This window comes from Lysobacter claricitrinus (assembly GCF_045866565.1).
In the GTDB taxonomy this organism is placed as follows: domain Bacteria; phylum Pseudomonadota; class Gammaproteobacteria; order Xanthomonadales; family Xanthomonadaceae; genus Cognatilysobacter; species Cognatilysobacter claricitrinus.
Map to the genome: position 1 here is coordinate 533482 of NZ_BAAFZV010000002.1, position 56661 is coordinate 590142.

A 56661-nucleotide genomic window follows, 5' to 3' on the forward strand; every position below is an offset into this window, starting at 1 on the left:
TTCCTACGCGAAAACATTGGTTTCTGCTGCCGGGGCGCCAACAGGGGTTGGCATGCGCAACTCGACCTGCGCCTTCGTCGCCGCGCGTCCACCCAGGTAGCGTTCCCGTTTGTGGGGCCGCAGCCGCTCGAGGTCGACTTCGACGAATCCGTCGATGACGTCGGCGAAATCCGGGTCGGTGCCGAACGCGAGGAAGCGCGCGCCGCCGGGTTCGCACAGGTCGACGTACTGCTTGTAGAGCATCGGCACGCTCGCGCCCATCGCCGCAAGCCGCGCACGCAGGGCGCGAAGGCCGGTTTCGGCGTCGGTCGACGACTCGATCGTTTCCGGGATCTCGTACGGGCGCGCGGCCTCGATGCCGTCCACGGCGCCGTGCCAGCGCGCATAGAACGCAACGACGTCGCGTCGTGCGGCTTCCGGCAGCGTCGCGCTGATCGACACCGGTCCGAACAGGTAACGCACCCACGGCTGGCGCGCGACGTAGGCACCGATGCCCTGCCACAGGTAGTCGACGCTGCGGCTGCCCCAGTAGTCCGGCACCACGAAGCTGCGACCGAGTTCCAGGCCTGCAGCGAGCCGCGCAACGGCACGCGCGTCGAAACGGAACAGCGTCGCCGTGTAGAGACCGGCGAGACCGCGCTCGGCGAGCAGGTCTGCGACGCGTGCGACACGGTAGCCGCCGGCGATGCGCCCGGCGCCGGCGTCCCACAACACGATCTGGTCGTAGCCGCCGTCGAAACGGTCGACGTCGCGCGCACGGCCCGTGCCTTCGCCGACCGCGCGGAACGTGAGTTCGCGCAGCCGTCCGATTTCCAGCATCAGCGCGCTGTTCGCGGGCAGGCGGCCGACGCGGATCTCCTTGCCGTCGAATGTGCGGCCGAGGCATTCGAGCGATTCGACCTCGATGCGCACGCGATCGACGTCCATTGCCTCTGCGACTGGATGCGGGCCAGCGTCCGGCGCACGTTCCGCATCGAACCGCAACTTGCGCAAGCGTTGTCGAACCGACGTCGCGAACATGGCGGCGTCGAGCGTGGGCGCCATCGCGGTGCCGAACGCGAGTCGGAGCGGATGGCTGCGACGCGCGAACATCTCGCGCGCCAGCAGCAGGGTTGCCGCGGGCTTGAACACCGCGCTGGTGCCGTAGAAAAGCGCCGAGTTGCGCGCGTCGATGCGCACGGGAACGACTGGCGCGCGGTGGCGTCGCGCCAGCCGCGCGAACCCGTCGCGCCAGCGTCCCTCGCGCACGCCGCGCCAACCCAGGCGCGCGACTTCGCCGGCGGGAAACATCACCACGCATCCGCCCGCGGCGAGCGCTGCATCGATTGCACGGACCTGTGCCGACGCGCCGCGTCCGAACACGTCCAGCGGAAGGAATACCGGGCGTAGGCCGTCGATCGCAGTCAACACGTCGTTGGCGACGATGCGCACGTCCGGTCGCACACGGCCGATCGCATCGAGCAGCGCGAGCGCGTCGAGCGCGCCGGAAGGATGGTTGGCGACGACGAGCAGCGGTCCGGTCCGCGGCAGTGCATCGATGCCTGCGCCGCCGACGCGGTAGTCCGCGCCGAGGAACTGGAGCGCGGCACGCACCAGCGGCAGGCCGCGCAGGTCGCGATGCTTCTGCAGGAACGCGTCCATCGCCCCGAGTCGCGACCACCGCCGCACCCCGTGCAGGAACGGCCTGGCGACGTGCGCGCGTCGCCCGCGGAACCAGTCCGGGAGTCGCGACGTCAGTCGATCCTCGAGCATGGCGGTGCCTCCCCATTGGCTGGCGCCACGGTGACGTCGATCGGTGTCGGCGGGATGGCGGAAGGGCGTCAGGCCGATGACATCCCGCCGCTCGTCCACGGTCATGCCACCGTCACCCATCTGCAACACGTGCCGCGTGAAGCGGCGCTAGGCTGCGCGATCGGCCGCTTGGGCCAGTGGAGATTCGCCGATGAACACCCGACGTCGCCAGACGCCCGTGTCGAAGAACGCGGCGCGTGCGCGTGCCGCCGCTGCTAAGGACGCCGTATCGACCGTGACCGTCGACGCGATGTCGGCCCCCGTCGTCGAGCCGACTGCCCCGAGCGTTCCGGCTGCGCCGCGCGCAACGGCGGCGAAGCGCGAGTCGAGCGAACCCAAGCCCGTACAGCGACCGGCGGAACGCTGGTTGCGCCAGGGCTGCAAACTCACCGAGGCCGAATACGGCGCGCTGTCGGCGCTCAAGAAGCGCGCATCCGAGCTCGCGCGGCCGATGAAGCGCAGCGAGTTGCTGCGTGTCGGGCTGCAGGCGCTTGCGCGCCTCGACGACGCCGCACTGTTCGACGAACTCGACCGGTCATCGCTCGCGCGCCGCTGAGCGACGGCGCGATCGCGCCACGTGTTTCGACAGGGTTTTCCGGCTCAGCCTTCCGGCATGCGAAACGTGAGGTGGCGCGTGATCGTCACTGGCGCGTGGCCCGATTCGAACAGCCAACGCGACGCTGCGGTCACCGCCGCGCGGTCGAACACGCCGCCCGGCGTAGACGCGACTGCGCGAGCGTCCTGCACGTGGCCATTGCTGTCGATGGTGAAGCGAACATCCACCTCGCCTTCGATGCCGCGCGCGAATGCGTCGCGGGGATAGGCGGGCGTCGTGTCGCGAATGAGTTTCGGTGTGCCCGACGCCGCGGCGGGCGCGATGGGAGCGGGCGTCGTGACTGCAGTAGTCGCGTGCTCCACCGGCTGCGACGGAGGGAACGAAGGCAGCGGCGAGGCGGTCGATGAATCGTTCGACGCAGCGATCGCGCGCGGCTGCGGCGGCTGCACAGCGGCGTGCGCGTCGGTCGACGTCGCCGCGCGCGGCGTGTCGACGGTCGGTGCGCGCACGGGCGGCGATATCGGCGCAACAGTCGCCGCGGTCGCAGTGGCGACTGCCTGCGCGTCGGCGATCTTCTGCGCACGAAGTCGATCGACTGCGACAGCCAGGCGCGTCAATGCCGGCGCGTTGGCGTTCGCGCGCTGCAACAACGTCCGGATGCGCGTGGCCTCGACGTCGTCGCCGCGGTCGACGGCCTGCTCGACCGCGATCACGAGGTACGGCTCGAGTTCGGCCAGCGCCGACAGATCGGCCGGCTTGGCGAGTCCGCGGTCGCGCAGTGCGAGCAGGAATTCCGCGGCGTTCTGCCCCTCCGGCGCGTACAGGCGGTTCGCCGCGAACGCGGCGCGCGCCCGGGTTTGAAGGTCCGAGCTCGACAGCGCCGAGAGTTTGGCTGTGGCCGGCGCGGCGGTCGCGGGCGCGGCGTCCCGACTGCTGCAGGCCGCGAGCGCAGCGCCCGCGAGGAGTCCAAGGACGATCAGGCAGATACGGTCGGAGCGATGCATGGCGATTCCCGGGTGGCGCGCGCACCGTACTGCCGCTTTGTGACCGTTCGTCGCGATCATTCGGGCGCCCGGTCGTCGGTGCGACGCACCTCACAAGGCGAGCGCCGCGAGCTGCCGCGACCGGGTGAGCCTTGTCCCGCTCTTCACCGTCGACGCGCGACGTTCCGCGTGTGTGACCTCGATGGATGGAAAGCCATGACCAAGCGAGAACTGATCGAGCCAAACCCGGGTGACAAGCGTTATGTGCGCCGCGACGCGAAGGGCCGATTCGCCGAGTCCGACAACGTGTCGCGTTCGCTGTCGCAGGACCGCAAGCGCGATGCCAAGCACGATGCCGGCCCGGGGCAGGGCGATCGCGGCGATCACCACCCGCGTACCCATTGACCGCCAGCACAGGAAACCCGCGGATCTCCGCGGGTTTCCTGCATTCGCGCGATCAGTGGCGGGTGGCGTTGCGGAGCCGGTCGTCGATCGCGATCGCAGTGACGTGCACGCCCTGGATCAGCGGTGCGTCCACGTGTTCCGGATTGATGAGCACGTTGCAGCTGTCCTCGGACAACGCGCTCGGTACCTGCGCAGCCAGCGATTGATGCGACGTCGACCAGGCGTCACCCACCTGCTGCACGTCGCGTCGATAGGGCCGCTCGCGCCACGTCGACGGATACGCCTGCACGACCGTCACGCGCGCGCGAGGCAGGTTCGCCCTGGCGAGGTGGGCCGTCCGCGGCGGCTCGCCTTCGCAGTGCACGAGGAATTCGAGCAGTGCGGCCGATGGCGACATCGACGCGTACACCGCCGGCGTACCGTCCGAGGTCCAGCGTCCCGCGCTGTTCGGTCCACCACCGAAGGGCTTGTCCTTCTGGTCGTCGGTGACCACGCGATAGACCGTCACCGTGCCCGGGTGGTCGGCGCTGTGTTCCGTCGCGCCGAGGTGGTCGGCGGTGGGCGTCGCGGTCAGGTGCGCGGTCGCGGAAATGGGGTCGCTGGCGGGAAACGTGTCGCGCAAGGCCTCGTCCAGCTCCTTTTCAGTCGGGGTCTGCGGCGTTGTCTGCATGGGCGTCAAATCCGGAGTCGGCGCGTGCGTCGTCGGCGCGTTTTAACAAGGCGTACTCATGGCAGCGGTGAAGCTGCAGCCGCTTAGGAGGTTCGCCATGACCAGCCGGCCCGTTGCATCGGTTTCCAGGGAGACGCCGCCGACCGTGGTGCGTGCGCTGCTGTTCGAGCGCGACCATCCGAGTCGCGAGATCGGGCCGGCCGAACTACGCGAGCACTCACCCGTGCCGGACGAGCGCCTGCTGTGGGTCGACGTGATTTGCGCGAACGGGCTGCCGGACGCGCTCGCGCCGCTCGGTGCGGATACCGCGCGACTGGACCCGACTGCCGCGAGCGAACTCGGGCTGGTCGTCGGGGGTGACTGGAAATACCTGCACGTGCGCGCACTCAACTGGCACGACGGAAGCCGCCCCAGCGACGTGCCGGTCGCATTCGGCATCGGTCCGAACGTGGTGTTGACGGTGCATCGCGAGCCCGTCGACTTCATCTCCGCCGTGCTCGGCAACGAAGCCGACCACCTGCGCGTCGGCCGCATGGAGGCGACGAGTTTCGCGACCACGCTGATGGACCGCATGCTCACTGACTATCTCGACGCGCGCGATGCATTCGAAACACGGCTCGATCGCCTGGAACTGCTGATCCTGCGACGCCCGGACCCCGCGCATCTCGGGGAATTGCAGGCATTGCGGCACCTCGCGTCACGCCTGCGACGTCACCTGGCATCGCAGCGCGACCTGTTCGATGCGCTGGGTCGCCCGGACTTCGACCCGCGGCAATCGGAATCCGCCGAGCGCCACTGTCGCCTCGTGAGCACGCGCTACAGCCATGTCATGCAGTCGATCGAAGCCGCGCGCGAACTCGTGAACGGCAGCTTCGATCTCTACACCTCGCGCACCGCGGAAAGCACGAACCAGGCGGTGTACACGCTCACCGTGGTCACCGTGGCGATGGGCCTGGCGGCGACGGTGGCCGGCGTTCTAGGCATGAATTTCGAGGCGCCGTTGTTCCAGACCGGGACTCACGGCTTCTACGTCGCCGCGGGCGCGATCGGTGCGGTACTGGTGGCGTCGGGCGCGTGGGCCGCGTGGCGCCTGCGACGCAACGTGCCCTGAGCGACGTCGCCTTCATGAACGTGTGAGACGATCCCGTTCATGAAACGAAAGAATTCGAGCAAAGGTGGCGCCGCCAAGAGCGGCGGCACGAAGGGCCCGGCCGCGCCGACGCGCGGTGGTGCATCCAAATCCGCAAGCGGTCCCAAGCACGCATCCGGGCCCAAGCGCCCGGGCTGGATGCCCGAACCTCCCAGGCCGCTGCGCGGTGCACGCGGTGGTGCGCCATCGGTCGATCCGCACGCACAGCGCGAGGCGTCTCGCTACGAGAAGCCGATCGGCAGCCGCGAAATGATCCTGCAGATGCTGGCATCGGCCGACGGTCCGCTGCCCATGGATGTCATCGCCGAACGGCTCGGCATCGACGACGACGAACGCCGCGATGCGTTGGGCTTCCGCCTGCGCGCGATGCTGCGCGACGGCCAGCTGCTGCAGAACCGCAAGGGCGAGTACCTGCCGGCGCAGCAGGTCGACCTGATTCCCGGCGTGGTCATCGCGAACCCCGATGGTTTCGGTTTCCTCAAGCCCGATCCCGGCCACGGCGACGACCTGTTCCTTCCGCCGTTCGAGATGCGTCGCGTCATGCACGGCGATCGCGTGCTGGCGAGCGTCACCGGCGTCGACCGTCGCGGCCGTCGCGAAGGCGCGATCGCCGAGATCCTCGAACGCCGACTGACGCGCCTCATCGGTCGTTACGAAACGCGCGCCGGCGTGGGCTTCGTGATACCGGACGATCGCCGCATCCAGCAGGACATCCTGATTCCGCCGGATGCCAAGAACGATGCGCAGAACGGCCAGCTCGTGGTGTGCGAAATCACCGAGATGCCGGACGGCAAGCACGTGCCGATCGGCCGCATCCTCACCGTGCTGGGTGATCGCCTGACCGCGTCGCTCGCGGTGCAGGCGGCCATCCACGGCCACGATATTCCGCACGAGTTCCCGCAGCCGGTGCTTGAAGAGGCGGCGGCGATTCCGATCGAGGTCGACGCCGCGACGGCCGGTGGCCGCGTCGACCTGCGCAAGGTGCCGCTGGTCACCATCGACGGCGAGGACGCGAAGGATTTCGACGACGCGGTCTACGCCGAACCCAACCGCGATGGCTTCCGGTTGATCGTCGCCATCGCCGACGTGTCGCATTACGTGCGGCCGGGCACGCCGCTCGACGACGAAGCGCAGAAGCGCGCGACCAGCGTGTACTTCCCCGGTTTCGTGGTGCCGATGCTGCCGGAGACGTTATCGAACGGCATCTGCTCGCTGAAGCCCAAGGTCGACCGCCTGTGCTTCGTCTGCGACATGCAGGTCGATCGAAAAGGGCAGGTGACGTCGTCGAAGTTCTATGAAGCGGTGATGCATTCGCACGCGCGCCTGACCTACACGCAGGTCTGGAACGCGATCGGCGACGTCGACGACGCGGCGCGCGAGGATGCGCTCGGCGTGATCGGTTCGCTGCGGCCGAACATCGAGCACCTGCACCAGCTGTTCGGGATCCTCGTCAAGGCGCGTGAGCGTCGTGGTGCCATCGAGTTCGAATCCGGCGAAGTGCGTTTCGTGATCGGCCCCAAGGGCGAGGTCGTGCAGGCCGGCATGCTCCAGCGCAACGACGCGCACAAGCTGATCGAGGAATGCATGATCGCGGCGAACGTCGAGGCTGCGAAGTTCCTGATCGCCGCCGATGTACCCGCGCCGTTCCGCATCCACGAGCGGCCGCCGCAGCAGAAATACGAAGACCTGCTCGAGTTCCTCAAGGAATTCGGCCTCAGCATGCCCGCATGGTCGAAGGTGCAGCCCAAGGACTTCACGAACCTGCTGAAGAAGATCCGCGAACGGCCCGAGGCTGCGCTGTTGGAATCGGTGTTGCTGCGTAGCCAGGCGCTCGCCGTGTATGCGCCGGAGAACGTCGGCCATTTCGGCCTGGCCCTGGAGGCGTACGCGCACTTCACCTCGCCGATCCGGCGGTATCCGGACCTGCTTGTGCATCGCGCAATCAAGCACGCGCTCAGCGGGGCGAAGCCCGAGAAGTTCACGTACTCGCCGAGCGCGATGGCGCAGCTGTCGCTCGACTGCTCCGCGCGCTCGCGTCGTGCGGACGAAGCCGAGCGCGAAGTCGACGAACGCTACCGTGCAGCGTGGATGGAGCAGCACGTCGGCGGCGAATTCGACGGCACGATCAGCGGCGTGACGAGCTTCGGGCTGTTCATCGAGCTCGACGGATCGAAGGTCAACGGCCTCGTGCACGTCACGCAGTTGCCGAATGATTTCTATCACTTCGATCCGATCCGCAAGACGCTGACCGGCGAGCGACGCGGACGCGAATACCGCTTGGGCGATCGCGTGCGCATCGTCGTGCTGAAGGCGAGCGTCGAGGATCGGCGCATCGATTTCCGGTTGGTCGGCGAGGAAGCTCCGGGGGGCGCGAAGCCGTTGCCGCCGCGGGGGCAGCCGGCGAAGAGGAAGAAGACGCCGTATTGATGCGTGGCGGTGCGTGGGCCCTCCCGGCAACGGCCGTTTCGCGTCAGCCGGGCCGTTCACGCGAGAAAGCGGGTTTTGGCCCGCGTTGCGACCCGTTGGAGGCCGTCCTGAGCGGGTTTTTCCGCGGCGCGGCACAATAGGCGCATGAGCAAACAGAACCAGTGGATCGCCGGCATCAATGCGGTATCGGCGGCGCTTCAGAACGATGCGGAGCATGTGCGCGAGGTGCTGCTGGAGGCGGGGGCGAAGAACCCGCGCATCCAGGAGATCGAGACGCTCGCGCGTCGCCTCGACATCGACGTGCGGCGCGTGGCACAGCAGGCGCTCGATGGCGCCTCCGGCGGCGTGCGGCACCAGGGCGCGATCGCGCGGTACGTCGCGGCCAAGACGTGGAGCGAGAACGAGCTCGAGGAGCTGGTGCAGGCGGCGGACGGCCGGGCGCTGGTGTTGCTTCTCGACGGCGTGCAGGACCCGCACAACCTCGGCGCCTGCCTGCGCAGCGCAGCGGCGGCGGGCGCGACGGCGGTGGTGATTCCCAAGGACAAGTCGGTGCAGGTGAACGCGACCGTCCGCAAGACGTCCGCGGGCGCGGCGGACGCGGTGCCGGTGGTGCCGGTCACCAATCTCGCGCGCACGATGAAGGACCTGCAGCAGATGGGCGTGTGGTTGTACGGCCTGGCGGGCGAGGCTGATAGTTCGCTTTACGCGATCGACCTTCGCGGCAACGTCGGGCTCGTACTGGGCGGCGAGGCCGACGGCCTGCGTCGCCTGACGCGTGAAACCTGCGACGGACTGGTGTCGATTCCGATGCCCGGCGCGGGCACCACGGCGGTGGAAAGCCTCAACGTGTCGGTCGCGGCCGGCGTCACGCTATTTGAAGCCGTGCGCCAACGGAGTGCCCGCTGATGCAGGACGACGCACTCATTTCGCTGCACTGGTACGACGTCGTCGGCCTCGGCGGCACGCTCGCCATCCTCATCGCGTTCGCATTGCTGCAGTCGCGCCGACTGTCCGGCACCGGCATCACCTACCAGCTGCTCAACCTGTTCGGCGCGGCGGGGATCCTGGTGTCGCTGGTGGGCGGGTTCAACCTGTCGGTGTTCCTGCTCGAGCTCGCATGGGTGGCAGTGAGCGGCTACGGCATCGCCCGGTCGCTTCGCGAACGCCGCGCGCAACGCTGAGCCGCGTGCTGCATCCATCGCGCACGACCGTCCGTAGCAACGGGTGAGCGCGCCAGTTCGGCGCGCTTGCGAGCGTCCGGCGCGGGTGGCATAACCGTCGGGCCTTCGGCAACGGTCGGGGGATGCAGTGACCGCCATCGCCAGCCACAGCTTCGGGGCTTCCATGCTCACCACCGCGCCCGCCACGGACGACATCGACGCGCACGCCGATCTGCTGCTCGACGTCGCGCAGGGTGACCGCAGCGCGTTCGAGCGGCTCTATCGCGGCGCGTCGTCGCGCCTGTTCGCGATCTGCCTGCGCCTGTTGCCCGATCGTGCGGAAGCCGAGGACGTGCTGCAGGACGTGTTCACCACGATCTGGCACAAAGCCGAGCAGTTCGACCCCGGCCGCGCGAGCGCGATGGCATGGATGGCGATGATCGCGCGCAACCGCTGCATCGATCGCCTGCGCTCGCCCGGCCATACGGTGCGCACCACCACGATCGAGCTCGGCGACGAACTGCCCGACCACGGCGACACGCCGGTCGACGCCGCCGAAGCCTCGGACGACCGCGACCGCCTGCAGCGCTGCATGCAACGGCTCGACGAACGCCGGCGCGGCCTGATCCGCACCGCGTTCTTCGACGGCGCGACCTACGAAGAACTCGCGACGCGTTCCGGTGCGCCGCTGGGATCGGTCAAAAGCTGGATCCGGCGCGGGCTGTTGCAGCTGCGTGCGTGCCTGGAGCAATGAGCATGCGCGAGCACGATCCCGATCGCGATCCGCCCACCGCCGACACGCTTGCCGGCGAATACGTCCTCGGCGTCCTCGATGAGCGCGAGCGTCGCGACGTGCGCCTGCGCATCGCCCGCGATCCCGCGTTCGCACGGCTGGTCGACGACTGGAGCCGCCGTCTCGATGCGTTGAACGATGAACTGCCGCAGGCCGCCGTGCCCGACCACGTATGGCCGCGCATCCGCACGCGGTTGGGGTGGTCGCCGGTCATGAGTTCGCGGGATCCGGATGGTGTGGGGCGCTGGAAAGCCGCGGCCGCGGCCGGGTTCGCCGCCGCCGCGGTGCTCGCGGTCGTCGCGCTGCAGAAACCGCGCGCGATCACCGCGCCGGCACCTCAGGTCGCAACGCAGGCCGCACCGAAAGCCGCGGCGCCGATGCCCGAAATGCCGGTCACGCGCCTGGTCAAGGACGACGGGCAGATCGCCTATCTCGCGACCGTCGACATGCACGGCGGCGGCATGTGGCTGGTGCCCGTGCCCGGCGCGATGTCGGAGGACGGCATGGCGCCGGTGCTGTGGCTGCTCGCGCCGGGTCAGAAACCGAAGTCGCTCGGTTACGTCGGCGCGTGGAAATCGCACTGGGTCGACGTACCGAAGGCCGAGCTGCACGCCGGCATGACGTCGGGCTGGAGGGTCGCGATCACGATGGAGCCGGTCCAGCCCGTCGCGCCGCAGTCGCCGTCGTCCAAGCCGATGGCCGCGGGCACGCTTTCGCTGTAGCGGTCAGGCGTTGCTCGACGGCGCGCCCGCGCCGCCGAGCATCGGCCACGCGTTGACGATCTTGCAGAACAGTTCGGCGGTGCGTTCGGCGTCGTATACGGCCGAATGCGCTTCGCTTGCCTGCCAGTCGATGCCCGCGGCCTGCAGTGCCCGGCCGAGCACGGTCTGGCCGTAGGCAACGCCCGCCAGTGACACCGTGTCGAACACGCTGAAAGGGTGGAACGGATTGCGCTGATGCCGCGACCGCGCCACCGCCGCGTTGAGGAAGTTCAGGTCGAAATGCGCGTTGTGGCCGACCAGGATCGCGCGCTGGCAGCCGTGCTTCTTCATCGCCGCGCGCACCGGTGCGAACACCACGTCGAGCGCCTGGCGTTCGTTCTTGGCGTCGCGAAACGGGTGGTCGATGACGATGCCGGTGACTTCCAGCGACTTCGGATCGATCTCGGTGCCCGGCGCGGGCATCACGTGCGCGTTCGTTGTCGGGCACGGCACGATGCGTCCGTTCGCGTCGAGATCGAGCGGGATCACCGCGATCTCGAGCAGCGCATGGCGATTCCAGTCGAAGCCGCCCGTCTCGACGTCGACGACGACAGGCAGGAAGCCGCGGAAGCGCGTGGCGAGTGAAGGCACGGGAGGCGGGGGAGTCGGTGCGGCCCGGAAGCCTAGCAGACCGGCCACGAGCGGCCGTCAGCCGACGATGCGCGTGCCCAGCACGATGCCGTCGCGGCGGTAGGCGTCGAGCAGCGCGATGCCGGCGTCGACGAACGCCTCGACGTCGTCCGCACCGACCTCGGACGCGAGCGCGCGCAGATGTGCGTCGCCGCTGACGGCGGCCGCGCCGCCCAGGCGTTGCAACAGATGGAACGCGAGCGGGCTGAGCGCGTGGAAAGCGACCGTGCCGTCGCTGCGTCGATTCACCAGCAGCAAGGTGGGTTCCGGCGAATCGGGCCGCATGTCGGGCGCGATGCGATGCACCGGCCAGTCGTAAGCCAGCGGCCACGCGAGCGAGGACAGCAGCGGAACACCTGCGCGCAGGTCGCCATCCGGATCGTGCGGTGTGCCTTCGACCCTGTCCTCGCTGATCTGCAGCGCGAGTTCGACCCACTCGTAGTGCGCGAGCTCGCGCAGCCACGGTGGATCATCGCGGCCCGACGCCGCGCGTGCGTCGAGATAGCGCATCAGTTCGCGCGAGAGCTCGGTGAACACCGGCGTACGCGCGCCGTGCTCGCGCAGGAAATCGCGAACGAGCTGTCGCCATGCGCCGTCGCCGAGCGTGGCGCGCATCACCGGGAACGTTCCGGCCAGCAAGGATTCGACGTTGTTGAAGACGAGGTCCGCGTAGACCTTCAGGCGTCGCGCTTCGATGCCGGCCGGTGGCGAAGCGACATCGGGATCGCGGACGTACGCGCCCAGCGCGTCCAGCGAGTCGAACGCGTCAGGCCGCATCGCGCTGGCGGCCCGACGCACGCGCGAGCCGCGCGCGCACGCCATCGAGTTCGAGAAGAAGTTCATCGAACGGCGGCAGGTTGAAGTCGCGCTCGAGCAGCGTCGGGCGCGGGCCGAAACGCGCGTAGGCGGCGTCGAGCAGTTCCCACACGGGTGCCGCGACGGGTGCGCCGTGCGTGTCGACTTTCAGGTCGTCGGCTTCGTCGTAATGACCGGCGACGTGGATGTAGGCAATGCGCTCGCCGGGCAACGCAGCGAGGAATTCGTGCGCGTCGTAGCGGTGGTTCGTCGCGTTGACGACGATGTTGTTGACGTCGAGCAGCAGGTCGCAGTCCGCGCGTTCGAGTACGTCGTTGACGAAGTCGATCTCGCGCATCGCCGCGGCGTCGCCGGTGTCCAGCGTCGCGTAGTAGGAGATGTTTTCGACGGCGATGCGTCGGCCGAGCACGTCCTGCGTGCGGCGGATGCGGTCGACCACGTGATCGACTGCGGCGCGATGGAACGGCAGCGGCATGAGGTCGTACAGCTGGCCCTGCGTGTCGGTGCAGGCCGACAGGTGCTCGCTGTAGAGCGGGCAATGGAAGCGATCGAGGAAGCGACGCAGCTTCAGCAGGAAGGTGTCGTCGAGTTCGCCCGGCCCGCCCAGCGACAGCGACAGCCCGTGGCAGACGACAGGCCACCGCGCGGCGAGTGATTCGAATGCGTCGCCCAACGTGCCGCCGACGCCCATCCAGTTTTCCGGCGCGACTTCGAGGAAGTCGACGCTTGTTTCCGAAGCAGCCTGCAGCGGGCCGATCAGGGCCCGCCGCAGGCCAAGGCCCGCGGCATCCGGAGCGAGGATGCGCGACGCGGCCATCAACGCCCGATCAGATCGAACCGCCGCACTTGCCTTCGCCACATTTGCCTTCGGCCATCTTGCCGTCCGCCATCTTCTTGTCCGCGACCGGCTGCGCCTTCGGCATCGATGCGTCCGCCGTGGTCGTCATCTCGGCAGCCTTCTTGTCGGCGCCGCACTTCGCTTCGGCTGCCTTCTTGTCGGCGCCGCACTTGGCTTCGGCCGTCTTGGCGTCGGCCTTGGCGGTCGTGGTCGGCGGCGCGTCGGCGGCCGAGAGCATGTAGCCCTGCGCAAGCGGAGTCGACGCGAACGCGGTGCCGGCGAGCAGCAGCGAGCCGGTGAGGGCGGCGAGGGCGGGGGTCTTCAGGGAACGGGACATGGGGTGACCTCGTGTCGGGGGCGGCCGGGCCGCGAGCCGCGATGCTAGCGCGGCGGGGTGGGTTCGGCAGCCGGGGACCCCGGCCGTCCGGACGCCGGTTCATCCGGCGTCAGATCATCACTACGGCGCCGCGCGACACTCGGATGCAGCCGGCGCAAATAAAAACGGGCGACCCGCAGGCCGCCCGTATCGCGACGCGACGTCCGGTCAGAGCGTCGCCGTATTGCTTTCGTCCGCCTTTTCGCGCGGCGGCAGCGCTTCCTCGCCGCGCACGAGGAACCAGATATTTTCCGCGATGTTGGTGGCGTGGTCGCCGATGCGTTCGATGTTCTTCGCCATGAACAGCAGATGCGTGCACGGCGTGATCGCGCGCGCGTCTTCCATCATGTAGGTGAGCAGCTCACGGAACAGGCCGGTGTAGGCGGCGTCGATCTCCGTGTCCGCCGCACGCACGCGCTGCGCCGCCTCGACATCGTTGTCGCGATAGGCCGCGATCACGTCGCGCACCTGCTGCACCGCGAGCTTTCCGATCAGCTGCAGGCCGGCGACGTGCGGCAGCGGCGGTGCGGTGTTGAGGGCCATGGACCGCTTGGCGACGTTCGCCGCGTAGTCGCCGATGCGTTCGATGTCCGAAGCGATGCGGATCGCCGCGAGGATCTCGCGCAGGTCACGCGCCATCGGGCCGCGCAGCGCGAGCTTCATGACGTCGTGGCTGACTTCGTTCTCGATCGCGTCGATCGCTTCGTCGTTGGCGATGATTCGCGCGGCGGCCTTGTCGTCGCGGCGCTGCACGACGTCGAGCGCGGCTTCGAGCTGCGACGCCGCCATCTCGCCCATGCGCAGGGTTTCGTCGAGAAGGCGCTTCTGCTCGGCGTCGTAGCTCTTGAGGATGTGATCGTGCATGGCTGTCTCGTGTGCGGGTCTGTGGCGAACTGAACAAGGCGACTGGGCTCGCGCGTCCAGCGCCCACCAAGTCGCCGCTGCCGCGGGGTGCCTGCCGTCGGCGTGATCCGACGCGTGACCTGCCTTGTCGCAGATCGAAAGCGCGTCAGATCACCCAAATCGTCCGGTGATGTAGTCCTCGGTCTGCTGCTTCGAGGGATTGGAGAAAATCGTTTCGGTGGTGCCGTGCTCGACCAGCTCGCCGAGGTACATGAAAGCCGTGTAGTCGGAGATGCGCGCGGCCTGCTGCATGTTGTGGGTGACGATCGCGATGGTGAAGTCGCGCTTGAGATCGTCGATCAGCTGCTCGATGCGGCTGGTGGAGATCGGATCGAGCGCGGAGGTCGGTTCGTCCAGAAGCAGGACATCGGGCCGCAATGCCACCGCTCGCGCGATGCACAGGCGTTGCTGCTGGCCGCCGGATAGACCGAGCGCGCTCTGGCCCAGCTTGTCCTTGACCTCGTCCCACAGCGCCGCCTGGTGCAGCGCCTGTTCGACGCGCACCTTCATCTCGGCCTTCGACAGGCGCTCGTGGTGGCGGATGCCGTACGCGACGTTCTCAAAGATCGTCATCGGGAACGGCACCGGCTTCTGGAACACCATGCCGACCTTGCTGCGCAGGCGGTTCAACGGAAAGCGCGGATCGAGGATGTTCTCGCCGTCCAGCAGCACGTCGCCCTTGGCGACCAGCTTGGGATACAGCGCGTAGATGCGGTTGAAGATGCGCAGCAGTGTCGACTTGCCGCAACCCGACGGGCCGATCAGCGCGGTGACGCGCTTCTCGGGAATCTCGAGGTTGATGTTCTTCAGCGCGTGGAACTTGTCGTAATAGAAGTCGAGCCCGCGCGCAGCGAGCTTGACCGGCGCGGCCGACGCCGCCGCTTGCGCGGTCGCCAGGTGGAATCGGGGGGCGTCGTTCATGGCGAGGTCCGGAGGCAGGGCAGCGTTCATCAGTCGTGGGTCACGCGGTTGCGGACGACGATCGCGCGGGCGACGAGGCTGACCGCCAGCACGAACAGCATCAGTACGAATGCACCGGCCCATGCGAGCGAGTGCCAGGCGTCGTACGGGCTCATCGCGTACTGGAAGATCACCACCGGCACGTTCGCCATCGGCGACGTCACGTCGGTCGACCAGTACTGGTTGTTGAGTGCGGTGAACAGCAGCGGCGCGGTCTCGCCCGAGATGCGCGCAAGCGCGAGCAGGATGCCGGTGATGATTCCCGGCAGCGACGACCGGTACAGCACCTGCACGATCACCTTCCACTGCGGAATGCCGAGCGACAACGCGGCTTCGCGCATCTGCGTCGGCACCAGGCGCAGCATTTCGTCGGTGGTGCGCACGACGACCGGCAGCACGATGAAGGCGAGGGCGATGGCACCGGCGAGCGCGGAGAAGTGGCCCACGCGCGCGACGACCAGCGTGTACACGAACAGGCCGAGCACGATCGATGGCGCGGACAACAGGATGTCGTTGACGAAGCGCACCGTTTCGCCGATCCAGCTGCGATTCGAATATTCGGCGAGGTAGGTGCCTGCCAGCACGCCGATCGGCGCGCCCATCGCGATGCCGAGCAGGCTCATCAGGGCACTGCCGAACAACGCATTGAGCAGGCCGCCTTCCTCCCCCGGTGGCGGCGTCATCGCGGTGAACAGCGCAACGTTGATCGACGCGATGCCGTTATGCAGCGTCGTCCAGAGGATCCACACCAGCCAGAACAGGCCGAACACGGTCGCGACGATCGCCAGCGCCTGCGCGACGACGTTGGTGACGCGGCGGCGGGCATAAAGCGAAAGCATCAGGTGCCCTCCCGCTTGGACAGGCGACGCAGCATCAGCCTCGCGACCGACAGCACAACGAAGGTGACCAGGAACAGGACGAAGCCGAGCGCGATCAGCGCGGAGCGGTACTGCTCGGAGTCGGCTTCGGCGAATTCATTGGCGATGGTCGCGGCGATGGAATTACCCGGCATCAGCAATGACGCCGTGAGCTCGTGCGCGTTGCCGAGCACGAACGTTACCGCCATCGTTTCGCCCAGCGCGCGGCCGAGGCCGAGGAAAATGCCGCCGATCACCGCAGAGCGCGTGTACGGCAGCACGACATCCCACACGACTTCCCAGCGGGTCGAGCCGAGCGCGTACGACGACTCCTTGAGCCGCGTCGGTACGGTGAGGAACACTTCGCGCATCACCGATGCGATGAACGGGATCACCATGATCGCCAGCACGAGGCCGGCGGTGAGCATGCCCAGGCCCAGCGGCGGGCCGGCGAACAGCACGCCGACGCCAGGCAGCGTGCCCAGGTGCGCATCGATCCACGGATACACGTGTTCACTCAGGTACGGCACGAGCACGAACAGGCCCCACATGCCGTAGATGATCGACGGAATGCCGGCGAGCAGCTCGATGGCCGTGCCGACGGAGCCACGCATCCACTTCGGCGCGATGTCGGTGAGGAACATCGCGATGCCGAAGCTCACCGGCACCGCGATGATCATCGCGATCATCGCAGTGACGACAGTGCCGTAGATCGGTACCAGCGCACCGAAGTCCTGGCCCACCGGATCCCACGCGCGGGACGTGAAGAACCCGAGCCCGAATTTCTGGAACGTGGCGCGACCGCCCCACAGCATCGACAGCGCGGCGGCCGCGAGCGACACGAGGACGAACATGCCGGCGCCGGTGACGAGCCAAAGGAAGCCGCGATCGGCCGCGGCATCGCGGGAGGTGGCGTCGATAGCGGGAACGGGAATGGCGCTCATGTCACCGTGCGGAGGTGTCGTCGGCGACGCGCTGAGCATCGCGCGGCATCGGCGGGAATCGTGGAAACGGCGTCGCGGGCATGCGCGACGCCGTCGTCGGAATGCGTTGCATCACTTGAACTGTGCGGTCCAGTAGGCCTCGACCTGCGACACCACGTCCGGCGGCAGCGGCACGTAGTTCAGCGATTCCGCGGTGCTGCCGCCCTCGTGCATCGCCCAGCGGAAGAAGTCGAGCGTCGCCTTCGAGCGCGCCGGATCCTTCGGCTGCTTGTACATCAGGATGAAATTCGTAGCGGCGATCGGCCACGCCTGCGCGCCGGGCGCATTGGTGATCACCAGGTTGAAGTCCTGCGCGTTCTTCCAGTCGGCGGCTTCGGCTGCGGCCTGGAACGATGCGATGGTCGGCTGCACCCACTGGCCGGCCGCGTTCTGCATCTGCGCATGCGCCATGCCGTTTTCCGCGGCGTAGGCGAGTTCGACATAACCGATCGAGCCCTTGATCTGCTTCACGTAGGCGGCGACCCCTTCGTTGCCCTTGCCGCCGATGCCGGTGGGCCAGTTCACCGACGTGCCTTCGCCGACCTTCGTCTTCCACTCCGGGCTGACCTTGGAGAGGTAGTTGACGAAGTTGAAGGTGGTGCCCGAGCCGTCGGACCGCTTGACGACGTTGATCTTGGTCGCCGGCAGCGCAACGCCCGGGTTGAGCTGCGCGATCGCGGCGTCGTTCCACATCGTGACCTTGCCGAGGTAGATGTCGGCGAGCACGGGACCGGTGAGCTTCAGCTGGCCAGCCGCGATACCCGGCAGGTTCACCACCGGCACCACGCCGCCGACGGCGGACGGGAACTGGCCAAGGCCCGCGGCAGCAAGTTCGTCCGATGCAAGCGGCTTGTCGCTGGAGCCGAAGTCGACCGTGGCCGCCTTGATCTGCGCGATGCCGCCACCCGAACCGATCGACTGGTAATTGATCTTCGAACCGGTCTTCTGGCTGTACTCGGCCGACCACTTCGACAGCAGCGGATAGATGAACGTCGCGCCGGCGCCGGTGATCGTCGCTTCGGCTTTTTCGCCGGACTGCGCGGTTGCGGCCGTCGACGCATTCGGGGTCTTGTCGGCCGACGTCCCACCGCCCGAGCATGCGGCGAGCGCGATGGAGAGCGAGATGACGAGACCAAGGCGTGCGACGTGCATGGCGACTCCGAACAAGGGCGTGCCGCCACCGTGGCGACACCGTCATGCAATGAAATGATGTTTTTGTTACACGCCGATGACATCGGCGCTGCAACGCGAACGGGCCCCGCGAGGGGCCCGTCCGGACAGTCAACCAGCAGTTGCAGAACGTCGTCGGTCAGTACTTGGCGTTGGCCGACCAGTACGCCTCGATCTGCTTGATCAGCGCGTCGGGCAGCGGCACGTAGTCCAGCGCCTTGGCCTGCGCGTCGCCGCTCTTGTACACCCAGCGGAAGAATTCCTTGGCGTTCTTCGCACCGGCCGCGTTCTTCGGCTGGCGGTACATCAGGATGAAGTTGGTAGCCGTGATCGGCCACGACTGCGCGCCCGGTGCGTTGGTCATCACCAGGTAGAAGTCCTTGGCGTTGGTCCAGTCGGCGCTGGCGGCGGCCGCACCGAAGGTCTCGTCGCTGGGCAGCACGAAGTTGCCGGCGGCGTTCTTCATGCGCGAGTAGGCCATCTTGTTCTGCAGCGCGTACGACAGCTCGACGTAGCCGATGCCGCCGGGGATCTGCTTCACGTAGGCGGCGACGCCCTCGTTGCCCTTGCCGCCGATGCCGATCGGCCACTGCACCATCGTGCCTTCACCGACCTTCTGCTTCCACGTCGGATTCACCTTCGAGAGGAAGTTGACGAAGTTGAAGGTGGTGCCCGAACCGTCCGAACGGTGGACGACGGTGATCTTCTTGGCCGGCAGCTGCACGCCGCCGTTCATGGCGACGATCGCGGGATCGTTCCACATCGTGATCTGGCCGAGGAAGATCTTGGCGAGGGTGTCGCCGTCGAGCTTCATCGCGCCCGAGGCCACGCCCGGAATGTTGATCACCGGCACCACGCCGCCGATGACCGACGGGAACTGGATGAGGCCGGCCTTGGCGAGTTCTTCCGGCTTGAGCGGGGCGTCGGTCGAACCGAAGTCGACAGTGCCGGCCTTGGCCTGCGCGATGCCGCCACCCGAGCCGATCGACTGGTAGTTCACCTGCTTGCCGGTGGCCTTCGCGTAGTCGGACGACCACTTCGACATGACCGGGTAGATGAACGACGCGCCGGCGCCGGTGACATCGGCGGCGTGCGCGGCAAAGCAGGCCGCGGCCAGGGAAAGCGCGAGCACGCGCGCATGCATGGAACGCGAGCTGAGGGACTTCAACACGGGTGGACTCCTGGGCAAGGTACGGGCATCGCCCGCCTGCCGGCATTCCATCGCGCAACCATGACATCGCGGTTGCACGTCGATGACAGGTGCATGACAGCGCACCAATAAAAAAGGAGGCGCAGCCTGCGCTGCGCCTCCAAAAGACTCGACCCTTGGAGAGAGTGTGACGCCGCGATTACCAGTAGAACTGGACGCGCGCTTCGACGATGTTCGGATCGTCGTCCACGTCGGTGCGTGCCGTCGGGCTGTACTTGCTGCTGTTGACCTTGACGTAGTTCAGCATGAACTTGAAGTTCGAATGCCAGTACCAGTTGGCGCCGACGGTCCACGCATCCTGCTTGCCGCCGAGGATGCCGTTGACGACCGGAGCCGACGTCGGCGTCGCACCCGGCGACAGCGAACCGTCGTTCAGATCGATGTGGTCATAACGCAGGCCGAGCTGGAACATGCCCGAGGCAGGGTTGTCCGGCAGCGGGGTGGTCGGCACGCCGGCCTTGTAACCGAACTTCTCGCCGGTGATGTTCCACAGGCCCTGCAGGTAGAAACCGTCGGCGTCGTACGAACTGCCCGGCTGCGCGACGAAGCCCGTGTCGTAACGGTCGACGCTGGCCTTCATGTATTCGCCCTGCAGCTTGAACGGCCCGTTGGCGTACATGCCTTCGAGGCCGACCACCGCGATGCGGTCGGCATTGCGCATGCCGGTAGCACCGGTATCCACCAGGCGCGTGCCGGCCAGGTCGGCCAGCGGACGTGCGCGCAGGCGCAGCGTGTCGGTGTCGGTGTCGTAATCGACATACGACAGGCCCACGTGCAGGATCTGGCCACCGTCGTTGATCGGCGCCCACGTGCCGCGGAAGCCGTAGCCGTTGCCATGCGCGAGGTTGCGCGTCAGCTCACGCTCGAAGTACGCACCGGTGACAGACCAGTTGACGTCGCCGTAGCTGAACTCGCCGCCGAGACGACGCGACACGCCGAACGTATTGGTGATCGACGACTTGGCGATGAAGTCGTTGTTCTTGGTCGACGACAGCTCTTCCAGGCTGTTCGGCATCTTGAACTGGCCGAACTGGAGGAACTTGTTGGCGTCGCCGCCGAGCTTGTACTTGGCGTTGACGTCGAGCCACTTGTTGGCGCGCGCGTCGTAGCCGAGCGCCCACTCGTAGTTGCCCGGGCCCTTGCCCTTGAGCACGAGTTCCGCGCGACGCATGTCGAAGTCGTGGTCGACGCCGTCGTTGTTGTTGGCGCCGAGCGGCTGTACGTCCGCGTCGTACCAGTTGAAGTCGGCCTGTACGAGGCCTTCGAACGAGACCTCGGAATCGTGGATGACATCGATCGCGACTTCGGCGTGGGCCGCCGGCGCAGCGAGTGCGGCGAGCAGGCCGAGGGCGAGCGTGTTACGGGAGAGCTTCATGGCGGGTCCTGGGAAGGAGGAGCGCCGCGAAGGCTAGGGCGTGAAGATTGCGTAAATGTGACAGTTCCGCGGCCGCCGCCTCCGGGATGTCATCGACCGCGTTTGGCGCGCGCCGGCGCGACTTCCAATGGCGGCGCCTCGCCGGGCGTCTTGTCCGGGAAATGGCATAGATCGCGCACGATGCAGCGCGGGCAGTCGGGTACGCGTGCCTTGCAGACGTAGCGCCCGTGCAGCAGCAGCCAGTGGTGCGCGTGCTGCAGGTAGCGCTCGGGCACCACGCGGTGCAGCTCGTCCTCGACCGTGCGCACGTCCGCGCCCGGTGCCAGCCCGGTGCGGTTGGACACGCGGAAGATGTGGGTGTCGACCGCCAGCGTCATCTCGCCGAACGCGGTATTGAGCACGACGTTCGCCGTCTTGCGGCCGACGCCCGGCAACGCTTCGAGTGCCTCGCGGTCGCGCGGCACCTCGCCGCCGTGAAGGTCGATCAACTGGCTAGCCATCGCGACGACGTTCGCCGCCTTGGTGCGGTTGAAGTTGATGCCCGCGATGTAGGGCAGCAGGCCGTCGACACCGAGCCTCGCGATTGCTGCCGGTGTGTTCGCGGCCGGGAACAGCCGGCGCGTCGCCTTGTTCACGCCGACGTCGGTCATCTGCGCGGAGAGCGCAACGGCGACCAGCAATTCGTACGGGGTCGAATATTCGAGTTCGGTCGTCGGCGCCGGATTGGCGTCGCTGAGTCGCAAAAACAGCTCGTCGATCTCGGAGGGCGTCATGCGCTTCGACGGCGCGACGCGGTCGCTGCCGCCGAGCGGGCGCGGGCTCTTCGGCGTTCGCTTTGCCTCGATGCCGCCTGCAACCCTCGTCGCGACGCCGGCGGAGCGGGGCGCGCGTTTGGGAGCCGACACGCTTCGTGCGGCACTGTTCGATGTCGCGACCGACTTGTCGGCTTTTGCACGTGTCGCGCGAGCAGATGTAGCGGCCGCAAGCGACTTCGCGGGAGACGCGCTCTTTTTGATCGCCGTCCTCGGCTTCGCGGTCGCCGCGGTCGCCTTCTTCGCCGGAGCGCGCGCTGCATTCGGCTTCGCCGTCGATGCACTCCGACCCGCTGCACGCGCACGCGTCATTGCGACGGTCCTTTCGCGCGGGCCAGCGCGCGTTGCAATGCAGCCGCCGCTGCAGGTGGAAGTGTTGGCTTGGCGGTCGTTGCGGATGCAGCCGGAGGCGTCGTGCGCGCGGCTTCGCGTTCGGCTGCGCGTCGCGCGAGTCGCTGCTCGCGCGCGCGGAACCGCTCACGCGCGGCGAGCGCGAAGCGTCGGTCGTCGCGCGCGCTCAGCAATGCGGCCGTGCACGTCGGTGCGCAACCCGCGCACGCATCGATGTCGAGCAGGCCGGCAGCGATCGCGCGATCCACGTCGTCCACGCGCAGGTAGCCGACGATCGCGTGCGCGGCGGACGCCGCGTCACAACCGCAATCCGGGCAACGCGAATCGCTCACTCGCCGCTGAAGGTCGGCTTGCGGCGTTCGAGGAATGCCGACGTGCCTTCGCGCATGTCCTGCGTGGCGAACATCAGGCCGAACTGCGCGGCTTCGTATTCGAGACCTTCCTCGATGCCGCACTCGCCGCCGACGTTGATGCAGTCCAGCGCGCCGCGCAGCGCAAGCGGCGCGGAGTTCGCGAGCTGGTGCGCGACCGCCATCGTCTGCGCTTCCAGTTCGGCCGCGGGAACGACGCGATTGACGATGCCGAGTTCGCGCGCACGTTGCGCGTCGATCGGCGCGCCCAGCAGGCACAGCTCGAGCGTCGCGGCGCGACCGGCGAGGCGCAGCAGTCGCTGCGTGCCGCCGAAGCCGGGAATCAGGCCGAGGTTCACTTCCGGCTGTCCGACGCGCGCGTTGTCCGCCGCGATCCGCAGGTGGCAGCACATGGCCAGTTCGAGGCCGCCGCCCAGCGCGAACCCGTTCACCATGGCGACCACCGGCTTCGGGCTCTTCTCGACGCGCCGCATCATGCGCTGGCCGCGCAGCGAGAAGTCGCGACCCTGCGCCGGCGTGAGGCTGTTCATCTCGGCGATGTCGGCGCCGGCGACGAACGCCTTGGGGCCGGCGCCGGTCAGCACGATGGCGCGGACGGATTCGGTGGCGATCGCCTCGGCGAACGCGACGTCCAACGCGTCGAGCGTGGCGGCGTTGAGCGCGTTGAGCTTGTCCGGCCGGTTGACGGTGATGATGCGGACCGCGTCGCGGTCGGCGACGGTCACCGGCGATGCACTGCTGCTGTCGGTCATGGCGAGCCTGAATGGAAAACGGGGGAAAACGCGCCGTGAAACGAGCTGCGGAACTCGAGCGGCCGGCGGCGGTCAGAGGGTTCGGTGTCAGTGGCGGTTAAGCCCTGCCCTCAGTATCCTAGCGCGCCACTCGGGGCTGTCGACCGGTACGCGGCATAAGGGTTGTTCAACGCCGCTGCGCACGAAGCGCACCCGGCTTTCCCCATACCGGAGGTTTCACCCGATGAAGTTTCGTCTGATGGCCGTCGCTGCGGCGGCGTTTGTGGTTGCCGCTGGCGCCGCGTCCGCGCAGGACATCACGTCCGACAAGGGCAAGTTGAGCTATGCCCTTGGCTTCAAGACCGGCGCCGATGCCGCCGAACTGACCTCGCGCGGTGAGCAGCTCGACGTCAACTCGATCATCAAGGGCGTGCAGGACGCATACGCCAAGAAGCAGCCGGCGGTTCCGGTCGACCAGCTTCAGAAGGTCCTGCAGGACATGCAGGCCCGCCAGGTCGCCAAGTCCAAGGCCGAGTGGGACAAGGCTTCGGCCGATAACAAGGTCAAGAGCGACGCGTTCATCAACGCCAACAAGGCCAAGGCCGGCGTGAAGGTGTTGCCGAGCGGCGTCCAGTACCGCGTGATCGAGCCGGGCACCGGCGCCAAGCCGACGATGGCGAACACCGTGCAGCTGGAAGTGGCCGGCCCGTACGCGTTCGGCGAGCGTCCCGCGCAGGCGCGTCCAGCGCAGTCGATCCCGGCGATCAAGGTCAGCCAGATCGAAATGCCGGCGATGCGTGAAGTGATCCAGCAGATGCCGGTCGGCTCGAAGTGGGAAGTCGCACTGCCGGCCGACAAGGCCTACGGCGCCGACCCGCGCACCGGTTTCCCGCCGAACGTGGCGGTGGTGTTCGAGATCAAGCTCGTCAGCGCCAAGTAAGTCGAACCTCGTGGTTCCCCGGACGCCGGCCTCGTGCCGGCGTTCGTGTTTCCGGAGATCGACGTCTGCGAGAATCGCCCCATGAATTCACCGTTCCGCGCAGTCCTGAGTCCCTGCGTCGGCGTCTGCGAAATGGACGGCGACGGCCTTTGCGCGGGCTGCTTCCGCACGCTCGACGAGATCGCACGCTGGGGCACGATGGGCGATGACGAACGCCTGCGCGTGATGGCTACCGTGCTGCCTGCCCGCGAGGCCGATCGCGCGAATGGTTGATCCGGTCGTCGCGCGCCTGCGTCGTGCGTTACATCCGCTCGATGCGCCGCCGCGTGGCGCGTGCTGGAACCTGGTCGACCTCGACGGATTGATCGATACGGGCCCGAGCCGCGACGCCGCGGTGCTCGTCGGGCTGGTGCAGCGCGATGACGACCCGCAGGTGCTGCTGACGCGGCGCAACGACACGCTTCGCCAGCACGCCGGGCAGGTGAGTTTCCCCGGCGGCGCGCTCGATCCCGGCGACGCCGACGCGATCGCCGCCGCATTGCGCGAGACACATGAAGAAGTCGGCATCCCGCCGTCGCACATCGCGCCGCTTGGCTTCCTCGACCCGCTTGCGACGATCACCGGTTTCCGTGTCGTGCCTGTCGTGGCGATGATCGACGCCGCGTACGTCGCGCGTCCCGACCCGGCGGAAGTCGCGGACGTGTTCGAAGTCCCGCTTGCGTATCTGATGGACCCGACGAACCGCGTCGAACGCCGTTTCGACGTGCAGGGCCGCAGCCGCGTCGTCTGGGAGTACCGTTATCCCGACCAGCGCATCTGGGGCGCGACCGCCTCGATGCTGCTCAACCTGCACGACCGGCTGGAGGCGCATCGATGACCTGGACCACGCTCGTCGACGTGGACGCGCTGATCCGCGAACGCAACGCGCTCGACCGCCCGCTGGCGATCGTCGACACCCGCGTCGACCTCGCCGACCGCAGCGCGGGCGCGCGACGTTTCGCCGAGGGCCACGTGCCGTCGGCGCGTTGGGCCGATCTCGAAACCGAGCTCTCCGGGCCGCATTACCCGGGCGCAGGTCGACATCCTTGGCCGTCGGACGATGCGTTCGCCGCGACGCTCGGACGGCTCGGCATCACGCCCGCGCACCAGGTCGTGATCTACGACGATGCGCAGGGCGCGCTGGCTGCCGCGCGACTGTGGTTCATGTTGAAGGCGTGGGGCCACGACGCCGTGGCGGTGCTCGATGGCGGCTGGTCCGCGTGGCGTGCGGCGGACGGCGCGATCGAAACGGGTGATGTCGAAGCGTCTGACGTCGGCGCGTACGCGGGCGCGTTCGACCACTCGCGGCTGCTCGACACTGCCGATGTGGAAGCCGCGCTCTTAGCGGGCGATCCTGTCATCGATGCGCGCGCCGCTGAACGTTATCGCGGCGACGTCGAGCCGCTCGACCGCAAGGCCGGGCACATTCCGGGCGCAATCAATCGCCCGTTCGCGATGAATCTCGCCGACGGTCGCTTCCGTCCGGCACACGAGCTGCGCGCGGCGTTCGATGCGCTGCTTGACGGCCGCACCCCGCAGACGCTGATCGCCAGTTGCGGTTCGGGCGTGACCGCATGTCACCACCTGCTCGCGATGGAGCACGCCGGCTTGCACGGCGCGCGCCTGTACAAAGGGTCGTGGAGCGGTTGGATCGAAGACGACGCGCGGCCGATCGCGACCGGCTGATCAGCGCGACTTGCCCAGGCGTTCGAGCACCGCGCGCAGAGCGGCCTGCGTATCCGGCGAATACCACGCGGCAACGAAGCGATCGAGTTCGATGTTGCGCGGATGCAGCGCGTCGATCGCGTCCGCGCGCGCGATGGCGCGGGTGTCGAGCACGGGCTGGCGCGGCAACGCGGCGAGCGCGTGCGCCCAGTCGATCGCGCGTTGCGCGGTGTCGTCGACCGACGCGATCTCGTCGACCAGTCCGATCGCGTGCGCTTCGTCGGTGGTCGGCATCAATCCGCCCACAAGCAGGCGTTCGGCGCGATGGGCACCGACGACGCGACGCAGCAAGCGCTGTATGCCTTCGGGCGCCACCAGCCCGACCTGGGTCTCGTTGAGGCCGATTCGGAACGGTTTGGCGGGATCCGGCGAACGCGCCATGACGCGGTAGTCGCAGCAGAGCGCAAGCACGCAACCGCCGGCGGGCGCATGGCCGGCGAGCCCGACGGCGACAGGAATTGTGCTGCCCACGAGTGCGCGCGCCGCGCCGAAGAATGCTTCCCACGCGTGCATCAGGCCGGCGCGGTCGTCGCCCAGCGACATCAGGTAGGGGACGTCGAGGCCGGCCGAGAACACCGAGGGACCGCCGGTCAGCGCGATGCCGCGCGCGCCGCTCTGGCCCGCGTGCGTCACCGCATCGCGCAGCGCACCGCAGAGCTCGGGATCGAGCGCGTTCACTGGGGGACGCGCGAGCCTTATTTCGAGGATGTCGCCGTGTTCCTGCGTCTGCACCAGTGCCATGGTTCGCCTCCGAAGACCGTGCCGCAGGTTAACCGGCGGGCGCAGTGGCCGCCACGTCGCGGCCGTCGCTTCCTACAATGCGCGCATGACCCGATCCGTACCGTTCGCGCTCGTCGCGCTGCTCGCCCTCCCGTTCACCACGTCCGTAGCCGCCGTGAAGCCCGCAGCGTGCAGACCGGTCGTGCGCGATGCATGGATCCGCATGACGCCGATGATGCCCATGGGTGCCGGCTTCTTCGTCATCGACAACCGTTGCAAGGCCACGGTGACGCTGGTCGGCGCGTCGTCGCCCGGGTTCGACGACGTGTCGATGCATGAAACGCGCGTCGAGGGCGGCATCAGCAGGATGCGTCCGCTGCCGCGCGTCGACGTCGTGCCCGGCACGAACGTCGCATTCGCGGCGGGCGGCCGCCATCTGATGATGATGTCGCCGAAGAGCGACGTGCACGCGGGCGGCAAGGTGCGAGTCGAATTGAAACTCGCCGATGGCCGCACGCTGCCCGTCGACTTCGACGTTCGCAGCGCGACGCCCTAACTGCAGGCGTCGCGTACGCCCACGGGGAGCGGGGCGGAACGTCCCGTGGTGCGATCGATCCACACCATCACGACATTGCCGTCGCAATAGAGCGCGCGCGGCTCCTTCGTGTCGACGATGCGATGGCCGATGGTGAGGCTGCTGCCGCCCAGTCGTTCGACGAACAGCTCGATCACGACGTCGCCCGGCCATTCGATCGGGCGGCGATAGTTGAGATTCGACGCAGCGACCACCGGCGCGACGTGTTCGTCCAGCCCCATGCCCGGCACGCTCAGCATCCAGCGCAGGCGCGCTTCCTCGAGGTAGCTCAAGTACTTCGAGTTGTTGACGTGGTTGAACGCGTCGAGATCGCGCCAGCGCACCGACAGCGGTACGCGGATGAGCTCGCCGGGGCGAAGCGTGTCCTGTTTCATCGACGCTGCGGGGGCGGGCGTGGCGACCGCATTGGCTGGCGGCGGCGAGTCTGCGGGCGGGGGCGTCGTTGCGTCCGCAGTGGGCGGAACGTCATCGCGCAATACGCCGTCGCGCAGTTCTTCCGGGTGCGGGCGGGCGTTCGACTCGTTCACCGTCGGCGCATCTCCGCCCGACGATGCAGGCCCGGGACGCTTGCGCGAATCACTTCCCCGCTTCCTGGATTGACCGCCAGCCGCCGCGTTGGTCGCGGCCGCCATGGGCGCATCGCTCTTGCCGATGTCGTTCACCCCGCTGGCAGGCGTTGCAGCCGACGTTTCGACCGCGGCGGACTCGTCCACCTTGTTCGCGACGTTCGCCTTCGGCGCGCGCTTTGCAGGCGCGCGCTTGCGCGGCGATCGGCGGGGTTTCTTGTCGGACGAAGGCCGGGGAGGCTGGTCATTCATCGCGATGCGGTCTTGCGCTTGCGGCCGGCAGGCGGCGCGGGCGCGACAGCTTGATCGCGTCGAAGCAGCGGCGCAAGGAAGCGGCCGGTATGCGACTGCGGCATCTTCGCGATCTGCTCCGGTGTTCCGCAGCCCAGGATCGTGCCACCGCGATGCCCACCTTCGGGGCCGAGGTCGATCACCCAGTCCGCCGTCTTGATGACATCGAGGTTGTGTTCGATCACGACCACCGTGTTGCCCTCGTCGCGCAGGCGATGCAGCACGCCGAGCAACTGCTCGATGTCGGCGAAATGCAGGCCCGTGGTGGGCTCGTCGAGGATGTACAGCGTGCGGCCGGTGTCGCGCCGCGACAGTTCGCGCGACAGCTTCACGCGCTGCGCCTCGCCACCCGACAGCGTCGTCGCCGACTGGCCGAGCTTGATGTAGCTCAGCCCGACGTCCATCAACGTTTCGAGCTTGCGCGAGATCGACGGGATCGCCTCGAACAACGGCAACGCATCCTCGACGGTCATCTCGAGCACGTCGTTGATGTTGTAGCCCTTGTAGCGGATCTCCAGCGTTTCCCGGTTGTAGCGCTTGCCGCCGCAGACGTCGCAGGGCACGTACACGTCCGGCAGGAAGTGCATCTCGACCTTGATCAGGCCGTCGCCCTGGCAGGCTTCGCAGCGGCCGCCCTTGACGTTGAAGCTGAACCGGCCCGGCGCGTAGCCGCGCGAACGCGATTCCGGCACCTGCGCGAACAGCTCGCGCAAGGGCGTGAACAGGCCGGTGTACGTCGCGGGATTGCTGCGGGGCGTACGACCGATCGGCGACTGGTCGATGTCGACCACCTTGTCCCACAGCTCGATGTTCTCGTACGCGTCGTAGGCCGACGGCGACATCGAGGCGCCGTTGAGTTCGTTGGCGGCGATCGCGTACAGCGTGTCGTTGATCAGCGTCGACTTGCCCGAACCCGACACGCCGGTCACGCACGTCAACAGGCCCGCGGGAATCTCCAGGTCGACGTCGCGCAGGTTGTTCCCCTTCGCGCCGCTGAGCCGGAACATCATCGACTTGTCGGGCTTGTGGCGCTTCGCCGGCATCTCGATCCTGCGCGCGCCGCTGAGGAACTGGCCGGTCACCGATGCCGGGTTCGACATCACGTCCTGCGGCGTGCCCTGCGCAACGATCTCGCCGCCGTGCACGCCCGCGCCCGGTCCGATGTCGACGACGTAATCCGCCAGGCGGATCGCGTCCTCGTCATGCTCGACGACGATCACCGTATTGCCGAGCTCCCTCAGGCGCGTGAGCGTGCCGAGCAGTCGTTCGTTGTCCCGCTGGTGGAGGCCGATCGACGGCTCGTCGAGCACGTACATCACGCCGACCAGACCGGCACCGATCTGCGATGCGAGCCGGATGCGCTGTGCTTCGCCGCCCGAAAGCGTGTCGGCCTTGCGTTCGAGCGTGAGGTAGTCGAGGCCGACGTCGACGAGGAAGGTCAGGCGCTCGGCAATTTCCTTGACGATCTTGGTCGCGATCTCGCCGCGCCAACCGGGCAGCGACAGGCCGTGGAAGAACTGCAGCGCCTCGTCGATCGGCAGCACCACGATGTGCGCGACGTTGTGCTCACCCACGAATACGTTGCGGGCCGCGCGATTGAGACGCGCGCCACCGCATTCGGAACACGGGCGATCGCTGATGTACTTCGCCAGTTCCTCGCGCACCGCCTGCGATTCGGTTTCACGATAGCGGCGTTCCAGGTTAGGGATCACGCCTTCGAAACGGTGACGACGCTGGTAGCGGCCGCCCGAGTCGTTGACGTAGGTAAACGTCACGGCCTCGGTGCCGCTACCGAACAGCACTGCGTTCTTCGCCTTCTCGGCGAGCTGGTTCCACGGCGTGTCGACGTTGAAGCTGTAGTGTTTGGCGAGCGACTGGACCAGCTGGAAGTAGTACGTATTGCGACGATCCCAGCCGCGCACGGCGCCGGCCGAGAGCGACAGATCCGGGTGAACGACCACGCGCGACGGATCGAAGAACTGGCTGACGCCGAGGCCGTCGCAGGTCGGGCAGGCGCCGACCGGCGAGTTGAACGAGAACAGGCGCGGCTCGAGTTCGGGCAGCGAGTAATCGCAGACCGGACAGCTGAATTTCGACGAGAACAGCAGCGGCGCGAGCTTTTCGTCGTCGAGCGATTGCACGATCGCCATGCCGTCGCCGAGCTTGATCGCGGTCTCGAACGATTCGGCGAGGCGCTGCTTCAGGTCATCGCGCGGACGGAAGCGGTCGATGACGGCTTCGATCGTGTGCTTGCTGCGCAACGACAGCTTCGGCACCTCGTCGATCTCGTACAGCGCGCCGTTGACGCGCACGCGCACGAAGCCCTGCGCGCGCAGCTGGTCGAAGATCTGCGCGTGCTCGCCCTTGCGCTCGCGCACGACCGGCGCAAGAAGCATGTAGCGCTGCTCGGGATCGAGCGCCAGGGCCTGGTCGACCATCTGGCTGATGGTCTGCGCTTCCAGCGGGAATCCGTGGTCCGGGCAACGCGGAATGCCGACGCGCGCGAAGAGCAGGCGCAGGTAGTCGTAGATCTCGGTGATCGTGCCGACCGTCGAACGCGGGTTGTGCGAGGTCGACTTCTGCTCGATCGAGATCGCGGGCGACAGGCCCTCGATGTGGTCGACGTCCGGCTTCTCCATCACCGACAGGAACTGCCGTGCGTAGGCGGACAGCGATTCGACGTAGCGGCGCTGGCCCTCGGCGTAGATCGTGTCGAACGCGAGGGACGACTTGCCCGAGCCGGAAAGGCCGGTAATGACGATCAGCTTGTCGCGGGGCAGGTCGAGGTCGACGTTCTTCAGGTTGTGCGTCCGCGCGCCACGCACGCGGATGAATTCCATCGCCATCTTGGGAAAATCTCGGGCTGGGGGAGCGCCGTCGAACGGCGAACAGGAGAGCGTATCGGGACCGGAGCCCCCGGACAATTTGGTCCGCGGCGCTTGACCCGCGCGTGAGCGGGCGCGGTCGGGACGGACTGCCTGAACAGGCGAGATTGCCTGTACCCCGTCTCGCCTAGTGAGACCGGCGTCTCGGGTTCCGCGCGGGTGGGGTTGGTTGCGGTAACCCGTTGAGTCGCCTAGAATTCCGCTTCTGTCCGCTTGGGGTTCAGCGGCAGGACCACAATAACTACAGAGGAAGTCTGGTCATGTACGCAGTACTGGTCACTGGCGGTAAGCAGTACCGGGTGATGGAAGGCGAGACGCTCCGCGTCGAGCTGCTCGACGCCGACGCCGGCAGCGAAATCACCTTCGACAACGTTCTCATGCTGGGTGGTAGCGACGGCGTCACGCTGGGCGATGCGCTGAAGGGCGCGACGGTCCGTGCGAAGGTCGTCGGCCACGGCCGCGCCGACAAGATCAAGATCGTGAAGTTCCGTCGCCGCAAGCACCACCGCAAGCAGATGGGCCACCGTCAGCACTACACCGAAATCCAGATCACCGGCATTGCCGGTGGCAGCAAGAAGTAAGGAGAAGCCGCCATGGCACATAAAAAGGGCGTAGGTTCCAGCCGCAACGGTCGCGACTCCAACCCGAAGTATCTCGGCGTGAAGGTGTTCGGCGGCCAGGCGATCGAAGCTGGCAACATCATCGTGCGTCAGCGCGGCACCCAGTTCCATCCGGGTCCGGGCGTCGGCCTCGGCCGCGACCACACGCTGTTCGCGCTGGTCGACGGCAAGGTCGAGTTCTCGGTGAAGGGTCCGGCGCAGCGCCGCACCGTCAGCGTCGTCGACGCCGCGTAAGCGGGGTCCGATGCAGCGACGAGCCCCGCTTCGGCGGGGCTTTTCGTTTGCGGGGGCGGCGCATCGCGCGCCGTCCGCCGTCTTTCATTCACAATGCCCGGCCGGCTGCGCGCCGGCTCTTGCAGGTGTTTCCATGAAGCTCGTCGACGAAGCCGAAATCCAGGTCATCGCAGGCAACGGCGGTAACGGCTGCGTCGGTTTCCGCCGCGAGAAATTCATCCCGCTCGGTGGCCCCGACGGCGGTGACGGCGGCAACGGCGGCACCGTCTGGCTGGTTGCCGACGAAAACCTCAACACGCTCGTCGATTTCCGCCACCAGCGCATGTTCAAGGCGCAGCGTGGCGAGAACGGCATGGGCCGGCAGATGTACGGCAAGGCCGGCGACGACCTGGTCGTGACGGTGCCGGTCGGCACGGTCATCACCAACGTCGAGACGGACGAAGTCATCGGCGACCTGACGCGCCACGGCCAGCGACTGCTGGTCGCGCAGGGCGGCAAGGGCGGACTCGGCAACATGCATTTCAAGAGTTCGATCACCCGCGCCCCGCGCAAGGCGCTGCCCGGCCTGCCGGGCGAGCAGCGCGTGCTGAAGCTCGAGCTCAAGCTGCTCGCCGACGTCGGTCTGCTCGGTTTTCCGAACGCGGGCAAGAGCACGTTCATCCGCGCGGTGTCGGCGGCGACGCCGAAGGTGGCGGACTATCCGTTCACCACGCTCTATCCCAATCTCGGCGTGGTCAGCGTCGAGCCACACCGCAGCTTCGTCATCGCCGACATTCCCGGCCTGATCGAAGGCGCCGCCGATGGCGCGGGCCTGGGCGCGCAGTTCCTGCGCCACCTGCAGCGCACGCGTTTGCTGCTGCACCTCGTCGACATCGCGCCGATGGAGGGCGGTGTCGAAGGTGTCATGCCGGCCGAGCAGGTGCGCGCGATCGAGCGGGAGCTCGGCAAGCACGACCCCGAACTGCTCGCGAAGCCGCGGTGGCTCGTGCTCAACAAGGCCGACCTGCTTCTCGACGAAGAGCGCGACGAACTCGTGCGCGACATCATCGCGGAACTCGGCTGGACGGATCGTTCCTACGTGGCATCGGCGATCGGCCGAGAAGGCACGTGGCCGATCATGAAGGACGTCATGGCGTTCTTCGATCGCCAGCGCGAGGACGCCGCGGAGGCGCTGCGCGACGATGAGCATCGCCGCGCCGATGACGCGGACGCGCCGTCGGCTTGATGCAACGACGCGCCGTCATGTCGGTTACGGATGCACGCGGACGAGCGTCGTCGACGCGGTGGCTCCTCGCTGCTGACACGTCGCGCGCGCGCGGAGATGGTGTTGCGCCTGCTATCTGCGCGCCCGGCGTCGACCGCAAGTCTCGGGCACAAAAAAACCCGGCCGGAGCCGGGTTTTTTCGTCACCTCGCAAAGGACTCAGGCAGCAGCCTTGAGCGCCTTGATGCGGGCGTTGAGGCGGCTCTTGTGGCGAGCAGCCTTGTTCTTGTGGATCAGGCCGCGCGAGCTGAAACGGTCGAGCAGCGGCTGGGCCGACGCGAAAGCGGCTTCGGCACCCGCGGCGTCGTTGGCGTGAAGGGCCTTGAGGACCTTCTTGACGGAGGTGCGGAGCATCGAGCGCTGGCTGGCGTTGCGCATGTTGCGCACGACCGTCTGCTTGGCGCGCTTCTTGGCGGACTTGATGTTGGCCACGGCGGTTTCCTGGAAGTCTTGATGGAGCGGCTGTCCGGGAGACAGCACGTTAGGGAGGGAAAGGTGGGTACAGACAGACCGGAAAGTATGGCGGTTTCAATGGGTTGCGTCAACGTGGCGTGGAGACAGGCGGCATGAGCAAGCCGAAGATGCTGCGCGGGCTGCTCTCGTTCAGCAGCATGACGATGGTCAGCCGCGTCCTGGGCCTGGTCCGGGACATCGCGATCACCACTGTCTTCGGCGCTTCCGCCGCGACCGACGCATTCATGATCGCCTTCCGCGTGCCCAACTTCATGCGGCGGCTGTTCGCGGAAGGCTCGTTCTCGACCGCCTTCGTCCCGGTGTTCACCGAGGTCAAGGAAACCCGGCCGCATGCCGAGCTGAAAGAGCTGACGTCCCGCGTCTCCGGAACGCTGGCCGGCGTGCTGATGCTGATTACTGCGCTGGGGCTCATCTTCACCCCGCAGGTGGCGATGCTGTTCAACCTCGGTGTCTCGTCCCACGACACCGGCAAATACGCGCTCACGATCGATCTGCTGCGCCTGACGTTCCCGTTCATCCTGTTCGTATCGCTGACGGCCCTTGCGGGCGGCGCGCTGAACAGCTTCCACAAGTTCGCGATCCCCGCGCTGACGCCGGTCATCCTCAACCTCTGCATGATCGCCGGCGCGCTGTGGCTGGCGCCGAAGCTCGAGGTGCCGATCATGGCGCTGGGCTGGGCGGTGCTGGCGGCCGGCGTTCTCCAGTTGCTGTTCCAGCTGCCGTCGCTGGCCAGGCTCGATCTTCTGACCATGCCGAGATGGGGCTGGGCGCACCCCGGCGTGCGCAAGGTCGTCGGGCTGATGGTTCCGACGCTGTTCGGAGCGTCCGTCGCGCAGATCAACCTGCTGTTCGACACCGCCGTCGCGAGCCTGCTGTTCGTCGGTTCGCAGACGTGGCTATCGCTGGCCGACCGCTTCCTCGAGCTGCCCCTCGGGTTGTTCGGTGTCGCGCTCGGCACCGTCATCCTGCCGTCGTTGTCGCGGCACCACGTGCAAGCCGACCGTGAAGGATTTTCTCGCGCCTTCGACTGGGGCCTGCGCACCACGTTGTTGATCGTCCTGCCGGCCGGCGTCGGGTTGATGCTGCTGTCGAACGCGCTCGTGGCAACCGCCTTCCAATACCGCGAGTTCAAGGCGTTCGACACCCACATGACCGCGATGTCGGTGTTCGGCCTGAGCTTCGGCCTGCCGGCCTTCGCACTGCTGAAGATCGTGCTGCCAGCCTTCTATGCGCGTCAGGACACCAAGACCCCGGTGCGCGCCGGCGTGGCGTCGCTGGTGGCCAACATGGCCTTCAGCGCCGCGATCATCGGGCTGCTTTACGTCCTCTGGGTGCCGCCGGAGACGCGCGCCAAGGGGCTATGGGTCGCACTGGCGACGACTCCGGGCCTGCATCTGGCGCTCGGATTGGCGAGCGCGGCCGCCAGCTACCTCAACCTCGGTCTGCTGTGGCATTGGCTGCGCAAGGCCGGCGTCTACGAGCGCCAGCCGGGGTGGGGCGTCTATCTGACGCGCCTAGCCGTTGCCTGCGCGGCGATGGCGATCGCGGTGATCGCGGGGCTGCATGTGCTGCCCGACTTCACGCTGGCGTCGAGAAATCACCGCATTGCGGGTCTCGCGGCGCTGGTCGCGGGCGGAGCCGTCGTCTACGGCGTCTCGTTGCTCGCCATGGGGTTCCGTCCGCGCGATCTGCGCGAGCACTGAGCCGGCCGGTAGCGGCCGGCTGGCTATACTTCAAATGATGAGCAGGCTGTTTCGAGACGTCGACCGCGGGATTCTCGTCCCGCAGGGAAGCGTGGTCTGCATCGGCGCATTCGACGGCCTGCACCTGGGGCATCAGGCGCTGGTGCGCCGCGCCGTCTCGCGTGCGCGCGAACTCGGCGTATCGGCGGTAGCCGTGACGTTCGATCCGCTGCCACGCGAGTTCTTCGCACGCGATGTCGCGCCTGCGCGTCTCATGTCCACGCGCTCGCGCATCGACGCGCTGTACGCGATGGGCATCGACGACGTGGTGTTGTTGCGTTTCGACGCACGCCTGAGCGCGATGTCGGCCGTCGATTTCGTCCGCACGGTGCTTGTGGACGCACTGCGGGCACGCGAAGTCTGGGTCGGACCCGATTTCCGCTTCGGCCGTGGCCGCACAGGCGACCTCGCGCTGCTGTGCGACGCCGGCTCGCGCTTCGGCTTCGGCGCGCATTCGATCGAGCCGGTCGATGCCGCGGGTACGCGCGCCTCAAGCACCCGCATCCGCGACGCGCTCGCGGACGGTCGCTTTAGCGATGCCGCGGTCGCGCTCGGACGCCCGTATCTGATCGAAAGTCGCGTCGTGCGTGGCAAGCAGCTCGGCCGGACGCTCGGCTATCCGACCGCGAACCTGCGCCTGCCACAGGGCAGGCCGCCGCTGTCCGGCATTTTCGCCACGCGCGTGCACGGTCTCGGGCCCACGCCGCTCGCGTCGGTATCGAGCCTCGGCACGCGTCCGACGGTCGGCGGAGTTGAGCCGCTGCTGGAAACCCATATCTTTGATTTCGATGCGGACCTCTACACCCGCCGCATCGGCATCGAATTCGTCGCCAAGCTGCGCGACGAGCTCAAGTTCGACGGACTTCCCGCTCTGGTCGCGCAGATGGATCGCGACGCGGCCCAGGCGCGCGACATCCTGTCTCCCACGCACACCCGACGGACCGCCTGACCCGTGACCGACCGCGACACGCCCGACGCCAACCCGTACAAGGCCACGTTGCACCTGCCAGCGACGGACTTCCCCATGCGCGGCGACCTGCCCAAGCGCGAGCCGCAGACGCTCGCGCGCTGGGAGTCCGAGAATCTCTACGCGCGAATTCGCGAGCAGGTGGGCGGTCGCGACAAGTCCTTCGTGCTGCACGACGGCCCGCCGTACGCGAACGGCGTCATCCACATCGGGCACGCCGTCAACAAGGTGCTGAAGGACATCGTCGTCAAGTCGCGCCTGCTTGATGGCTTCGATGCACCGTACGTGCCGGGCTGGGACTGCCACGGCCTGCCGATCGAAGTCGCGGTCGAGAAGAAGCACGGCAAGGTGGGCGACAAGCTCGACGCCGCGCAGTTCCGCCAGAAGTGCCGCGAATACGCCGCGGAGCAGATCGACCTGCAGCGTCGCGACTTCAAGCGCCTTGGCGTGCTCGGCGACTGGGACAAGCCCTATCGCACGATGGATTTCCGCTACGAAGCGGACATGCTCCGTTCGCTCGCGAAGATCGTCGAGCGCGGGCACATCGTGCGTGGCGCGAAGCCCGTGCACTGGTGCTTCGACTGCGGTTCCGCGCTGGCGGAAGCGGAGATCGAATACGCCGACAAGAAGTCGCCAGCGATCGACGTCGCCTACCTCGCGCGTGATCCGCAGGCGCTCGCGCGCGTGTTCGGTGTCGACATCGCGGCGGGTGTCGAAGTGGCGGTGCCGATCTGGACGACGACACCGTGGACGCTTCCCGCGAGCCTTGCCGTCTCCATCGGTCCCGAACTCGAGTACTCGCTGGTCGAAGGTCCGGTTGGTCCGAACGGCCCCCGGCTGCTCGTGCTTGCGAGCGCGCTCAGCGACCGGGCGCTCAAGCGCTACGGCGTCGATGAGCCGCGCGTCCTGGGCAAGTCGGTCGGCGCGCCTATGGAAGGCCTGGTGCTCGCGCATCCATTCTACGAGCGCGACATCCCGTTGCTGCTTGGGGACCATGTGTCCGCCGAGGACGGCACCGGCGCGGTGCACACCGCGCCCGGTCATGGCCAGGAAGACTTCGCGGTCAGCCAGAAGTACGGCCTGATCGACAAATACAGCGCCGCGCAGATGAATCCGGTCGACTCGCGCGGCCGTTACCTGCCCGGCACGCCGCCCGCAGGCGATAGCGAGCTTGCTGGCGTGCATGTGTGGAAGGCGAACGACGTCATCGTCGACGCCGTGCGCGGCAACGGCCTTCTGCTGGCCGCCCATGTCGTCGAACACAGCTATCCGCATTGCTGGCGCCACAAGACGCCGGTGATCTTCCGTGCGACGCCGCAGTGGTTCATCTCGATGGAGCAGGCGAACCTGCGCAGCCACGCGCTGGATGCGATCAAGAGCGTCGGCTGGTTCCCGGAATGGGGCGAGGCGCGCATCGCCGGCATGATCGAAGGCCGTCCCGACTGGTGCATCAGTCGCCAGCGCACGTGGGGCGTGCCGATCGCGTTGTTGATCCATCGCGTCACGCGAGAGCCGCATCCGCGTTCGGCCGAGCTCATGCGCGCGGTCGCCACGCGCGTGGAAGCCGCGGGTGTCGATGCGTGGTACGACTGCGACGCCAGCGAATTGCTGGGCGCGGAAGCGGCCGATTACGAGAAGGTCACCGACATCCTCGACGTCTGGTTCGACTCGGGCGTCACGCACGAATGCGTGCTCGCGCAGCGTCCGGAAGACGGGCTGCGCAAGCCGGCTGACCTGTATCTCGAGGGCTCGGACCAGCATCGCGGCTGGTTCCAGTCGTCGCTGCTGACCGGCGTTGCGATGGACGGCGTCGCGCCCTATCGACAGGTGCTCACGCACGGCTTCACTGTCGATGCGCAGGGCAAGAAGATGTCGAAGTCGATCGGCAACACGGTTGAACCGCAGAAGGTCATCGACCAGATGGGCGCCGATGTTCTGCGTCTGTGGATCGCGTCGACCGACTATCGCGGCGAGATCGCGGTGTCCGACGAGATCCTCAAGCGTTCTGGCGATGTGTACCGCCGTTTGCGCAACACGGCGCGTTTCCTGCTCGCCAATCTCGACGGCTTCGATCCTGCGCAGCACGTGCAGGCGCCGGAGTCGATGGTCGCGCTCGACCGATGGATCGTGCATCGCGCCTATGACGTGCAGCAGAAACTGGCCGCCGCGTACGCGCGTTACGACTTCGCGGAAGTGGTGCAGACGCTCGCGAATTTCTGCAGCGTCGACCTGGGTTCGCTGTATCTCGACGTCACCAAGGACCGCGTCTACACGATGCCGGAGGATTCGGCCGGACGTCGGTCCGTGCAGACCGCGATGTTCCACATCGCCGAAGCGTTCGTGCGCTGGATCGCGCCCATCCTGACGTTCACCGCCGACGAGATGTGGCGCTTCCTGCCGGCGACGACGGCTGGCGGTGCGCGCGCCGACAACGTGCTGTTCGTCACGTGGTACGACGGCCTCGCGCCGCTGGCCGCCGATGCACTGATCGACGCCGCACGCTTCGATCGTCTGCTCGTGTTGCGCGAGCAGGTCAGCCGCACGCTCGAACCGATGCGCGCGGCCGGTGAGATCGGCGCAGCGCTCGAGGCGGAAATCGCGATCGCGGCGAAGCCGGACGAGCTCGCGTGGCTGCGCGAGATGCAGGATGAGCTGCGTTTCCTGTTCATCAGCGGCGACGTGACCGTGGGCGAGGGCGGCGGTGAAGTCACTGCGCGCAAGACCGAAAAGCCGAAGTGCGCGCGATGCTGGCAGTACCGCGCGGATGTCGGTGCGGTGCTCGCGCATCCGACGATCTGCACGCGCTGCGCGGGCAACGTCGATGGCGCACCTGAAATCCGCCGCTGGTTCTGATCGGCGGCCATCGCCGCCGCATGCCGCGAACGCGGCTGAACGGGAGTTCCAATGCGTCCACGCAACAAATCGAATGCGCTCGCCTGGCTGCTGCTCTCCGCGGCGGTGATCGGCGTCGACCAGTGGTCGAAGGCCTGGGTGCTGCGCAGCCTGCCGGAGTACACGGCGGTGCCGGTCGTGCCCGGTTTCTGGAACTGGTTCCGCACCTACAACGAAGGCGCCGCATTCAGCCTGCTGAGCGATGCGGGCGGCTGGCAGAAGTACGTTTTCTTGCTGCTCGCGGTCGGCATCAGCGTTGGCCTGGCCATCGCGATGTCCCGCATGCCGCGTGGCGCGTGGCGCACGGCCGCTCCGTACGCGCTGATCATCGGCGGCGCGATCGGGAATGTGATCGACCGGCTGGCGCACGGCCACGTCGTCGACTTCATCCAGTGGTACGCCGGCCGCTACTACTGGCCGTCGTTCAACGTGGCCGACGCCGCGATCTGCGTGGGCGTGGCCGGCATCATCCTGGCCGGCCTGTTGCCGGGGCGTCAGGCGCGGCACGGCTACGGGCGGTAGCATTCGCGCATGGAAATCCTGCTCGCCAACCCGCGCGGCTTCTGCGCGGGCGTCGACCGCGCCATCGAGATCGTCAAGCGGGCGATCGAGCTGCTCGGCGCGCCGATCTACGTCCGCCACGAGGTCGTGCACAACCGCTTCGTCGTCGACGACCTGCGCCAGCGCGGAGCGATCTTCGTCGAGGAGCTGGACGAGGTGCCCGACGGCGCGACCGTGATTTTCAGCGCGCATGGCGTATCGCAGGCGGTGCGCACCGAAGCGTCGCGTCGCGGCCTGAAGGTGTTCGACGCGACGTGCCCGCTCGTAACGAAGGTGCACCTCGAGGTCTCGCGCCATTGCCGCGCGGGCTACGACGTGGTGCTGATCGGCCACGAGGGGCACCCGGAAGTCGAGGGCACGATGGGGCAGTGGCTGCGCGAAGGCGCGACCGGCCGCATCTACCTCGTCGAGGACGAGGACGACGTCGCGAAACTCGAAGTCGCGCAGCCGGAAAAGCTCGCTTACACCACGCAGACCACGCTGTCGGTCGACGACACGCGCGTGGTCATCGATGCGCTGCGCGCGAAGTTCCCGGCCATCCAGGGTCCGCGCAACGATGACATCTGCTACGCGACGCAGAACCGCCAGGACGCGGTGCGCGAACTTGCCGAGCGATGCGACCTCGTGCTCGTCGTCGGCTCGGTGAACAGTTCCAATTCCAACCGGCTGCGCGAGCTCGCCGAGCGGCAGGGCATCGAGGCCTACCTGATCGATGGCGCGAGCGAGATCGACCCTGCCTGGGTCGCCGGAAAACGCGCCGTGGGCGTGACCGCAGGCGCATCCGCGCCTGACGTGCTGGTCCGTGGCGTAATCGACCGCCTGCGCGAACTGGGCGCCGACGGCGTGCGCGAGCTCGACGGCGAGCCGGAAAACATGGTGTTCGCGCTGCCGAAGGCGCTGCGTCTTCAGCTCGTCGAGTGACCGCCGTCGTTGACCTGCCCGCCACGGCTGCCTAGAATCTCGCACCTTGCCGCCCCGCGCGGCAATCGCCGGAATAGCTCAGTTGGTAGAGCGGCGCATTCGTAATGCGTAGGTCGTAGGTTCGATTCCTATTTCCGGCACCAACAACATCAAGGGCTCGCAGCGCTGTCATGGCCTGCGGGCCCTTGTTCTTTTGAGCGACTCGATGCGCTACGCAGGCAGCATCGGAATCGGAACCGGAATTCGCTCGTTGCGTCGATGCGATGCTGATCGCTTCGGTCGACGTTTCGTATCGGTCGCGTTCCGGCGTGCCTTCGACGCCGCTGGCGAATCGGCTTTCGCATGGTTTTTCGGGCGGCGAGCACCGCGTCCGTGTTGCGCCGAAAGAAGGCTGATGGTTTAGAGGCTGGCGCTTGCGCATCGCGATCGCCGAATGGAGATCGGCGCGCGGCTTGATCACGGCACGCCCTGGGCGCCCGTCAGTCCGGAGTCGATCGCCCCACCGATCGCGCCGCCGAGCAGTCCACCGGCCGCGGTTCCGACCGCTCCGCCTACCGCCGCGCCGATCGGTGCGCCGACGACCGCACCGACGCCCCCAATGGCCGCGCCCAGTGCCCCGCCCGCCGCGCCGCCCGCCGCGGTACCGGCTGCGCCGCCGACAGTGGCCCCGACCGGGGTGCCGACCGCGTTGCCGGAGGTCGCCGCTGGTGGTGCGGCGGCCGTCCCGGGCGCGGTGGTCGAAGTTGCAGGATGCGGGGGCGTTGCCGCGGGCGGCGCCCCTGTCGCTGGTGGCGGCGCGGTGGCTGCGCCAGTGCCAGCAGTTGCGGGAGGTCTTGGCGCAGCGCCGGGCACACCCGTGACCGGCGCCGCTGCGGCACCGGTCGCCGGCGCCGTTGCCGTCGTCGTGCCGGACGCAGCAGGCGGTGCTGGCGCAGCGGCGGTCCCGGGCGCAACGGCAGTCACGCCGCCAGCCGCCGGCGCAGCGGGGCGCGGTGCAGCGGTCGGTGTGGATGCAGCAGGCGCAGCAGGCGTCGGCATCGCGATCGGCGTCGCTGCACGTCGTGCATCTTCCGACGCGCGTTGCGCGGCCAGGCGCGCGGTGCGCGCGGCAGCGGGGTCTTCGACGACCGCCGCCGCCGGGTTGATCGTGCTGTTGCGGATGCGATCGGCCTGCGCCTGGTTCGCCATCTGGTTGAGCGGCAGGTAGTCGCTACGGAAATTGAGTTCGACCGACGAGTTGAGGTCGAGATCGGTGTTCATTTCCTCGGTCGACTGCGTGCGCTGCGTCGATACGTAACCGATGGTGTTCTCGATCTCCGCGCTCGCACCCCACGGGCCGAAGCCGAAGCTGCCGCCGCCCTTGATGCGGTTCTGCACGCTGGTCTGGCTGCCCTGGTCCTGGTTCGCCGCGCTGCGCGTGTCGATATGGAAGCGCATCGCCGCGTTGATCTTGCCGCTGTCGACGACGATGCGCTGCATGCCCATCATCACCATCGTCGCGAGCATCTGCTGGCGTTGACGTGCGAGCTGTCGACGCGCGAGCGGGACGAGTTGTTCCGGGTTGCTCGCCTCCAACGGATCTTCCGGCGCCAGGCCGAGCGTTGCGCGGATCACCTCCGCCGGTGGCATCGACGCACCGCTGCGCAGCCGCAGGCGCGCGTTGGCGACTTCGTCCGGGTCGGGGGCTTCACCGGGTTCCACGTCCGGTGCTTCGTATTCGATCGATTCCGGAAACTGGTCGGCGACCCACTGGCGTACGCGCATCAGTCCGAACTGCGCGCCTTCGAATCCTTCCGCCGATGCGGACACCGCGTTCAGCAGGTTGACGTACTGCTGCATCTGCGCCTGGTTGGAATCGAGCATGGCGCGGAACACGCCGTTGATCAGATCGGTGACGAAACGCGGGAACGACACCGCGTTGAGCACGTTCTGAGTGGTCTGCGCGATGCGGTCGGCCGATGCGCCGAACTCGGGTTGCGACTGCGCGCGCGCCAGCGGTGCATTGCGCGGGGGCGTTGCGATGTCTGCGTGGGCATGGCCCTCTTCTTCGATCAGGCGAGCGGCCAACGTCGATACACGCACCATCGCGTGGGCCAGCGACTTGCGATCGCCGTCGTCGAGCGCGTGATAGCCGGGCGCCTGCTCGAGCACTTCGCGCACGGCCCCGCGGATCCACGTCGGCGGTGCGGCGCCCGACGACGCATTGCCCGACGTGGCGAGGGCGGATCCCGTGGGGGAGGGATCCGGGCTGCGCGTCGGCGTGCGGGAGACCGCGTGCATGGCGCGGCCTCAGGCGGCTATCGGTAGTGGGGACGTTGCGCCGGGTGCGGGTTGCGCGGGCTGCGACGGCGCTGCGTCCAGCCAGCGTTGCGCGGCCATAATCAACTCCGTGTCCGATGCGTTGCGCGGGTCGAGCGCGATGCTCGACCCCTGGTAGTTCGCAGCGAGCCACGCAAGCACCGACTGCCCGGCGCGTCCGCGATCCGCATGCTGTTGCACCGTCGTCGCGTTGCCGATCGTCACGCCATCACTGCTCGAGGCCGTTGCGATCAGCATCCACAGCGAGGTCGCGCCGAACGCGGCCTGCAGCATGCGGTCGCGCAGGAAGCCGATCGCCTGGTGGATCGTGCCGATCACGTCGCGGACTGCGATGGACGCCATGGCGTCGATACGTTGCGCGAGGAACTCGGCGAGTGATTGCGCGCTGGCCGAGAGAGCGACGCTCTCGCGCAGGTCGACGCGAATACCCGTGTCGTCCGCGTTGTCCGCCTGCGCGACGATCGCGCGGCACAGCGCGCCCATCAGTCGATCGAAATGTGGCTGTTCCACCACGCGACTGAAGATCGCCTCGCGCTCGTTGGCCTGCAGCCTGTCGCGACGGCCGCGCCAGAATGCGTTGATCGATTGCGCGACAGGCCCGAGCGGTTGGGTGATGGTGCCACTCGCAAAGAGGCCGGCCACCAGCTCCGCGCAGCGCAGCAGGCCGGCGGTTTCCAGTTCCGCAGCGAAATACAGCGGCCCCGCGGCGCGCAGTTGCGCGGCATCCATCGCGCTCGGTGCGCCATCGGGAAGATCGATCGCGCCGTCGTCCAACGAAAGCGCGTGGGCGACCGCGCGTTCGTGCCCGGCAACCTGCGACGTCGCCAACGACAGCGCCTGCAGCAACGCGGCATGCGCCGGTCGCCACGGCAGGTGCACGTCGGGCGGGGGCGGGGCGAGGCGCATGCCTGCCTCAGGCCGGCGTGGTGGCGGGAGTGGCGCCGGCGCCCGCGCGTGGCGGCGGGATGTTCGGGTCGACCGGCGTGGAGTTGCCCTGGATGGCGGCGAGCATTGCGGGCGACGCCAGCTTCTCCATCGGGAAGTAGTCGCTCTTGAAGTTCACCCGCACTTCGCCGGTGAGCTTGGCCTTCATGTCCTGCTTGGATTCCGATGTCTCGTCCACCGACGACGACACCGTGGTCATGTGGCGCTGCACGTTCTCGTTGACCGAGCCCGCGGCGCCCCAGCCGAAATGCACGCCCGCCGCGCTCTTGTTGCGGTTGTAGCTCGACTGCGTATCGGTGAGGCCCGCCTGTGCGTCGCGCATCATCTCGTCGCTGGCGCGGAAGTCGAACACGACCTTCGCATTGATCTGGCCGTCGGTGACCACGATGCGGTTGATGCCGAGGATCACCATCGACGACAGCAGTTGCTGGCGGCTGCGTGCCATCTGCAGGCGCGCGGCCTGCACGAAGCGCGCTTCCTGCTCGCCGTCGGAAATGTCGTCGACCGGTTGTGCAAGCCCGAGCTCGGCGTTGATGCGCGCCATCGTCGCGTCCATGTCGTCGACGTCGTTCATCGCCAGCATGTTGCCGCCGCCGTCGGGGTTCTTGGTCACGCGCATGGCGTCGGGGAACTTGCCCGCGACGTAGTCACGGGCGTTGTCCATGCTGATGTTGTCCTGCGCGAATTCGTCGACCGACTGCGAGACCGACTTCAGCAGCTCGGCGTACGCGCGCATCTGCTGGATCGTGGCGTCGACGATGGCCTGGAACACGTTCTGGATGAGCCCGCCGACGAACTTGGGGAAGTCGACGGCTTCCATCAGCTTCTTGGCGTTGGTGCCGAGCTTGCTGGTGGATGCGTCGACGAAATCCGCGCCGGCGGCGGTACCGATCTTGTCGGAGGCCTTCTGCTTGGCCTGGTCGACCGCGTCCGCGAGTGAGCGTGCGGTCGGCGGTGAATACGGTGCCGCCGGATCGGCCGCGCGTGCAGGCGCGATGCGCAAGGGCGCGGGTTCCCGCCGCAGTACGCCGCCCGTTGCGCTGAGCTCCTGCCGCGCGAGGTCGTCCGGATTGGCCATGTACGAAGCGACGCGCACCATGTTGCGCGCGATCTCCTGCTGTTCGTTCGACGGCAGTGCGCGGAAACCGGGCGAGGACTGCAGCAACCGCCGCACGTGCGGGCGCACCACGTCGAGCGTGGCATCGCCCAGCCAACCGGGTTCGCTGTTGGAAACGCGTGGCGCGGCGGCGTACATGGGAAGGCTCCGGTGCGGGAATCAGGCGGTGGGGGCGGGTGCGGGCGCGGGTGCCGCGGCGGCGCCAGGCGCAGGGCGCGACGCGAGCGTCTTGACCATGCCCGGCTGCGCATTCATCTGGATCGCGGCGATCGACTCGGGGTTCGCCAGCTTTTCCAGTGGCAGGTAGTCGCTCTTGAACTTCACTTTCATCGTGCCCGCGAGCGAGGCCTTCGCGGTGAGCTGCGAATCGCCCTGCGTCTGCGTGACCGACTGCATCGAGATCAGCGGCTGGCTGACGCTCTTGTAGTCGCCCTTGGTGTAGAAGCTCGCATCGCGACGCTGCTCGACGACGCGACCATCCGGCATGCGCGCCATGGTCTGCGTCGGGCCGCTGCGCATGATCGCGCCGTTGGCGACCTGCTCGGTGGTGACGCTGGCGTCGCCGTAGTCGAACGACTGCGCGGTGTGCTGGAACTGGAAGTTGTCGCGCGCCTGGAAGTCGTACATCACCTTGGCGGTGAGTTCGCCGTCGGTCACGACGATGCGGTTGATGCCGAGCATCACCATCGTCGCGAGCAATTGCTGGCGACCGCTCGCGATCTGCGTGCGCGCCGCGGGCACCAGCAGTGCTTCGGCGAGTTCGTCGTCGAGCGTTTCGATGGGCTTGTCGAGCGGAAGCGACTGGTTGATGCGCGCGATCGCGGCGGATTCGTCGATGCCTTCGCGCACGACAACGCGCGGCTGCGGCGTGGCGGGTGCGTCGGCGAACGAACCCGAGCCGAAGCCGAAGGGATCGTCGCCGCCGGTCTGCAGCTGGAACACGTCGGGGAAGTTCTGCACCAGGTGGTCGCGGCCCTGGTTCTGCGTGGTGTTCTCGTCGCGGAATTCGTTGAGGCTTTTCGAGACGTCGGCCACCAGCTTGGCGTAGGCCTCCATCTGCTCGATCGAGGTCTGCACGATCGAGTGGAAGACGCCATTGATGAGCCCGGCGCAGAAGTCCGGGAAGTTGACCTGCTGCAGCAGCGCACCCGCGACGGCGGCGCCTTCGCGCGCGCCCTGCGCGTCGAACTTCGGCGTGGCGGGCGGCGCCTGTGAACCATCGCCCGCCAGCGCACGGACCTGCGCACTCGGCCGCGCGATGTCGCCGCGTGGCGCGACCAGCTCTTCGCCGATGCGCACCATGCCCTGCGCGAGGTTGCGCTGCGCATCCGGCGACAGCTGGCGGAACGCGGGGCTCGCCTCCAGCAGGTTGCGCACCGCCTGCCGTACCGGCGTGCGCGCGTCGGTCGCGGGCGCCGGCGGCGTGTACGTGCGCGAGCCTGGTGGAAAGAGTGAGGCGCGGGCGGTGGACATGGCAGGCTCCGGGTGGAACGGCGTGCGATGGAACGTCGCGTGGCGGCGCGTGCGTCGGGGCGAACTGCGAATAGCGCCGGTGCTACATCAGGGAACGGCTTTCCTCCAGGGTGTCGCGCATCTCGAATTCGATCGGCCGCACGTACAGGCTGATGCGCGCCGGCGAAACCGGATTGACGCGGATGCTGAGCACCGAGAAGTGGCCTTCATCGCCCGTGTCCATGCCGAACGCATCCAGCCATCGCGTGAGCGCGGCGAGTTGCCGCGGGCGTTCGGAAAGCCCGAGCTTGAGCAGGTCGAGGAAACGCGACGGCAGGTCCGGAATCGCGGCGAGCAGCACCTCGAGCTTGAGTTCCGCGCCGTCCGGCGTTTCGCGTATGCCCACCAGCACGCCACCCGGAGGCAGTTCGAAGCGCCCGCCCAATGCCACACCGACGATGCGCATCAGGCTCGGCAACTGATGCCCGATACCCAGGCGATTCATCAGCGGACCGAGTGCGGCCACCGCCATCGGCCCGCGGTGCAGGAACGTCACCCGCTGGCTTCCGCTGTCGCGCTTGCAGCCGATGCTGGTGAAGATCGGCATCAGGTTCGGCATTTCCGTCATCACCTGGCGGGTGAGGTTGGCCAGGCCGGGCGACAGCGCATCGATCTGCGTGGGCAGCAGCTCGTAGTAGATCTTGGCCGCGTACAGGCCGTCCTCGTCGAACGCGCTGCCGAACCACGCGCCGTAGTTCATCCACGACAGCCCGCCGAAGCCGCGCCATTCCTCGCTGCGCGAGTCGAACCACTTCAACGCGTCGCGGCCGAAGATGGGCGAGACGAGCCGGCGCATTTCGCGCGTGGCCTCGTCGCGACGCGCCATCGGCGTCGCATTCGGCCCCAGCGGTTCGATGGTGAAGCGCAGCTTGCCCGGCTCGGTTTCCGAGAACGACGGCTCGTACGGCACCGCACCGGGCGCAAGCGAGTTCTGCGCGTACGAGTAGTCGTCGTCGGGCAGGTAGAACGTGCGCTCGATGAGGTTGTCGAGGTAGGGCATCGGATCGCGCGTGCCGAGTGCGCGCGCCGCCGATTGCAGCGACCGCGTGACCAGGTGCTTGACCGGACGCGCGCCGGCCTGATCGGCAAAGGTGGAGATGTTCATTGCGATTCTCCGGAGTCCGTCGTGGTCGCGCGGGTCACATGCCCGGCAGGCTGATGCCGGCCTGGTCCAGCGCCGCGCGCGCTTCCGGCGGCAGGCCGTTGCCGCTGCTTTCGATCGGGCGGCTGGTGATCACCGGCGATTCGGTGGACTGCGAGTACTGCTCGATGCTCGCTTCCTGCACGCCGCCGACCGCCAGCCACTGCTCGCAGGCCTGCACCAGGTCCCAGTCGTTCGGGTCGACCATCGGCTGGTCGCTGCCGCTCATCTGCGGATTGGTCAGCGCGTTGACGCTGATCACTTCGCCGTAGCGTCCCGCGAGGCGATCGCTGTGGTTCGCGAGCCAGCGGATGATCACCGCCGACGAGCGCGCCTGCGTGCGATAGCGGTGCGTGTTGCGTGGGCCGCCCAGGTAGTTCGCGTTGACCTGGTCCATGACCTGCCACATGTCGCGCGCGCCGAAGCATGAGCGCAGTTCGGCATCGGACAGCAGGTCGCGGTACTCGAGGATGGTCTGCTGCAGTTCGGCCGCGGCGAAACGCACGATGCCGAAGCTGTGCACGGACAGGTTGGCGGCCACGTCGCGGCCGGCCTTGCGCACCTGCTCCTGCGACACCGCGACCGGCACGTTCGTGCGCAGCATGCGATCCACCGACAGCTGCCGGCCGAACGACGACACCGCGGCGACGAAGCGCAGCCACAGCTCCTTGAACTCGGTATTGCCGGGCACCGACGGATCGCCTTCGTTGCGACCCAGCACCTGCCGGAAGAGGTCCAGGCGCTCGTTCTGCGTCATGCGCTCGGCCGACTTCTTGAGGTAGCTGTAGAGGTAGTCGCCGGCCTTGCCGCGGCTCACCGGCAACAGGCCGGTGCGGAACAGGTCGACGATCTTCTCGACCACCTGCGGCATGTTCATGTCTTCGCAGCTCGCCGCGAACGCGACGGCCTGCGCGCCGAGCAGGTTCTCTCGCACGGCGACCTGGTCGGTGGCGTCGTCGAACTCGGGCAACGAGATTTCCGACGACGAGATCGGTGCGCCTTCGATCACGCCCGACTGCATGTCGTAACCGTTCTGGATGCGGCTGGTCAGCCACGGATCGTTGGCCGTGACACCCGTTGCCGCCAGGCGACGCACCAGCGCGGCGACGTTGCGCCCGGACAGCGCGCAGACGATTTCGCTGCCGCTCGGGCGGAAGGGCACGTCGGTGCTGAACGCGTCGCGCCGATCCTCCGGATCTCCGCCCGGGCGCTCGCAGCCGATGATGTCGGCGTCGATCAGCCCCGCGTCGATCTGCGACTGCAGCGACACCTTGTACTGGCCCGAGAGCTGCGCGAACGCGGCGTCGAACAGGGCGCGGTTGGCGCGGTATTCGCCCTGCGCAGTGCTGATGTCGCGCACCAGGCTGGCCTTGTCGCGCGTCGCCTCGACGTGGTTGTCGAGCTGCAGGATGCCGGCGATGCCCGCCAACTCGCGCTCGCCATCCTTGAGCGGCTTGAGCAGGTTGGCCGGAACGCGCTGCGTGCCCAGCAGGCCGTACTCGTGGACGAAGTCATTGCCGTCGGACAACTGGCGCCACGGGATCTGCGTCACCGTCTCCGCGAGCACCTGGTAGAACGGGTCGGCGGTGATGTCGCTGGCGAGCGTCTTCTTGATCGCCTCGTACTCGCGCTGTTGCGCGGTGGTGAGGCCATCGAGGTTGTGGTTGGCGAGGATCGATTCGAACTTCAGCTTGCGTCCGCGCAATTCCTCACGGGTCTTGTGCTCGCGCTCGCCGAGATCGACCAGCAGGATGCGGTTCATGGCGGTTCTCTCGTCGTGGTGTGTGTGGGTGCTGCTCGAGGTGCCTGTCGCGGCGGCGGCAGGTGGAGGCGCGGGTGTCGGTGTTGCGCCCGGTCGTCGTGCGCCGTTGGTCTTGCGCGCGGCGGGTGGCTTGATGGCCGTGTCGATGTGCGTGCGCGACGCGGTCTTCGCGCCGGCCTTCTTCGCGTGCTTCGAGGCGGTGTCGGACGCGGTCGGGCGCCGGGTTCTGCCGGTCGCGGCCTTCTTCGCAGTTCGTTTGGTCGCCATTGCAGTCTCCTCGGACGTCAGGCCGCGACACGCGCGGGGGAAGGCTCGGTCCACGTGCCGTCGACATCGGCGTCGGCGTCGCGCAGGTGCTGGTCGATGTCGTCGTCGAGCGCACGCAGCGCGGCGGCGGCGTCGAGAACGCCGTGGCCGCAACCAGTAATGCCGGCCCGTGCGAACGGACGCGCGCTGGCGATGAGCAGGCGCTTGCAGTCGTCGCCGCTCAACGGCCATGCGCGACGCTGCGCGCGCGACGCCATCAGCGCGCACACCGCGGTGACGTAGGGCGCGGCGAAGCTGGTGCCGGTCGCGTTCTGGTAACCGTCCAGGCCGCAGGTGACGATGTCTCGCCCGGGCGCGCACAGCGCGACATGCGCGCCGCGCGTGCTGAACGATGCCGGCTTGAGCGCGTGGTCCACCGCGCCGACCGCGATCACGCCGTCGTGTGCGGCGGGATAGAAGCGCTCGTCGAGACCGGAATTGCCGCTCGCCGCCACCAGGATCACGCCGCGCGCGAGCGCATAGCGGATCACTTCCTCGTGCGGGCGCGGCGCGTCGCCGCTGAGCTGCGAATCGGGCGTGCCGAAACTCATGTTGATGACCTTCACGCCGAGGTCGATCAACCGCTTCATGCCCATGTCGATGTTGTCGAGCGCGCCGACGCCGAAGCGCTTCGCATCCGGTCCCACCGCAGCACCGAGCACGCGCACCGGCGTGAGCCCGCACAGGCCCGCGCCGCCCGAGGGCATGCTCTCGCCGCGCGCGACAAGGATGCCCGCGCAGCCACTGCCATGGCCGACGTCGTCGTCGGGGCGCTGCCCGCGGTGGCGGTAATCACCGACCAGCGTGAGCCCGCCGACGGAATCCGGATCGAGGTCGACGCTGTCGAAGCCAGCCCGCACGCGTGTATCGAGTTCGGCGTGGTGCATGGCGACGCCGGTGTCGGCCAGGCCGATGAGCACGGCGGGATCACCGGGTTCGAGCTGCAGCGCGGGCGACAGCCGGATCGCGTCGTGCGCCCATGCCGCGGCGCCGGTGCGGCGCGCCTCCTCGGCGACGTTCGGCACATCGAACGGCGCGTGGCAGAGATAGTCCGCGCCGACGCGTTCGACCATGGGAAGTTCCGCCAGTGCGGCGAGCAGTGCCGGCATGCTGTCGTCGTCGCGTACCTCGACGCGCAGCACACGCGCCACGCCGCTGAGCTGCTCGGCGTCGTCGAAACGATGCGCGCCGACCACGTCGCGTTCGGCGCGGCGTACGCGCGCGCTATGCAGTCGTGCGACGCGCATGGCACCGCCGTGATGGCGCAGGATGCGATCGATCACGCCGCCGTCGACGTAGTCGGCCTGCGGCGTGCCATAACCGTAGACGGCGCGGATACCCGGCACGTGCTCGGGCATCTCGCCGAGTTTCAGCGTGAGCAGGAGGCGACGCGGAACGGTGCGCGGCATCATGGCCGTGCATCCCAACGACCGAGCTGGCCTTCGCGCAGGTGCACGCGCGCGGATTCGCCGTCGCCGAAATCGACTTCCGCTTCGCAACCCAGTTGCATCGCCATCGGCGCGAGCACGATCTCGCCATCGCTGGCCGCGATCACCGGTACCGCGCTGCCCGCGGCGCGCACCAGCGGCAGGCGTCCGGCACGCAGGCCGGGCGCGGTGATGTGCACCCGATCGCCCTGGCTGTTGCTTTCCACGCGCGTCACCCGTGGCGCGGCGGCGCGCATCATCGCCTGCTGCAGGCGGTTGACCGGCATGCGCGACAGGCGCGCGATGACATCGGTTCCGGCGCTCGCCTTGAGTTCGTTGAGCTGGGTAATCGTGCGCACGCCGATCCGCTCGAGGCGACGCTGGTCGTCGTCGGTGATCTGGTCGCCAAGCGCTTCCTTGAGGTTGAACTTCGGGTCTTCGGCTTTGAAGTCGATCGCGTTCTCTTCGACCATCGCCTTGGTGATCGTCGTGAGCGCGAGCTTGATCGTGCTGGCTTCGGCCTCGCCGGGGCCGGCGGGGCGCACGTACACGTCGTCGTCGACCATCTGCACGAATGCGCGAAGGTCGATGGACACATCCTTGACCGCGAAGGTGAGCGGCATTCGGCCCACGCGCGCCTTGATCGCCATGGACGCCTGCGCCTTGTCGAGCTGTTCGGTCAGCGCCTGGATGAACAGGTCGAACGGAACGCCCGAGTCCTGCACCAGCGGCGGCATCTGCGCGCTCATGACGAGTGCTCCGTCGATGCATGCTGTGCATTACGTGTGGCCGCATCACCGTTGGCGCTCCAGCCGATCACCAGTTTCGACGGGCTCGAGATCCATGCGTCCACGCCGCGTTGCCGCGGCACGTCGGCCAGCAGCACGCAGCCGCCGTCGCGGAACACGGGGCGCAGTTCCAGCGGCAACGTCATGTCGACGTTGGTCAGCCGCACGCCGCGCGATTCGATCGCGTTGAGGCCGTCGTGCAGATCGCCCAGCAGCTGGTGGAGTTCGCGCAGCATCACGCGGCTCCCGCTGCGGGCGCGGCCGGTATGGCCGGTGCGGTCGCGACGGCCGGCGCTGCGGCGCGAAGCGCGGGTGCGTGGCGTTGCACGGCCGCGGCCTTCGCCGGCTCGACGAGTTTGTCGAGCGGCATCGTTTCGCTGACGAAGTTGAGCTTCACCTCGCCGAAGAGATCGGCGCGCACGCTGGACTCGTTCTGCGCGTTCACGGCCAGCGTCGACACCATGGTCGAGCTCTGCCCGGAATAGCTCGCCGCACCGCGCTCGCCCCAGTTGTTGACGGACTTGGGATCGCTGCTGGTCGCGTACTGCACGCCGGCGGCGTCGCGTGCCGCGGCGCGGAACATCACCTTGGCGCTGATGCTGCCGTCGCGCACGGCGACGCGGTTCAGGCCCATCAGCACCATCGTCGACAGCAGCTGGTGGCGTTCGCCGCCGATGTTGCGGCGCACCTGCGGCACGACCTGCTGTTCGAGCAGTTCCGTCGTGAGTTCCTCGCCTTCGATCCCGTAGTCCGACAGCCACACGGGCGACAGGCCTTCGGCGCGCGGCGCGACCTGCGGTTCCGTGCGCTCGCTGCCGTCGGGCAGCAACAGCGTGACGTCGCCCGGATAACGCGTGGCGAGCCAGTCGCGCGCCTGGTTCGGCGTGACGTTGGCTTCGGTGAACTCCTCGACCGTCTTCGCGCAGGCGCTGACCAGTTCCGAATAGCTTTCCATCTGCCGGATCGACGCATCGACGATCGCGTCGAACGTGCCGTGCACCAGCTGCGCGACGAAGCCGGGGAAATCGATCTCGTCGACCATCGCGCCGCCGCGTCGCGCGATGGTGTCGGTGGCCTGCGGCTTGGGCGGCGCGGCAGGCGCCGGTGTCGGCGCATCGCCATCGGCCAGCGCGTACGACGGCGCGATGCGGCCGCGTGCGTCGCGCGTCATCCCGGGCGGGAAGATCCCGCCGCGGGCTGGCGTTCCATTGAAGGGAGGGCGCGCGGACATGGAGGCGACTCAGGCCGCGAGGCTCGTATCGATCCAGCGGTTGCTGCGCTCGTAACGACCGTTGCCGAGCAGCCGCAGGTCGATGCGTGCACACGGTGCACCCTGGGCAAGCCCGCTGAAGCGCACGTCGATGCCGACCTTCAGCGCGGCGACGCCATCGGCGTCCGGCGCGTCGTCGATGCGCGCGACCACGTCCACGCCGTAACCGAGTTGCGTCGGCGTGCCGGTGGTGATCGACACATTGCCCACCGAACCGTCGGCCTCGCTACGGAAACGCACGATCAGTGGAAGCGGTGCGGCCTGGCCTTCCAGCGCCGGCCATTCGCCGAGATCGATGACGACGTCGGTCGCCTGCAGCGACGACACCGACGGCGCGGTCGTCTGCGGTGCCTTGCGGCCTTCCAGCTGGTCGAGTGCCCAGCGGCTCGCGCCAGCGCTGCCGCGTACCACGCTCATGCGCGTGCCCGGAACCCGCGAGGGCTCGATCGGCTCGGGCGCGTCGCCGGACGCGCCGAGCGTGCGCGGTGCGGGCGGTGCTGCGAGGCGGTAGCGCCCACGCAAGCCGAGTGATTGCGACTGCGCGGCGGTTGCCGGCAGGTGCAGCACGCGCCAGTTGCCGTAATCGGCCTCCGCCATGTTGCCGAAGTCGGCGGCGAAGGCTTCGAACGACATCCAGCCTTCGAAGCCGCGGTTCGGCGGATTGAACGCGACCGGGTCGTTGTCGAACGCGGTGGTCGTGTCCCAGGGATTGAGCACGTACACCTCGGCGGCCGATGCGTTGTTGAGATCGCCGCGGATGCCGGAGAGCACGACTGCATGCGGCGCGCCGACGATCACCACCCATAGCGGACCGAAATCGCGCAGCCACTGCGCCCATTGCGTCGGCGTGTGGTACAGGCTGGCGTTCGACGGTTGGTCGATCACGCGGAAACCGTAGTGATCACGCACGCGTTCGAGCTGGTCCCAGCCGTACGACGTCGCCAGCGAGCCGCCGGCTTCGCGCACGAAGGCTTCGGGATCGAACGAGGCGTCGCTGCGGAACGACTTGAGCATCGCCATCGACGCGGCCCAGCAGGCGTTCTTGTCGGGCTGGGGCACGAGTGCGACGTGGTGTTCGACGCCGTCATCGGACATGGCACGCGGGCCGCGATACGCGAACGTGGTGGCGCGGCCTTCGATCCAGTCGATCTTGGTCGGGGTGATGAAACAGGCCCGGTTGACGCTTGTGCCGCCCGTGCCCGGATCGATCGGCCCGCGGGTGACGTGCACGCCGCAGACGAACGCTTCCAGCCCGTTGCCTTCGTCGCGCACGGTGTACACGGGCGAACCGCTGGCGCCGGCGACGGCGAGGATGTCGTAGTCGATGGTGTCGGGCGTGGCCTGGCCCTGCGCGTGGCCACCGTGCAGGTGCTGCTTGTTGCGATCGGCGACCGGGCCGAGGTCGCGGTGCAGGTTGGAGCTGGACGAATAGCCGCACACCGCCAGCGGCATGGTGCTGGCCGGCGTGGCCTGCATGAAGCGGAAGAACGCACCGTTGGGCGCTTCGATCGGCGCGTTGTCGATCACCGCGAGATCGTTGTCCCAGTTGCCGTCGCCCGTGTAGCGGGGCGCGACGCGCCACTGCGTGGAGTCGATCGTCGCTTCACCGAACGGCGTGGTGCCCGCGCCGTTGCGGCCGGGCACGATCTGCACCGTGCTCATGCCGTACAGGTTGTGCGCGCAGGTGAGGATGCGGTTGCGGCCGATGTAGAAGCCGGTGCCGGTGTAGGCCGTGCCGTCCGGCGCGGTCATGCGCAGGTAGCAGATGGCGGAGTGCGGGAAAGCGGACGTGTCTTCGACGCCGACGTACCACTCCTCGCGCTGCTGGCTGAACGCATCGTTCGTGCACTGCAGCGCGGACGCGGGACTGGACGGGTCGTAGTACGGCGTGAGCAGTTCCTGCGCGCGAACGGGCGTCGACGCGCTGCGCGCGCGCGTCGACGCTTTCGAACCGAGCGACTGCGCGATGGTGTCGAGGCCGACGCCCAGGAAGCGCAGCTCGTCCTGCCAGCCGCGCAGCGCATGCGCGGCGTGTTCCTCGATCAACTGCTCGAGCGACGATTGCAGCGGGAAGTTCGTGTACTGCGCGTTCGGATAACGGGACAGGATTAGGCCGCGCAGCAACGACGAAGCCAGATCGCGATAGGCACGACGGATCGTCGACATCGCGGCGTTGAGATCGGTCTGCGGGCGGTCGAAGTCGGGCGTCGCCGCCTGCACCACGGCCTGCACGACCAGCTGGACGATCGTCATCGCCTCGCCGAGCCCGGGCGCGAGGCCCATGATCGTGCCGGTGGCGCCGATCATCCCGTTCATTTCGTCCCACTGCTGGCGATGCGCGGCGATGCGCTCGGCGACGTCGGTGTGCGCCAGTTGCGTCGCTGCATCGATCCACGCCAGGAACATGCCGATGCGACGGCTGATCATCGGCAGCGAGGTGGGTACGGTGAAGTCGCGTGACGCCGGTGGCAGCTGGCTCGGATCGGTCACCAGCGGCGCGTAGGGAATGGCCGGCAGTCGATCGCCGACGAGGTCCAGCACCTGCATGGCGACTGCAGTCGCGAGCGACAGCAGGTCGCGCTGCAACAGCATGCGATCGGTCGGGTCCTGCAGGTCGCGGCCGAGGCGGTCGAGGATGTCGTGGCGGGTGCGCGCGCGTGCACGCGAATCCGCGTCTTCGCCCGAGCGGTACTGCGTCGGGTCCGGCGCCGGTGCGCCCATCGCGCCGTCGTCGATGCGCTGGTTGTATTCGCTGGTGAACGCCTGCACATACTGGCCGGGATCGGCGAGGCCGGCGGGCCAGCTGAAATGCGCGGGATTCGCGCCATATGTGCGAACCGGTGCGCGGCTGCGCAGGCCCTGCGACGTCACCGGCACCGCGCCGGTCGAGCTGTTCTGCGACAACGCCTGCGCGGCGAGTTGCACGCACTGCATGTACGTATCCCAGTCCCAGTACGACGACGGGCAGTCGTGCTGGTCGGCGGGCGTGGCTTCGCTATGGCCCACGATGTGTTCGCGGTCCAGCGGAATGCCGTACTGCGCGGCGAGCCAGGCCACCAGGTGCGCGGACGCCTCGTACTGCTCCATGGTTGGCGGCAGGTCGCGACGATTGAGCCGGTACGGCTTGTTCGCGTTGTGTTCGATGCCGATGCTGCGGCTGTTCGCGCTCGACGCGTGGTACGCGGTGTCGGCATTGCGCACCATTTGCACCACCTCGCCATCGCGGCCGACGATGTAATGCGCGCTGCTCGGGCCGGCCTGTTGCCCGGTCTTGGGGTCGCGCCGCTCACCGTCCTGGAACCAGCTGATGGTGCCGTTGATGTTCGGCCCGCCCGCGGTGATGTGGATGACGATGCGGTCGATCACCGCGCCGCGGCGGCGCCCGGTGTGGAAGTTGCGCGCGTGCGCGGGGACGAAGCGGCTCGCGCCCGGGTAGTCGGGCGTGGGCGCGGTGAAGGCGCGCGTGCGGGCGCGCACCGACTGCGTTTCGGCGAACTCGGGTTCGACCGGCTCGGACTCGTGGCTGTAGGTGTCGACGTCGTCGAAGCTGCTGTCGTCGG

At 68.0% G+C, this 56661-nt stretch carries 51 protein-coding genes, 1 tRNA gene and 1 pseudogene (1 of these 53 only partly in view); 21 read left to right on the plus strand and 32 right to left on the minus strand.

The window, feature by feature from the left end:
- Window positions 1–3: 3 nt before the first annotated feature.
- Entirely contained in the window at window positions 4–1752 is a 1749-nt protein-coding gene (locus tag ACKTTN_RS07345; RefSeq protein WP_407909222.1) for a lysophospholipid acyltransferase family protein, read from the minus strand.
- Window positions 1753–1942: 190 nt separating this feature from the next.
- On the opposite strand from ACKTTN_RS07345, the gene ACKTTN_RS07350 reads away from it, so the two are divergent.
- On the plus strand, window positions 1943–2347 hold the full coding sequence (locus ACKTTN_RS07350; RefSeq protein WP_407909223.1) for a hypothetical protein: 405 nt from the start codon (window positions 1943–1945) through the stop codon (window positions 2345–2347).
- Window positions 2348–2391: 44 nt separating this feature from the next.
- Here the strand turns inward: ACKTTN_RS07350 and ACKTTN_RS07355 are convergent, their stop codons facing one another.
- Window positions 2392–3351: an energy transducer TonB gene (locus ACKTTN_RS07355; RefSeq protein WP_407909224.1), complete on the minus strand. Its 960-nt coding sequence runs from the start codon at window positions 3349–3351 to the stop codon at window positions 2392–2394.
- A gap of 195 nt (window positions 3352–3546) precedes the next feature.
- On the opposite strand from ACKTTN_RS07355, the gene ACKTTN_RS07360 reads away from it, so the two are divergent.
- Window positions 3547–3735, plus strand: coding sequence for a hypothetical protein (locus ACKTTN_RS07360; RefSeq protein WP_407909225.1), 189 nt, complete (start codon window positions 3547–3549; stop codon window positions 3733–3735).
- 52 nt (window positions 3736–3787) lie between these two features.
- Here the strand turns inward: ACKTTN_RS07360 and ACKTTN_RS07365 are convergent, their stop codons facing one another.
- Entirely contained in the window at window positions 3788–4405 is a 618-nt protein-coding gene (locus ACKTTN_RS07365) for an RES family NAD+ phosphorylase (RefSeq protein ID WP_407909226.1), read from the minus strand.
- Window positions 4406–4502: 97 nt separating this feature from the next.
- Here ACKTTN_RS07365 and ACKTTN_RS07370 point away from each other — a divergent pair, with 97 nt between their 5' ends.
- The 6 genes from ACKTTN_RS07370 to ACKTTN_RS07395 all read left to right on the plus strand — a co-directional run bounded on the left by ACKTTN_RS07370 (window position 4503) and on the right by ACKTTN_RS07395 (window position 10657).
- Complete coding sequence (locus ACKTTN_RS07370) at window positions 4503–5516, plus strand: magnesium transporter CorA family protein (RefSeq protein WP_407909227.1); 1014 nt, start codon at window positions 4503–4505, stop codon at window positions 5514–5516.
- A 39-nt stretch (window positions 5517–5555) separates the two neighbouring features.
- Complete coding sequence (rnr, locus tag ACKTTN_RS07375) at window positions 5556–7982, plus strand: ribonuclease R (protein ID WP_407909228.1); 2427 nt, start codon at window positions 5556–5558, stop codon at window positions 7980–7982.
- A gap of 144 nt (window positions 7983–8126) precedes the next feature.
- Complete coding sequence (gene rlmB, locus ACKTTN_RS07380; RefSeq protein ID WP_407909229.1) at window positions 8127–8888, plus strand: 23S rRNA (guanosine(2251)-2'-O)-methyltransferase RlmB; 762 nt, start codon at window positions 8127–8129, stop codon at window positions 8886–8888.
- Entirely contained in the window at window positions 8888–9163 is a 276-nt protein-coding gene (locus tag ACKTTN_RS07385) for a CBU_0592 family membrane protein (protein ID WP_407909230.1), read from the plus strand. The genes rlmB and ACKTTN_RS07385 overlap by 1 nt, the downstream gene beginning before the upstream one ends.
- Window positions 9164–9326: 163 nt before the next feature.
- A complete protein-coding gene (locus ACKTTN_RS07390) occupies window positions 9327–9896 on the plus strand; it encodes a sigma-70 family RNA polymerase sigma factor (protein ID WP_407910032.1) in 570 nt (189 codons plus the stop codon).
- A gap of 2 nt (window positions 9897–9898) precedes the next feature.
- A complete protein-coding gene (locus ACKTTN_RS07395) occupies window positions 9899–10657 on the plus strand; it encodes an anti-sigma factor (RefSeq protein ID WP_407909231.1) in 759 nt (252 codons plus the stop codon).
- A gap of 3 nt (window positions 10658–10660) precedes the next feature.
- Here the strand turns inward: ACKTTN_RS07395 and rnt are convergent, their stop codons facing one another.
- The 14 genes from rnt to ACKTTN_RS07465 form a co-directional block, all read right to left on the minus strand.
- Complete coding sequence (rnt, locus tag ACKTTN_RS07400) at window positions 10661–11326, minus strand: ribonuclease T (RefSeq protein ID WP_407910033.1); 666 nt, start codon at window positions 11324–11326, stop codon at window positions 10661–10663.
- 18 nt (window positions 11327–11344) lie between these two features.
- Window positions 11345–12103, minus strand: coding sequence for an HvfC family RiPP maturation protein (locus ACKTTN_RS07405; RefSeq protein ID WP_407909232.1), 759 nt, complete (start codon window positions 12101–12103; stop codon window positions 11345–11347).
- Window positions 12093–12959: an HvfB family MNIO-type RiPP peptide maturase gene (locus ACKTTN_RS07410; protein ID WP_407909233.1), complete on the minus strand. Its 867-nt coding sequence runs from the start codon at window positions 12957–12959 to the stop codon at window positions 12093–12095. The genes ACKTTN_RS07405 and ACKTTN_RS07410 overlap by 11 nt, the downstream gene beginning before the upstream one ends.
- Window positions 12960–12969: 10 nt before the next feature.
- The gene (locus ACKTTN_RS07415) at window positions 12970–13317 is read right to left on the minus strand and encodes an HvfA family oxazolone/thioamide-modified RiPP metallophore (protein WP_407909234.1); all 348 of its coding nucleotides are present in this window, start codon (window positions 13315–13317) and stop codon (window positions 12970–12972) included.
- A 207-nt stretch (window positions 13318–13524) separates the two neighbouring features.
- A complete protein-coding gene (phoU, locus tag ACKTTN_RS07420; RefSeq protein WP_407909235.1) occupies window positions 13525–14220 on the minus strand; it encodes a phosphate signaling complex protein PhoU in 696 nt (231 codons plus the stop codon).
- Window positions 14221–14370: 150 nt separating this feature from the next.
- On the minus strand, window positions 14371–15180 hold the full coding sequence (gene pstB / locus ACKTTN_RS07425; RefSeq protein ID WP_407909236.1) for a phosphate ABC transporter ATP-binding protein PstB: 810 nt from the start codon (window positions 15178–15180) through the stop codon (window positions 14371–14373).
- A 29-nt stretch (window positions 15181–15209) separates the two neighbouring features.
- Complete coding sequence (pstA, locus tag ACKTTN_RS07430) at window positions 15210–16058, minus strand: phosphate ABC transporter permease PstA (protein WP_407909237.1); 849 nt, start codon at window positions 16056–16058, stop codon at window positions 15210–15212.
- Complete coding sequence (gene pstC / locus ACKTTN_RS07435) at window positions 16058–17020, minus strand: phosphate ABC transporter permease subunit PstC (protein WP_407909238.1); 963 nt, start codon at window positions 17018–17020, stop codon at window positions 16058–16060. Before pstC ends, pstA begins: the two co-directional genes overlap by 1 nt.
- Before the next feature lie 111 nt (window positions 17021–17131).
- Window positions 17132–18211: a phosphate ABC transporter substrate-binding protein PstS gene (gene pstS / locus ACKTTN_RS07440; protein ID WP_407909239.1), complete on the minus strand. Its 1080-nt coding sequence runs from the start codon at window positions 18209–18211 to the stop codon at window positions 17132–17134.
- Window positions 18212–18368: 157 nt separating this feature from the next.
- Window positions 18369–19373, minus strand: coding sequence for a phosphate ABC transporter substrate-binding protein PstS (gene pstS, locus ACKTTN_RS07445; protein WP_407910034.1), 1005 nt, complete (start codon window positions 19371–19373; stop codon window positions 18369–18371).
- A 205-nt stretch (window positions 19374–19578) separates the two neighbouring features.
- Window positions 19579–20814 carry an OprO/OprP family phosphate-selective porin gene (locus tag ACKTTN_RS07450; RefSeq protein ID WP_407909240.1) on the minus strand — a complete coding sequence of 412 codons (1236 nt, stop codon included), beginning with the start codon at window positions 20812–20814 and terminating at the stop codon, window positions 19579–19581.
- An 89-nt stretch (window positions 20815–20903) separates the two neighbouring features.
- Entirely contained in the window at window positions 20904–21587 is a 684-nt protein-coding gene (gene nth, locus ACKTTN_RS07455; protein ID WP_407909241.1) for an endonuclease III, read from the minus strand.
- 347 nt (window positions 21588–21934) lie between these two features.
- Window positions 21935–22252, minus strand: coding sequence for a hypothetical protein (locus ACKTTN_RS07460; protein WP_407910035.1), 318 nt, complete (start codon window positions 22250–22252; stop codon window positions 21935–21937).
- A gap of 53 nt (window positions 22253–22305) precedes the next feature.
- Complete coding sequence (locus tag ACKTTN_RS07465) at window positions 22306–23100, minus strand: enoyl-CoA hydratase/isomerase family protein (protein WP_407909242.1); 795 nt, start codon at window positions 23098–23100, stop codon at window positions 22306–22308.
- 223 nt (window positions 23101–23323) lie between these two features.
- Here ACKTTN_RS07465 and ACKTTN_RS07470 point away from each other — a divergent pair, with 223 nt between their 5' ends.
- The 3 genes and pseudogenes from ACKTTN_RS07470 to ACKTTN_RS07480 all read left to right on the plus strand — a co-directional run bounded on the left by ACKTTN_RS07470 (window position 23324) and on the right by ACKTTN_RS07480 (window position 25744).
- Window positions 23324–24019 carry an FKBP-type peptidyl-prolyl cis-trans isomerase N-terminal domain-containing protein gene (locus tag ACKTTN_RS07470; RefSeq protein ID WP_407909243.1) on the plus strand — a complete coding sequence of 232 codons (696 nt, stop codon included), beginning with the start codon at window positions 23324–23326 and terminating at the stop codon, window positions 24017–24019.
- An 81-nt stretch (window positions 24020–24100) separates the two neighbouring features.
- Window positions 24101–24896, plus strand: a pseudogene (locus ACKTTN_RS07475) (CoA pyrophosphatase).
- Window positions 24893–25744, plus strand: coding sequence for a sulfurtransferase (locus tag ACKTTN_RS07480; protein ID WP_407909244.1), 852 nt, complete (start codon window positions 24893–24895; stop codon window positions 25742–25744). The pseudogene ACKTTN_RS07475 and the gene ACKTTN_RS07480 overlap by 4 nt, the downstream one beginning before the upstream one ends.
- On the opposite strand, the gene ACKTTN_RS07485 is transcribed toward ACKTTN_RS07480, so the two are convergent.
- The gene (locus tag ACKTTN_RS07485) at window positions 25745–26524 is read right to left on the minus strand and encodes an enoyl-CoA hydratase/isomerase family protein (RefSeq protein WP_407909245.1); all 780 of its coding nucleotides are present in this window, start codon (window positions 26522–26524) and stop codon (window positions 25745–25747) included.
- Window positions 26525–26609: 85 nt separating this feature from the next.
- On the opposite strand from ACKTTN_RS07485, the gene ACKTTN_RS07490 reads away from it, so the two are divergent.
- Complete coding sequence (locus ACKTTN_RS07490) at window positions 26610–27059, plus strand: copper chaperone PCu(A)C (protein ID WP_407909246.1); 450 nt, start codon at window positions 26610–26612, stop codon at window positions 27057–27059.
- On the opposite strand, the gene ACKTTN_RS07495 is transcribed toward ACKTTN_RS07490, so the two are convergent.
- Both ACKTTN_RS07495 and uvrA read right to left on the minus strand, forming a co-directional pair.
- Window positions 27056–27472: an acyl-CoA thioesterase gene (locus ACKTTN_RS07495; RefSeq protein ID WP_407910036.1), complete on the minus strand. Its 417-nt coding sequence runs from the start codon at window positions 27470–27472 to the stop codon at window positions 27056–27058. The genes ACKTTN_RS07490 and ACKTTN_RS07495 overlap by 4 nt on opposite strands.
- A 440-nt stretch (window positions 27473–27912) precedes the next feature.
- A complete protein-coding gene (uvrA, locus tag ACKTTN_RS07500; protein WP_456237283.1) occupies window positions 27913–30801 on the minus strand; it encodes an excinuclease ABC subunit UvrA in 2889 nt (962 codons plus the stop codon).
- Window positions 30802–31100: 299 nt separating this feature from the next.
- Here uvrA and rplU point away from each other — a divergent pair, with 299 nt between their 5' ends.
- The 3 genes from rplU (at window position 31101) to cgtA (ending at window position 32919) form a co-directional block, all read left to right on the plus strand.
- Window positions 31101–31421 (plus strand): 50S ribosomal protein L21, encoded by a 321-nt coding sequence (rplU, locus tag ACKTTN_RS07505; RefSeq protein ID WP_407909247.1) that lies wholly within the window; start codon window positions 31101–31103, stop codon window positions 31419–31421.
- Between the two features lie 12 nt (window positions 31422–31433).
- Entirely contained in the window at window positions 31434–31694 is a 261-nt protein-coding gene (gene rpmA / locus ACKTTN_RS07510) for a 50S ribosomal protein L27 (protein WP_407909248.1), read from the plus strand.
- A gap of 133 nt (window positions 31695–31827) precedes the next feature.
- Window positions 31828–32919 (plus strand): Obg family GTPase CgtA, encoded by a 1092-nt coding sequence (gene cgtA / locus ACKTTN_RS07515; protein ID WP_407909249.1) that lies wholly within the window; start codon window positions 31828–31830, stop codon window positions 32917–32919.
- A gap of 197 nt (window positions 32920–33116) precedes the next feature.
- Here cgtA and rpsT read toward each other — a convergent pair whose 3' ends face one another.
- Complete coding sequence (gene rpsT, locus ACKTTN_RS07520; protein ID WP_027082894.1) at window positions 33117–33389, minus strand: 30S ribosomal protein S20; 273 nt, start codon at window positions 33387–33389, stop codon at window positions 33117–33119.
- Between the two features lie 149 nt (window positions 33390–33538).
- On the opposite strand from rpsT, the gene murJ reads away from it, so the two are divergent.
- The 6 genes from murJ (at window position 33539) to ACKTTN_RS07550 (ending at window position 40657) form a co-directional block, all read left to right on the plus strand.
- Window positions 33539–35134, plus strand: a complete 1596-nt coding sequence (gene murJ, locus ACKTTN_RS07525; RefSeq protein WP_407910037.1) for a murein biosynthesis integral membrane protein MurJ — start codon at window positions 33539–33541, stop codon at window positions 35132–35134.
- Between the two features lie 37 nt (window positions 35135–35171).
- Entirely contained in the window at window positions 35172–36122 is a 951-nt protein-coding gene (locus ACKTTN_RS07530; RefSeq protein ID WP_407909250.1) for a bifunctional riboflavin kinase/FAD synthetase, read from the plus strand.
- Between the two features lie 75 nt (window positions 36123–36197).
- Complete coding sequence (ileS, locus tag ACKTTN_RS07535; protein ID WP_407910038.1) at window positions 36198–38993, plus strand: isoleucine--tRNA ligase; 2796 nt, start codon at window positions 36198–36200, stop codon at window positions 38991–38993.
- A gap of 51 nt (window positions 38994–39044) precedes the next feature.
- Window positions 39045–39554, plus strand: coding sequence for a signal peptidase II (lspA, locus tag ACKTTN_RS07540; protein WP_407909251.1), 510 nt, complete (start codon window positions 39045–39047; stop codon window positions 39552–39554).
- Between the two features lie 9 nt (window positions 39555–39563).
- Window positions 39564–40514, plus strand: a complete 951-nt coding sequence (gene ispH / locus ACKTTN_RS07545) for a 4-hydroxy-3-methylbut-2-enyl diphosphate reductase (RefSeq protein ID WP_407909252.1) — start codon at window positions 39564–39566, stop codon at window positions 40512–40514.
- Window positions 40515–40581: 67 nt separating this feature from the next.
- Window positions 40582–40657 (plus strand) — tRNA-Thr (locus ACKTTN_RS07550).
- Window positions 40658–40970: 313 nt separating this feature from the next.
- Here ACKTTN_RS07550 and ACKTTN_RS07555 read toward each other — a convergent pair.
- The 11 genes from ACKTTN_RS07555 to ACKTTN_RS07605 all read right to left on the minus strand — a co-directional run.
- Window positions 40971–42794 (minus strand): hypothetical protein, encoded by a 1824-nt coding sequence (locus ACKTTN_RS07555; protein WP_407909253.1) that lies wholly within the window; start codon window positions 42792–42794, stop codon window positions 40971–40973.
- Between the two features lie 9 nt (window positions 42795–42803).
- On the minus strand, window positions 42804–43739 hold the full coding sequence (locus ACKTTN_RS07560; RefSeq protein ID WP_407909254.1) for a hypothetical protein: 936 nt from the start codon (window positions 43737–43739) through the stop codon (window positions 42804–42806).
- A gap of 7 nt (window positions 43740–43746) precedes the next feature.
- Window positions 43747–45033: a hypothetical protein gene (locus ACKTTN_RS07565; protein WP_407909255.1), complete on the minus strand. Its 1287-nt coding sequence runs from the start codon at window positions 45031–45033 to the stop codon at window positions 43747–43749.
- A 21-nt stretch (window positions 45034–45054) separates the two neighbouring features.
- Window positions 45055–46368, minus strand: a complete 1314-nt coding sequence (locus ACKTTN_RS07570) for a hypothetical protein (RefSeq protein ID WP_407909256.1) — start codon at window positions 46366–46368, stop codon at window positions 45055–45057.
- An 82-nt stretch (window positions 46369–46450) separates the two neighbouring features.
- A complete protein-coding gene (locus ACKTTN_RS07575) occupies window positions 46451–47512 on the minus strand; it encodes a hypothetical protein (RefSeq protein WP_407909257.1) in 1062 nt (353 codons plus the stop codon).
- A 34-nt stretch (window positions 47513–47546) separates the two neighbouring features.
- Window positions 47547–49577 (minus strand): hypothetical protein, encoded by a 2031-nt coding sequence (locus tag ACKTTN_RS07580; RefSeq protein WP_407909258.1) that lies wholly within the window; start codon window positions 49575–49577, stop codon window positions 47547–47549.
- Window positions 49578–49594: 17 nt separating this feature from the next.
- On the minus strand, window positions 49595–51025 hold the full coding sequence (locus ACKTTN_RS07585; RefSeq protein WP_407909259.1) for a S8 family peptidase: 1431 nt from the start codon (window positions 51023–51025) through the stop codon (window positions 49595–49597).
- Window positions 51025–51792 carry a hypothetical protein gene (locus tag ACKTTN_RS07590; RefSeq protein WP_407909260.1) on the minus strand — a complete coding sequence of 256 codons (768 nt, stop codon included), beginning with the start codon at window positions 51790–51792 and terminating at the stop codon, window positions 51025–51027. Before ACKTTN_RS07590 ends, ACKTTN_RS07585 begins: the two co-directional genes overlap by 1 nt.
- Entirely contained in the window at window positions 51789–52067 is a 279-nt protein-coding gene (locus ACKTTN_RS07595) for a hypothetical protein (RefSeq protein ID WP_407909261.1), read from the minus strand. Before ACKTTN_RS07595 ends, ACKTTN_RS07590 begins: the two co-directional genes overlap by 4 nt.
- Complete coding sequence (locus tag ACKTTN_RS07600) at window positions 52067–53062, minus strand: hypothetical protein (RefSeq protein ID WP_407909262.1); 996 nt, start codon at window positions 53060–53062, stop codon at window positions 52067–52069. Before ACKTTN_RS07600 ends, ACKTTN_RS07595 begins: the two co-directional genes overlap by 1 nt.
- A 9-nt stretch (window positions 53063–53071) precedes the next feature.
- Window positions 53072–56661 carry the 3' portion of an N-acetylmuramoyl-L-alanine amidase gene (locus ACKTTN_RS07605; RefSeq protein ID WP_407909263.1) on the minus strand. Its footprint extends 1651 nt past the window's final position, so the window shows 3590 of its 5241 coding nt (coding positions 1652–5241); its start codon lies off the right edge, out of view; the stop codon is at window positions 53072–53074.

Bases quoted from the DNA above. Each gene is read 5' to 3' on its own strand.
- ACKTTN_RS07350 (WP_407909223.1), top strand. From the start codon at position 1,943: ATGAACACCCGACGTCGCCAGACGCCCGTGTCGAAGAACGCGGCGCGT.
- ACKTTN_RS07355 (WP_407909224.1), bottom strand. From the start codon at position 3,351: ATGCATCGCTCCGACCGTATCTGCCTGATCGTCCTTGGACTCCTCGCG.
- ACKTTN_RS07495 (WP_407910036.1), bottom strand. From the start codon at position 27,472: ATGAAACAGGACACGCTTCGCCCCGGCGAGCTCATCCGCGTACCGCTG.
- pstA (WP_407909237.1), bottom strand. From the start codon at position 16,058: ATGCTTTCGCTTTATGCCCGCCGCCGCGTCACCAACGTCGTCGCGCAG.
- phoU (WP_407909235.1), bottom strand. From the start codon at position 14,220: ATGCACGATCACATCCTCAAGAGCTACGACGCCGAGCAGAAGCGCCTT.
- rplU (WP_407909247.1), top strand. From the start codon at position 31,101: ATGTACGCAGTACTGGTCACTGGCGGTAAGCAGTACCGGGTGATGGAA.
- lspA (WP_407909251.1), top strand. From the start codon at position 39,045: ATGCGTCCACGCAACAAATCGAATGCGCTCGCCTGGCTGCTGCTCTCC.
- ACKTTN_RS07395 (WP_407909231.1), top strand. From the start codon at position 9,899: ATGCGCGAGCACGATCCCGATCGCGATCCGCCCACCGCCGACACGCTT.
- ACKTTN_RS07575 (WP_407909257.1), bottom strand. From the start codon at position 47,512: ATGAACATCTCCACCTTTGCCGATCAGGCCGGCGCGCGTCCGGTCAAG.
- pstS (WP_407910034.1), bottom strand. From the start codon at position 19,373: ATGCATGCGCGCGTGCTCGCGCTTTCCCTGGCCGCGGCCTGCTTTGCC.
- ACKTTN_RS07365 (WP_407909226.1), bottom strand. From the start codon at position 4,405: ATGCAGACAACGCCGCAGACCCCGACTGAAAAGGAGCTGGACGAGGCC.
- ACKTTN_RS07530 (WP_407909250.1), top strand. From the start codon at position 35,172: ATGAGCAGGCTGTTTCGAGACGTCGACCGCGGGATTCTCGTCCCGCAG.
- ACKTTN_RS07470 (WP_407909243.1), top strand. From the start codon at position 23,324: ATGAAGTTTCGTCTGATGGCCGTCGCTGCGGCGGCGTTTGTGGTTGCC.
- ACKTTN_RS07560 (WP_407909254.1), bottom strand. From the start codon at position 43,739: ATGCGCCTCGCCCCGCCCCCGCCCGACGTGCACCTGCCGTGGCGACCG.
- ACKTTN_RS07345 (WP_407909222.1), bottom strand. From the start codon at position 1,752: ATGCTCGAGGATCGACTGACGTCGCGACTCCCGGACTGGTTCCGCGGG.
- ACKTTN_RS07390 (WP_407910032.1), top strand. From the start codon at position 9,327: ATGCTCACCACCGCGCCCGCCACGGACGACATCGACGCGCACGCCGAT.
- rpmA (WP_407909248.1), top strand. From the start codon at position 31,434: ATGGCACATAAAAAGGGCGTAGGTTCCAGCCGCAACGGTCGCGACTCC.
- pstB (WP_407909236.1), bottom strand. From the start codon at position 15,180: ATGAACGACGCCCCCCGATTCCACCTGGCGACCGCGCAAGCGGCGGCG.
- ileS (WP_407910038.1), top strand. From the start codon at position 36,198: ATGCGCGGCGACCTGCCCAAGCGCGAGCCGCAGACGCTCGCGCGCTGG.
- ACKTTN_RS07565 (WP_407909255.1), bottom strand. From the start codon at position 45,033: ATGTACGCCGCCGCGCCACGCGTTTCCAACAGCGAACCCGGTTGGCTG.
- ACKTTN_RS07485 (WP_407909245.1), bottom strand. From the start codon at position 26,524: ATGGCACTGGTGCAGACGCAGGAACACGGCGACATCCTCGAAATAAGG.
- pstS (WP_407909239.1), bottom strand. From the start codon at position 18,211: ATGCACGTCGCACGCCTTGGTCTCGTCATCTCGCTCTCCATCGCGCTC.
- ACKTTN_RS07590 (WP_407909260.1), bottom strand. From the start codon at position 51,792: ATGAGCGCGCAGATGCCGCCGCTGGTGCAGGACTCGGGCGTTCCGTTC.
- cgtA (WP_407909249.1), top strand. From the start codon at position 31,828: ATGAAGCTCGTCGACGAAGCCGAAATCCAGGTCATCGCAGGCAACGGC.
- ACKTTN_RS07600 (WP_407909262.1), bottom strand. From the start codon at position 53,062: ATGTCCGCGCGCCCTCCCTTCAATGGAACGCCAGCCCGCGGCGGGATC.
- ACKTTN_RS07405 (WP_407909232.1), bottom strand. From the start codon at position 12,103: ATGCGGCCTGACGCGTTCGACTCGCTGGACGCGCTGGGCGCGTACGTC.
- nth (WP_407909241.1), bottom strand. From the start codon at position 21,587: ATGACGCCCTCCGAGATCGACGAGCTGTTTTTGCGACTCAGCGACGCC.
- ACKTTN_RS07360 (WP_407909225.1), top strand. From the start codon at position 3,547: ATGACCAAGCGAGAACTGATCGAGCCAAACCCGGGTGACAAGCGTTAT.
- ACKTTN_RS07450 (WP_407909240.1), bottom strand. From the start codon at position 20,814: ATGAAGCTCTCCCGTAACACGCTCGCCCTCGGCCTGCTCGCCGCACTC.
- ACKTTN_RS07410 (WP_407909233.1), bottom strand. From the start codon at position 12,959: ATGGCCGCGTCGCGCATCCTCGCTCCGGATGCCGCGGGCCTTGGCCTG.
- uvrA (WP_456237283.1), bottom strand. From the start codon at position 30,801: ATGGCGATGGAATTCATCCGCGTGCGTGGCGCGCGGACGCACAACCTG.
- rlmB (WP_407909229.1), top strand. From the start codon at position 8,127: ATGAGCAAACAGAACCAGTGGATCGCCGGCATCAATGCGGTATCGGCG.
- ACKTTN_RS07415 (WP_407909234.1), bottom strand. From the start codon at position 13,317: ATGTCCCGTTCCCTGAAGACCCCCGCCCTCGCCGCCCTCACCGGCTCG.
- ACKTTN_RS07570 (WP_407909256.1), bottom strand. From the start codon at position 46,368: ATGTCCACCGCCCGCGCCTCACTCTTTCCACCAGGCTCGCGCACGTAC.
- ACKTTN_RS07555 (WP_407909253.1), bottom strand. From the start codon at position 42,794: ATGCACGCGGTCTCCCGCACGCCGACGCGCAGCCCGGATCCCTCCCCC.
- murJ (WP_407910037.1), top strand. From the start codon at position 33,539: ATGCTGCGCGGGCTGCTCTCGTTCAGCAGCATGACGATGGTCAGCCGC.
- ACKTTN_RS07595 (WP_407909261.1), bottom strand. From the start codon at position 52,067: ATGCTGCGCGAACTCCACCAGCTGCTGGGCGATCTGCACGACGGCCTC.
- ispH (WP_407909252.1), top strand. From the start codon at position 39,564: ATGGAAATCCTGCTCGCCAACCCGCGCGGCTTCTGCGCGGGCGTCGAC.
- ACKTTN_RS07585 (WP_407909259.1), bottom strand. From the start codon at position 51,025: ATGCCGCGCACCGTTCCGCGTCGCCTCCTGCTCACGCTGAAACTCGGC.
- pstC (WP_407909238.1), bottom strand. From the start codon at position 17,020: ATGAGCGCCATTCCCGTTCCCGCTATCGACGCCACCTCCCGCGATGCC.
- ACKTTN_RS07385 (WP_407909230.1), top strand. From the start codon at position 8,888: ATGCAGGACGACGCACTCATTTCGCTGCACTGGTACGACGTCGTCGGC.
- ACKTTN_RS07480 (WP_407909244.1), top strand. From the start codon at position 24,893: ATGACCTGGACCACGCTCGTCGACGTGGACGCGCTGATCCGCGAACGC.
- rnr (WP_407909228.1), top strand. From the start codon at position 5,556: ATGAAACGAAAGAATTCGAGCAAAGGTGGCGCCGCCAAGAGCGGCGGC.
- ACKTTN_RS07580 (WP_407909258.1), bottom strand. From the start codon at position 49,577: ATGGCGACCAAACGAACTGCGAAGAAGGCCGCGACCGGCAGAACCCGG.
- ACKTTN_RS07370 (WP_407909227.1), top strand. From the start codon at position 4,503: ATGACCAGCCGGCCCGTTGCATCGGTTTCCAGGGAGACGCCGCCGACC.
- ACKTTN_RS07465 (WP_407909242.1), bottom strand. From the start codon at position 23,100: ATGACCGACAGCAGCAGTGCATCGCCGGTGACCGTCGCCGACCGCGAC.
- ACKTTN_RS07490 (WP_407909246.1), top strand. From the start codon at position 26,610: ATGACCCGATCCGTACCGTTCGCGCTCGTCGCGCTGCTCGCCCTCCCG.